The 56,492-nt window shown below is 60.3% G+C and carries 55 protein-coding genes and 1 riboswitch (1 of these 56 running past the window's edge); of the genes, 29 read left to right on the plus strand and 26 right to left on the minus strand.

The window, feature by feature from the left end; translation table 11 throughout:
- Positions 1-247 precede the first annotated feature (247 nt).
- From msrQ to ACSHXH_RS15775, 3 genes are all read right to left on the minus strand, one after another.
- Positions 248-853 (minus strand): protein-methionine-sulfoxide reductase heme-binding subunit MsrQ, encoded by a 606-nt coding sequence (msrQ, locus tag ACSHXH_RS15765; protein ID WP_435672748.1) that lies wholly within the window; start codon positions 851-853, stop codon positions 248-250.
- 12 nt (positions 854-865) lie between these two features.
- Positions 866-1,771 (minus strand): protein-methionine-sulfoxide reductase catalytic subunit MsrP, encoded by a 906-nt coding sequence (msrP, locus tag ACSHXH_RS15770; RefSeq protein ID WP_435672749.1) that lies wholly within the window; start codon positions 1,769-1,771, stop codon positions 866-868.
- A gap of 135 nt (positions 1,772-1,906) precedes the next feature.
- On the minus strand, positions 1,907-3,391 hold the full coding sequence (locus tag ACSHXH_RS15775) for an FMN-binding glutamate synthase family protein (protein ID WP_435672750.1): 1,485 nt from the start codon (positions 3,389-3,391) through the stop codon (positions 1,907-1,909).
- A gap of 100 nt (positions 3,392-3,491) precedes the next feature.
- On the opposite strand from ACSHXH_RS15775, the gene ACSHXH_RS15780 reads away from it, so the two are divergent.
- The 4 genes from ACSHXH_RS15780 (at position 3,492) to ACSHXH_RS15795 (ending at position 6,426) form a co-directional block, all read left to right on the plus strand.
- Complete coding sequence (locus tag ACSHXH_RS15780; RefSeq protein ID WP_435672751.1) at positions 3,492-3,935, plus strand: DUF302 domain-containing protein; 444 nt, start codon at positions 3,492-3,494, stop codon at positions 3,933-3,935.
- A 186-nt stretch (positions 3,936-4,121) separates the two neighbouring features.
- Positions 4,122-4,610: a fasciclin domain-containing protein gene (locus ACSHXH_RS15785; RefSeq protein WP_435672752.1), complete on the plus strand. Its 489-nt coding sequence runs from the start codon at positions 4,122-4,124 to the stop codon at positions 4,608-4,610.
- 123 nt (positions 4,611-4,733) lie between these two features.
- The gene (locus ACSHXH_RS15790) at positions 4,734-5,636 is read left to right on the plus strand and encodes an AEC family transporter (protein ID WP_435672753.1); all 903 of its coding nucleotides are present in this window, start codon (positions 4,734-4,736) and stop codon (positions 5,634-5,636) included.
- Positions 5,637-5,691: 55 nt separating this feature from the next.
- The gene (locus ACSHXH_RS15795; protein WP_435672754.1) at positions 5,692-6,426 is read left to right on the plus strand and encodes a BglII/BstYI family type II restriction endonuclease; all 735 of its coding nucleotides are present in this window, start codon (positions 5,692-5,694) and stop codon (positions 6,424-6,426) included.
- Here ACSHXH_RS15795 and ACSHXH_RS15800 read toward each other — a convergent pair whose 3' ends face one another.
- Positions 6,427-7,086, minus strand: coding sequence for an MT-A70 family methyltransferase (locus ACSHXH_RS15800; RefSeq protein WP_435672755.1), 660 nt, complete (start codon positions 7,084-7,086; stop codon positions 6,427-6,429).
- A gap of 123 nt (positions 7,087-7,209) precedes the next feature.
- Positions 7,210-9,825 carry an ATP-dependent chaperone ClpB gene (clpB, locus tag ACSHXH_RS15805; RefSeq protein WP_435672756.1) on the minus strand — a complete coding sequence of 872 codons (2,616 nt, stop codon included), beginning with the start codon at positions 9,823-9,825 and terminating at the stop codon, positions 7,210-7,212.
- 255 nt (positions 9,826-10,080) lie between these two features.
- Here clpB and pyrF point away from each other — a divergent pair, with 255 nt between their 5' ends.
- Complete coding sequence (gene pyrF, locus ACSHXH_RS15810) at positions 10,081-10,776, plus strand: orotidine-5'-phosphate decarboxylase (RefSeq protein WP_435672757.1); 696 nt, start codon at positions 10,081-10,083, stop codon at positions 10,774-10,776.
- A 103-nt stretch (positions 10,777-10,879) separates the two neighbouring features.
- Here pyrF and ACSHXH_RS15815 read toward each other — a convergent pair whose 3' ends face one another.
- Positions 10,880-11,278 carry an NUDIX hydrolase gene (locus tag ACSHXH_RS15815; RefSeq protein WP_435672758.1) on the minus strand — a complete coding sequence of 133 codons (399 nt, stop codon included), beginning with the start codon at positions 11,276-11,278 and terminating at the stop codon, positions 10,880-10,882.
- A gap of 66 nt (positions 11,279-11,344) precedes the next feature.
- On the opposite strand from ACSHXH_RS15815, the gene ACSHXH_RS15820 reads away from it, so the two are divergent.
- Positions 11,345-12,598 carry a DNA polymerase IV gene (locus tag ACSHXH_RS15820; RefSeq protein ID WP_435672759.1) on the plus strand — a complete coding sequence of 418 codons (1,254 nt, stop codon included), beginning with the start codon at positions 11,345-11,347 and terminating at the stop codon, positions 12,596-12,598.
- On the opposite strand, the gene ACSHXH_RS15825 is transcribed toward ACSHXH_RS15820, so the two are convergent.
- Genes ACSHXH_RS15825 through ACSHXH_RS15850 form a run of 6 tightly spaced genes read right to left on the minus strand, consistent with a single transcriptional unit; the run spans position 12,595 to position 17,560 of the window.
- The gene (locus tag ACSHXH_RS15825; protein ID WP_435672760.1) at positions 12,595-12,918 is read right to left on the minus strand and encodes a DUF3775 domain-containing protein; all 324 of its coding nucleotides are present in this window, start codon (positions 12,916-12,918) and stop codon (positions 12,595-12,597) included. The two genes, ACSHXH_RS15820 and ACSHXH_RS15825, sit on opposite strands and share 4 nt — an antisense overlap.
- A 60-nt stretch (positions 12,919-12,978) precedes the next feature.
- The gene (locus tag ACSHXH_RS15830; RefSeq protein WP_435672761.1) at positions 12,979-13,710 is read right to left on the minus strand and encodes an SDR family NAD(P)-dependent oxidoreductase; all 732 of its coding nucleotides are present in this window, start codon (positions 13,708-13,710) and stop codon (positions 12,979-12,981) included.
- Entirely contained in the window at positions 13,707-14,273 is a 567-nt protein-coding gene (locus tag ACSHXH_RS15835) for a DUF3833 family protein (RefSeq protein WP_435672762.1), read from the minus strand. The genes ACSHXH_RS15830 and ACSHXH_RS15835 overlap by 4 nt, the downstream gene beginning before the upstream one ends.
- Before the next feature lie 4 nt (positions 14,274-14,277).
- A complete protein-coding gene (locus ACSHXH_RS15840; RefSeq protein ID WP_435672763.1) occupies positions 14,278-15,510 on the minus strand; it encodes an MFS transporter in 1,233 nt (410 codons plus the stop codon).
- Entirely contained in the window at positions 15,510-16,265 is a 756-nt protein-coding gene (locus ACSHXH_RS15845) for a DUF1365 domain-containing protein (protein ID WP_435672764.1), read from the minus strand. The genes ACSHXH_RS15840 and ACSHXH_RS15845 overlap by 1 nt, the downstream gene beginning before the upstream one ends.
- Positions 16,262-17,560, minus strand: coding sequence for an NAD(P)/FAD-dependent oxidoreductase (locus ACSHXH_RS15850; RefSeq protein ID WP_435672765.1), 1,299 nt, complete (start codon positions 17,558-17,560; stop codon positions 16,262-16,264). Before ACSHXH_RS15850 ends, ACSHXH_RS15845 begins: the two co-directional genes overlap by 4 nt.
- 114 nt (positions 17,561-17,674) lie before the next feature.
- On the opposite strand from ACSHXH_RS15850, the gene ACSHXH_RS15855 reads away from it, so the two are divergent.
- Genes ACSHXH_RS15855 through ACSHXH_RS15865 form a run of 3 tightly spaced genes read left to right on the plus strand, consistent with a single transcriptional unit; the run spans position 17,675 to position 19,253 of the window.
- On the plus strand, positions 17,675-18,331 hold the full coding sequence (locus tag ACSHXH_RS15855) for a sigma-70 family RNA polymerase sigma factor (RefSeq protein WP_435672766.1): 657 nt from the start codon (positions 17,675-17,677) through the stop codon (positions 18,329-18,331).
- 7 nt (positions 18,332-18,338) lie between these two features.
- Entirely contained in the window at positions 18,339-18,995 is a 657-nt protein-coding gene (locus ACSHXH_RS15860) for a ChrR family anti-sigma-E factor (protein ID WP_435672767.1), read from the plus strand.
- Between the two features lie 51 nt (positions 18,996-19,046).
- Positions 19,047-19,253, plus strand: a complete 207-nt coding sequence (locus tag ACSHXH_RS15865) for a hypothetical protein (protein ID WP_435672768.1) — start codon at positions 19,047-19,049, stop codon at positions 19,251-19,253.
- Positions 19,254-19,346: 93 nt separating this feature from the next.
- On the opposite strand, the gene lpdA is transcribed toward ACSHXH_RS15865, so the two are convergent.
- The 5 genes from lpdA to ACSHXH_RS15890 all read right to left on the minus strand — a co-directional run bounded on the left by lpdA (position 19,347) and on the right by ACSHXH_RS15890 (position 27,277).
- Entirely contained in the window at positions 19,347-21,089 is a 1,743-nt protein-coding gene (gene lpdA, locus ACSHXH_RS15870; RefSeq protein WP_435672769.1) for a dihydrolipoyl dehydrogenase, read from the minus strand.
- 13 nt (positions 21,090-21,102) lie between these two features.
- Positions 21,103-22,371 (minus strand): dihydrolipoyllysine-residue acetyltransferase, encoded by a 1,269-nt coding sequence (gene aceF, locus ACSHXH_RS15875; protein WP_435672770.1) that lies wholly within the window; start codon positions 22,369-22,371, stop codon positions 21,103-21,105.
- Positions 22,372-22,390: 19 nt separating this feature from the next.
- Complete coding sequence (aceE, locus tag ACSHXH_RS15880) at positions 22,391-25,051, minus strand: pyruvate dehydrogenase (acetyl-transferring), homodimeric type (protein ID WP_435672771.1); 2,661 nt, start codon at positions 25,049-25,051, stop codon at positions 22,391-22,393.
- Positions 25,052-25,433: 382 nt separating this feature from the next.
- Positions 25,434-26,222, minus strand: a complete 789-nt coding sequence (locus ACSHXH_RS15885; protein WP_435672772.1) for an exodeoxyribonuclease III — start codon at positions 26,220-26,222, stop codon at positions 25,434-25,436.
- 149 nt (positions 26,223-26,371) lie between these two features.
- Entirely contained in the window at positions 26,372-27,277 is a 906-nt protein-coding gene (locus ACSHXH_RS15890; protein ID WP_435672773.1) for a LysR family transcriptional regulator, read from the minus strand.
- A 216-nt stretch (positions 27,278-27,493) separates the two neighbouring features.
- On the opposite strand from ACSHXH_RS15890, the gene ACSHXH_RS15895 reads away from it, so the two are divergent.
- Complete coding sequence (locus ACSHXH_RS15895; protein ID WP_435672774.1) at positions 27,494-27,937, plus strand: DUF4399 domain-containing protein; 444 nt, start codon at positions 27,494-27,496, stop codon at positions 27,935-27,937.
- A 53-nt stretch (positions 27,938-27,990) separates the two neighbouring features.
- Here ACSHXH_RS15895 and ACSHXH_RS15900 read toward each other — a convergent pair whose 3' ends face one another.
- The 3 genes from ACSHXH_RS15900 to ACSHXH_RS15910 all read right to left on the minus strand — a co-directional run bounded on the left by ACSHXH_RS15900 (position 27,991) and on the right by ACSHXH_RS15910 (position 32,591).
- Positions 27,991-30,018: an FAD-dependent oxidoreductase gene (locus tag ACSHXH_RS15900; protein WP_435672775.1), complete on the minus strand. Its 2,028-nt coding sequence runs from the start codon at positions 30,016-30,018 to the stop codon at positions 27,991-27,993.
- A 66-nt stretch (positions 30,019-30,084) separates the two neighbouring features.
- Positions 30,085-31,266, minus strand: a complete 1,182-nt coding sequence (locus tag ACSHXH_RS15905) for a TIGR03862 family flavoprotein (protein ID WP_435672776.1) — start codon at positions 31,264-31,266, stop codon at positions 30,085-30,087.
- Complete coding sequence (locus tag ACSHXH_RS15910; protein ID WP_435672777.1) at positions 31,263-32,591, minus strand: mechanosensitive ion channel family protein; 1,329 nt, start codon at positions 32,589-32,591, stop codon at positions 31,263-31,265. Before ACSHXH_RS15910 ends, ACSHXH_RS15905 begins: the two co-directional genes overlap by 4 nt.
- A 97-nt stretch (positions 32,592-32,688) precedes the next feature.
- On the opposite strand from ACSHXH_RS15910, the gene ACSHXH_RS15915 reads away from it, so the two are divergent.
- From ACSHXH_RS15915 to ACSHXH_RS15945, 7 genes are all read left to right on the plus strand, one after another.
- The gene (locus tag ACSHXH_RS15915; RefSeq protein WP_435672805.1) at positions 32,689-33,003 is read left to right on the plus strand and encodes an HNH endonuclease; all 315 of its coding nucleotides are present in this window, start codon (positions 32,689-32,691) and stop codon (positions 33,001-33,003) included.
- 87 nt (positions 33,004-33,090) lie between these two features.
- A riboswitch (TPP riboswitch) is annotated at positions 33,091-33,179 on the plus strand.
- A gap of 44 nt (positions 33,180-33,223) precedes the next feature.
- Positions 33,224-34,006, plus strand: coding sequence for a hydroxyethylthiazole kinase (gene thiM / locus ACSHXH_RS15920; RefSeq protein WP_435672778.1), 783 nt, complete (start codon positions 33,224-33,226; stop codon positions 34,004-34,006).
- Complete coding sequence (gene thiE / locus ACSHXH_RS15925; RefSeq protein ID WP_435672779.1) at positions 33,997-34,647, plus strand: thiamine phosphate synthase; 651 nt, start codon at positions 33,997-33,999, stop codon at positions 34,645-34,647. Before thiM ends, thiE begins: the two co-directional genes overlap by 10 nt.
- Positions 34,644-35,453, plus strand: coding sequence for a bifunctional hydroxymethylpyrimidine kinase/phosphomethylpyrimidine kinase (gene thiD, locus ACSHXH_RS15930; RefSeq protein ID WP_435672780.1), 810 nt, complete (start codon positions 34,644-34,646; stop codon positions 35,451-35,453). Before thiE ends, thiD begins: the two co-directional genes overlap by 4 nt.
- The gene (locus ACSHXH_RS15935) at positions 35,450-36,214 is read left to right on the plus strand and encodes a 3-oxoacyl-ACP reductase (protein ID WP_435672781.1); all 765 of its coding nucleotides are present in this window, start codon (positions 35,450-35,452) and stop codon (positions 36,212-36,214) included. Before thiD ends, ACSHXH_RS15935 begins: the two co-directional genes overlap by 4 nt.
- Before the next feature lie 497 nt (positions 36,215-36,711).
- Positions 36,712-36,981, plus strand: a complete 270-nt coding sequence (locus ACSHXH_RS15940) for a hypothetical protein (protein ID WP_435672782.1) — start codon at positions 36,712-36,714, stop codon at positions 36,979-36,981.
- A 329-nt stretch (positions 36,982-37,310) separates the two neighbouring features.
- On the plus strand, positions 37,311-38,030 hold the full coding sequence (locus ACSHXH_RS15945; RefSeq protein ID WP_435672783.1) for a Crp/Fnr family transcriptional regulator: 720 nt from the start codon (positions 37,311-37,313) through the stop codon (positions 38,028-38,030).
- Positions 38,031-38,176: 146 nt separating this feature from the next.
- Here ACSHXH_RS15945 and ACSHXH_RS15950 read toward each other — a convergent pair whose 3' ends face one another.
- Genes ACSHXH_RS15950 through ubiA form a run of 3 tightly spaced genes read right to left on the minus strand, consistent with a single transcriptional unit; the run spans position 38,177 to position 41,431 of the window.
- Positions 38,177-38,503 (minus strand): hypothetical protein, encoded by a 327-nt coding sequence (locus ACSHXH_RS15950; protein ID WP_435672784.1) that lies wholly within the window; start codon positions 38,501-38,503, stop codon positions 38,177-38,179.
- Positions 38,490-40,406 carry an OmpA family protein gene (locus ACSHXH_RS15955; protein ID WP_435672785.1) on the minus strand — a complete coding sequence of 639 codons (1,917 nt, stop codon included), beginning with the start codon at positions 40,404-40,406 and terminating at the stop codon, positions 38,490-38,492. Before ACSHXH_RS15955 ends, ACSHXH_RS15950 begins: the two co-directional genes overlap by 14 nt.
- A gap of 59 nt (positions 40,407-40,465) precedes the next feature.
- Complete coding sequence (gene ubiA, locus ACSHXH_RS15960) at positions 40,466-41,431, minus strand: 4-hydroxybenzoate octaprenyltransferase (RefSeq protein ID WP_435672786.1); 966 nt, start codon at positions 41,429-41,431, stop codon at positions 40,466-40,468.
- A 12-nt stretch (positions 41,432-41,443) separates the two neighbouring features.
- Between ubiA and ACSHXH_RS15965 the strand changes: the two genes are divergently transcribed.
- The 3 genes from ACSHXH_RS15965 to ACSHXH_RS15975 all read left to right on the plus strand — a co-directional run bounded on the left by ACSHXH_RS15965 (position 41,444) and on the right by ACSHXH_RS15975 (position 44,192).
- On the plus strand, positions 41,444-42,163 hold the full coding sequence (locus ACSHXH_RS15965) for a 16S rRNA (uracil(1498)-N(3))-methyltransferase (protein WP_435672787.1): 720 nt from the start codon (positions 41,444-41,446) through the stop codon (positions 42,161-42,163).
- Positions 42,164-42,227: 64 nt separating this feature from the next.
- Positions 42,228-42,758 carry a hypothetical protein gene (locus ACSHXH_RS15970; protein ID WP_435672788.1) on the plus strand — a complete coding sequence of 177 codons (531 nt, stop codon included), beginning with the start codon at positions 42,228-42,230 and terminating at the stop codon, positions 42,756-42,758.
- A gap of 63 nt (positions 42,759-42,821) precedes the next feature.
- On the plus strand, positions 42,822-44,192 hold the full coding sequence (locus ACSHXH_RS15975) for a glutamate--cysteine ligase (RefSeq protein ID WP_435672789.1): 1,371 nt from the start codon (positions 42,822-42,824) through the stop codon (positions 44,190-44,192).
- A 59-nt stretch (positions 44,193-44,251) separates the two neighbouring features.
- Here ACSHXH_RS15975 and ACSHXH_RS15980 read toward each other — a convergent pair whose 3' ends face one another.
- The 3 genes from ACSHXH_RS15980 to ACSHXH_RS15990 all read right to left on the minus strand — a co-directional run bounded on the left by ACSHXH_RS15980 (position 44,252) and on the right by ACSHXH_RS15990 (position 46,898).
- Positions 44,252-45,829: a gamma-glutamyltransferase family protein gene (locus tag ACSHXH_RS15980; protein ID WP_435672790.1), complete on the minus strand. Its 1,578-nt coding sequence runs from the start codon at positions 45,827-45,829 to the stop codon at positions 44,252-44,254.
- Between the two features lie 315 nt (positions 45,830-46,144).
- Positions 46,145-46,579, minus strand: coding sequence for an ATP-binding protein (locus ACSHXH_RS15985; RefSeq protein WP_435672791.1), 435 nt, complete (start codon positions 46,577-46,579; stop codon positions 46,145-46,147).
- Positions 46,560-46,898, minus strand: a complete 339-nt coding sequence (locus ACSHXH_RS15990) for an STAS domain-containing protein (RefSeq protein WP_435672792.1) — start codon at positions 46,896-46,898, stop codon at positions 46,560-46,562. The genes ACSHXH_RS15985 and ACSHXH_RS15990 overlap by 20 nt, the downstream gene beginning before the upstream one ends.
- A 93-nt stretch (positions 46,899-46,991) precedes the next feature.
- On the opposite strand from ACSHXH_RS15990, the gene ACSHXH_RS15995 reads away from it, so the two are divergent.
- The 9 genes from ACSHXH_RS15995 to ACSHXH_RS16035 form a co-directional block, all read left to right on the plus strand.
- Entirely contained in the window at positions 46,992-48,155 is a 1,164-nt protein-coding gene (locus ACSHXH_RS15995; protein ID WP_435672793.1) for an acetyl-CoA C-acyltransferase, read from the plus strand.
- Between the two features lie 94 nt (positions 48,156-48,249).
- Positions 48,250-48,708: a GAF domain-containing protein gene (locus ACSHXH_RS16000; RefSeq protein ID WP_435672794.1), complete on the plus strand. Its 459-nt coding sequence runs from the start codon at positions 48,250-48,252 to the stop codon at positions 48,706-48,708.
- A gap of 103 nt (positions 48,709-48,811) precedes the next feature.
- Positions 48,812-49,384, plus strand: coding sequence for a helix-turn-helix domain-containing protein (locus ACSHXH_RS16005; RefSeq protein WP_435672795.1), 573 nt, complete (start codon positions 48,812-48,814; stop codon positions 49,382-49,384).
- The gene (locus tag ACSHXH_RS16010) at positions 49,384-50,010 is read left to right on the plus strand and encodes a LysE family translocator (RefSeq protein ID WP_435672796.1); all 627 of its coding nucleotides are present in this window, start codon (positions 49,384-49,386) and stop codon (positions 50,008-50,010) included. Before ACSHXH_RS16005 ends, ACSHXH_RS16010 begins: the two co-directional genes overlap by 1 nt.
- The gene (locus tag ACSHXH_RS16015; protein WP_435672797.1) at positions 50,007-50,378 is read left to right on the plus strand and encodes a GFA family protein; all 372 of its coding nucleotides are present in this window, start codon (positions 50,007-50,009) and stop codon (positions 50,376-50,378) included. Before ACSHXH_RS16010 ends, ACSHXH_RS16015 begins: the two co-directional genes overlap by 4 nt.
- Before the next feature lie 3 nt (positions 50,379-50,381).
- Complete coding sequence (locus ACSHXH_RS16020; RefSeq protein ID WP_435672798.1) at positions 50,382-51,005, plus strand: LysE family translocator; 624 nt, start codon at positions 50,382-50,384, stop codon at positions 51,003-51,005.
- A gap of 10 nt (positions 51,006-51,015) precedes the next feature.
- Complete coding sequence (locus ACSHXH_RS16025; protein ID WP_435672799.1) at positions 51,016-53,460, plus strand: GcvT family protein; 2,445 nt, start codon at positions 51,016-51,018, stop codon at positions 53,458-53,460.
- A complete protein-coding gene (locus ACSHXH_RS16030) occupies positions 53,457-54,329 on the plus strand; it encodes a homocysteine S-methyltransferase family protein (RefSeq protein WP_435672800.1) in 873 nt (290 codons plus the stop codon). Before ACSHXH_RS16025 ends, ACSHXH_RS16030 begins: the two co-directional genes overlap by 4 nt.
- Before the next feature lie 216 nt (positions 54,330-54,545).
- A protein-coding gene (locus ACSHXH_RS16035) for a GcvT family protein (RefSeq protein WP_435672801.1) crosses the window boundary here: on the plus strand, positions 54,546-56,492 show its 5' portion. The gene runs 498 nt beyond the window's last position; 1,947 of the gene's 2,445 nt are visible here — the first part of the coding sequence; it begins with the start codon at positions 54,546-54,548; its stop codon lies beyond the right edge, outside the window.

Here is a 56,492-nt window from a genome sequence, read left to right on the forward strand (position 1 = left end):
CGTCCCGTCGTCCGCCTCAGCAGCGCCGGTGAAGGGGTATTTAGAGTCACCGCAGGATGTCCGCAAGAAGAAAAATGACGAAAACCAAATAATTCGCAGCTTTTCTTTTTCACGCTTATTTTCAGAGCGTTGGGGACATTTTCTTTCGCTGAGGTGCGCTCAGGTGATGCATTGTGAGGGTGCTACCAGATGTTGAGGGCTACCTTCAGCACACCGCTATAAGTAGCCCACACATAACGAATGCAGCCTAACCTCGGGCCAGGTTTGCCCGGCTCGCAACGTCGGACCAGTTCACGCGTGTTGCCAGAAGGGCCATGATCACCAGCGCATAGAGGATCGGCTCCCATTGGAACCCCTTTACCAACAACAGGAAATGCAACGCGCCAAACACTGCAATCGGATAAACCAGCTTGTGCAATGCGCGCCATGTGGCCGCCCCGAGCCTGCGCACGCTCCAGTTGTTGGAGGTCAACGCAAGCGGCAGCATCAGGACAAACCCGACCATCCCAACAGTGATGTACCACCGCTTTACGATATCCGCCCAGACGTTCTGAAACTGCACGTCCAGCACCAACCATGTCAGCAGATGGGCCAGCAGGTAAAAGAAGGTGATCACCCCAATGGCCCTGCGGAACTTGAGAAGGTTCACACCAGCCCATCGGCGCAATGGCGTGATCGCCAACCCGGCAATCAAGAGCCACAGCGTCCAGAGGCCAAGTTCGTGTTCGATCCGCTTGGCCGGATCAACGCCCAAGCCCCCTGTCAGACCCAGATAGAAAATCCAGACCACCGGCACAGGGGCCAACACATAAAGCACCCAAGCCGGCACGCGGCGCAGCACAGAGTTCACCATATCACCCACCGGTCAGAAGAACTCCCGAAGGTCCATACCCTCGTACAGGCTGGCCACCTCTTCTTCATAGCCGTTGAACATCAATGTCGGCTGCCGCTTTGCGAACAGGCCACCGCCGATCAACCGCTCGGTGGCTTGCGACCAGCGTGGGTGATCCACCTCTGGATTGACGTTGCTGTAGAACCCGTATTCGCGCGCGTTTGACACGTTCCAGCTTGCAGGGGGCTCTTGTTCGGTCAGGGTGATCCGCACCACCGACTTGATCGACTTGAAACCGTATTTCCATGGCACCACCAGACGCATCGGGGCACCGTTCTGCTTCGGAATATCCTGACCGTAGATCCCGGTCGCCATCATGGTCAGCGGGTGCATCGCCTCGTCAAGGCGCAGCCCTTCGACATAGGGCCAGTCCAGAACGGGGCTGGCCACGCCGGGCATTTCATCTGGCCGCAGAACAGTTTCGAACGCGACATAGTTCGCAGAGGATTGCACGCCGACCCAATTCAACAGGTCAGCCAGTTCGAACCCGTTCCACGGCACCACCATCGACCACGCCTCAACACAGCGGAAGCGGTAGATGCGTTCTTCTATGGTCATCTGCGACAGGATGTCGGCAAAGCTGTAATCCCCAGGCTTGTCGACAAGCCCGTCGATCCGCACCGTCCAGGGATCAATGGTCAGCGCCTGCGCATAGCGCGGCGGGTCTTCCTTGCCGGTGCCGAACTCATAGTAGTTGCAGTAATTGGTGATCTCTTCGAACGTGTTGGGCACCAACGCGTCCTGCGCCCGGGCGGTCAGAGGCATGGCACCAGCGATCGCACCCGCCGCAGCGCCCGCCATCCATTGACGCCGGTTCAGGAACGCCGCATGCGGGGTGACGTCTTTGGATGTAAGAGTGTTTTTCCAACGGTATGCCATGTTGCCCTCTATGCTGTGTTGATACTGCATATAGAGGCACAGGGCTTTGGGTCCAAACCAACTCGTCTCACATTGGCGTGGTGCGTTTGAAATGTTTGGGCGCACCCTCCGTGTTGAACCACCAGCCCACGCCCATCACCTGAGCGGGTGTTGTGGCCATAAATCCGACATCAGGATCGACCGCCCGTCCGGCTGTACGACCCGCACATGGCTGCGGCGCATGAGGCGCGGTTCGGCAACGCCCACCGAATGGGCGATGGTCTCGACCTCTTTGATAATCTCCTTGGCATAAGCTGCCACGCGCACTTCCTTGTCGGTAACCACAAGTCCGGCCTGAAAACGTGGATTATGCGTGGTGATCCCGGTGGGACAGGTGTTGCGGTTACACTTCAATGCCTGAATGCAGCCCAGCGCGAACATGAATCCCCGCGCGTTGGTCACGAAATCCGCGCCCGTTGCCAGCGCCCAGGCGACATCGCCGGGATTTACCAGCTTTCCACTCGCCACCAAGAGGATACGGTCACGCAGCCCGTAGGCATTGCGCAAGTTCGCCACCATCGGCAGCGCCTCGCGGATGCTCATGCCAACCAGATCAATCAACGGCATGGGTGCCGCACCGGTGCCTCCTTCGCCCCCATCGAGAGTGATGAAATCCGGAGCATCCGCATCGCCCCGCGCAGCCACTGCATCAAACAGGCCAACAACACCCTCTTCTGACCCGACACACATCTTGATGCCCGTCGGTTTGCCCGTCACCTCGCGCACCCGCGCGATCAGGGTAAGCAGATCATCCCAATCATCCACCTCTTCATGACGGTTCGGAGAGATACTGTCCTGCCCAACGGGAATACCGCGAATGCGGGCGATCTCGGGGGTGATCTTTGCACCGGGCAGAATACCGCCCTTGCCCGGCTTGGCACCTTGGCTCAGCTTGATCTCGAACATGCGCACGGTGTCATGCGCCGCCACCTCGCGCAGCTTGGCCTCGTCCAGCGCACCCGTCGCATCCCGAACCCCGTATTTTGCGGTGCCGATCTGAAAGACAATGTCGCACCCACCCTCAAGGTGATACGGCGACAAACCACCCTCCCCGGTGTTCATCCATATTCCAGCCCGTTTCGCACCTTTGCTCAGGGCGCGCACCGCTGGCTTGGAAATCGCACCATAGCTCATGCCCGACAGATTGAAGAACGACGTCGCGGTGTACGGAACGCGCGCGCCCGGCCCGATGACTTTGGGCTCAGAGCTGGCAAACTGGTTGTCCAATGGCGGGAACGGCGCATTGACGAAAATCGGAGTTCCGACAATCGCAGTGTTCCGGGTTGATCCGAATGCTACCGTATTGCCATGCCCTTCGGCAGACCGCTTGACCCATTCGCGTTGCGCGCGGTTGAACGGCAGCTCCTCGCGGTCCATCGCAAAGAAATACTGCCGAAAGAACTCTCCCAACGTTGAGAACGCGCCACGGAACCGTCCCAGCACCGGATAATTGCGCCGGATCGCGTCGCTTGTTTGCAGCCGGTCGGCAATGCCAAGCCCCACCGCAACCAGCAACACAAGGCCGATCACCGCAACAAGAAGAACAGCCAAAAACTGCAACGCATACATGGCGACACCCATACTTCCCTCACATTCGATTCATTGCATTTGACGCCAAGGTCAGACTAGACTGCCCCAACGCCATATCCACACGGCAAGGCTTGCCACAAAAGGAGACCCCATGAAACGCTTGCTCGCTTCTCTGGCACTGACATTAGCGGCATCAACAGCGCTTGCTGCCGACATGATCACCTATGACACCGACCAGTCCTTTGATGATGTCACCTTTGGTCTGGAAAGCGCCATTGTCGATGCGGGCTTGGTGATCGACCATGTCAGCCACACCGGCGATATGCTGGAACGGACCAAGGGGGATGTGGGGTCCGACGTCACGCTGTACCTCCATGCCGATATCTTCAGCTTTTGTTCGGCGCAGATCTCCCGCGAGGTGATGGAGGCTGATCCGATGAACATCGTGTTCTGCCCCTACGATATTTTCGTCATGGTCCGCCCCGACACACCCGACATCACCACAATCGGGTTCCGCACATTTCCAGACGGCCCGATGAAGCAGGTCGAAGCGACCTTGGACAGCCTCGCAAGGGCGGCAATCGGCATCGAATGATGACGGAATGCTGACGCCGGATCACAAGAAATTCACTTGAAACGTCAAAGACTTGTTGCTTAGGCGGCAAGCCCTTTTTGTCAAGGCGCGTAGGCGGAAACCCCCGCAGATCCAAAGCTGTCTTTCGCGCGTTTAAAGTTCAGATGTGCGAGACACATCGCAATGTATGACAAAAGGACGAACCAAATGTTTCGTAAGACAGTAATCGCCCTCACCGCCACAGCCTCGATGCTTGCAAGCACCGCCGCATTCGCGGCTGGTCATTCCAAGGACATCGTCGACACCGCAATCGACGCAGGCTCATTCGGAACGCTCGTCGCTGCTGTTCAGGCCGCTGGTTTGGTTGACACGCTGAAAGGCGAAGGCCCGTTCACCGTATTCGCCCCGACAGATGAAGCCTTCGCAGCGCTGCCGGAAGGCACCGTCGAAAGCCTGCTTCTGCCCGAGAACAAGGATCAGCTTGTTGCGATCCTGACCTATCACGTCATCGCCGGCAAAGTGATGTCGACAGACCTCACCGATGATATGGAAGCGGCGACCGTTCAGGGCTCCAACGTGATGATCGACCTCGACAATGGCGTCATGGTGCAAGACGCAAACGTCGTCACCGCCGACATCGAAACATCGAACGGCGTGATCCACGTCATCGACAAGGTGATCATGCCCGGCATGTAATCTACCGAGATTTCGACACAACAAAGGGGCTCCTTCGGGGCCCCTTTTACCGTTCTAAAGATAGACAAACATACGACCAAAACGCCCCGTGCGTTCACCTTGGGCTTGCACTATCACCGTGCCATGTTCCAAGTCCTCACACATGACATCTTGCCGGTTTTCTCCATGCTGGCGCTCGGCTTTCTGCTCGGGCGCTTTGGCAAGGTGTCCCGCGACGAAGCGGCGGCCATCAACCGCGTAGCATTTCTGGTGCTGCAACCGGCGCTGATCTTTTCGCTGGTCAACAACCTCAACTGGTCGTCTTTCCGCTTTGACGCCATAGCACTTTACGCAACCTGTCAGATCGCACTGTTCACAGTCGCCTTCTTCATTGCACGCAAGGTCTTTCAGCGCGAAACACTCGAAGCGTGGCTGCTGGCGATGGCCACCATCTTCGTGAACACGCTGCTCTATATCTGGCCAATCTCCTACCTGATCTACGGAGAGGCGGCGGCCCTGCCCGTCACAGCCGTGGTGGCATGGGATTCGGCCTTTACCTTTGCCTTCTTCATCATCACCACCGATCTGCTGGCCAACCGAAATGTCGCGCCCCTGCGGTCGGTGCGCCGTGTGGCGACCAACCCGGTTCTGATCGCCATCGTCGTGGGAAGCCTCGGCAACCTGCTGGCCATTCCCACCCCCGAACCCATTCTGACCGCCATGCACTTTGCCGGCGTGGGTGCAGCCCCCCTGACGCTCTTTGCGCTCGGGGTGATCCTGTCGGGACAAACGCTGGTGCCCAACGGGGCGGTGTATGTGATGTCGGGGCTCAAGCTGCTGGCGTTCCCCATTCTGATCTGGTCGGCCTTGCACATCGGGGACCGACCCGCCGACTGGAACGCGCTTCTGGTGCTCAGTGCCGCGGGCCCATCCGGGGCGATGGCCTTTGCACTGGCGATGTTGCACGGCGTACGCACCGACACCATCGCGCCTGTGATCATCTGGACATCCACGCTGTCCCTCGTTTCACTGGCCTGGCTGGCCTAGCGGATGTCTGGCGCAGCTCCCTTGCTGCACCCCGTCGCTTTGATAGGGTCGCACCATGTTTGAACGCCTTTCAGATCAGGGATTTGACCTTGTCGTCCGCAACCATGCGGGCGCGATCCTATCGGTCGATTTCCCGACCGTGGCCGATGAATTGATTGATGCGCTGCTCGATCTGACCATCCCCGCCGAAGAACTGATCGGGTCCGGCGGCGGCGAAGCGCAGTCCACGCAACGGCTCCGCAAGCGCCTGACCGAGGCCAGTTGGCCAAAACACACCTTCGATTTTCGCATGATCGTCGATGGTCGGGAAACCGTGTCGCACAGTCACGAGATCGACCATGTGCGCAGCACCGATCTGGGCAAGGTCGCGCTTGAGATCGAATGGAACAACAAGGATCCGTTCTTCGACCGTGATCTGGAGAACTTCCAACGTCTGCACGCGCAATCCGCGATTTCCGTCGGCGTTCTGATCACGCGCGGCGCAAGCCTTCAGGCCGACATGCGCGGCATCATCCAGCGCTGCATCGAAAAACATGACTTTCTGGACGAGACCGAGATGGTCGAGGCGTTTGGGATGAAAGACCGAACCAAGCGCCAGCGCGACGCGGTTCAAAAGCTGATCGACCAGAAAATCCCCTTTGCCGAGGCGTTTTCAAAGCACTTTGTCAGCGACAAATTCGGTGCGGCCACGACCCATTGGCAAAAGCTCAAGGATCGGATCGACCGCGGTGTCGGCAATCCGTGCCCGCTCTTGCTGATCGGATTGCCTGCGTCGATCGTGGCCGAGTGATCACTCGGCTGCGGCAACGCCCGAGTTATGTTTGTAGGTCTTCCAGGTTGGTTTGTAATCGTCGCTCGCCTGATTGCCCCAGACGGTCCAGCCGTCCCGAACACCGCGCCCGAAAAGCTCAAGATACGGACCCCAGGAACAGCTTTCGATGATCTTGTACTGCTCATCCGGCTTGCGGCTATGCTCGCGCTTGCGCGTCTTGAGCACGTCACCATCCGGTTCGTCCGCCTCAATGTAGTTCACCTGCGACCGTCCCGGCCCCAATGTGCGCACATCCTTGCCGCGCACCCCGAACAGCAGAATTTCGGTCACATTGCGGAAATAAAACCCCACACCGCGCCCATCCGGCCCGCCATCTTTGCGCACTTTTTCCCAGATAATGTTGGACTTGTATTCAAAGCCCCACGCCTTCAACACCTGAAGCCCGTCGGGCAAAAGCGCGTTTGGCACCCACAGGTAGCAATGCGCGCGGTCCTCAAGGCTTTCTGCCACCGGCAGCGCGCAAATCTCGTCAAGCTCCATCGTGGGATAGCGCGCCAGACGTTTATGTTCGGGCGCTATCTTTCCAGTCCGGTTCTGAAACCGCCACGGCGGGTCTGCCATGACAGTGGCAAAACGGTCGTCGCCCAGAAATTTGCGCAGATCGTCCGCGGCACTCATGACTCACCTCTGATTGTGGGTTCGTATCTGTCTAGATCAATATTTTGTATGGGGCAAACAAAGAACGTCGTATGCCCCCAAATGCGTAGGGTGGGCAATTCTGCCCACCCCTCCAAGGTATCGTCAATGCACCACGGCATCATCTGGGCGGGGCCGGTTCGACGCCGCAACGCGGTCGCCGATAATCAGCCCTTCGGACCCGGCCGTCACCGGCACCAGATCACCATCCGCAACATCCCCCGCCAGCAACATTTCGGCCAGCGGATCCTGCAACGCACGCTGGATCACACGCTTCAACGGACGCGCCCCGAAAACCGGGTCATAGCCTTCATCGGCCAGCCACTTGCGGGCGCCATCATCCAGTTGCAGGTCGATCTTGCGCGCCGCAAGACGCTTGAGAAGCCGTGCCATCTGGATATCCACGATCCCGTGCATGTCCTCACGCTTGAGCCGGTCGAAGATCACGGTCTCATCCAGACGGTTGAGGAACTCGGGGCGGAAATGCGCCCGCACCGCGTCCATCACATCGCGCTTGGCCTGACTGGGGTCAGCGCCGTCCGGCAATTGCGACAGGGCTTGTGACCCAAGGTTCGAGGTCAACACGATCAAGGTCTGCTTGAAATCCACGGTCCGGCCCTGACCATCGGTCAGAACGCCATCGTCCAAAACCTGCAACAGCACGTTGAACACATCCGGGTGCGCCTTTTCGACCTCGTCGAACAGCACGACCTGATAGGGACGCCGCCGCACGGCCTCGGTCAGGACGCCACCTTCATCATAGCCAACATACCCCGGAGGCGCCCCGATCAGACGCGACACGGCATGTTTTTCCATGAACTCGGACATGTCGACCCGCACCATCGCGTTGTCATCGTCGAACAGGAACTCGGCCACAGCCTTGGTCAGCTCGGTTTTACCCACGCCGGTTGGCCCAAGAAACAGAAACGACCCCAATGGCCGGTTCTCATCGTTCAGACCCGCCCGCGCACGGCGCACCGCATTGGCAATCGCCTTGACCGCCTGATCCTGACCAATGACCCGCTTGTGAAGCCCCTCTTCCATCCGCAACAGCTTGTCGCGCTCACCTTCAAGCATCCTTGACGTCGGAATCCCGGTCCAGCGTTCGACAACACCCGCGATCTGTTCGGGGCGCACGGCCTCCTCGACCATGACATCGTCATCCGCAGACTCGGCCTCGGACAACTGCTTTTCCAGTCCGGGGATCACGCCGTAAGACAGCTCACCCGCCTTGGCGAGGTTGCCTTCGCGCTTGGCGATCTCAAGCTCGGCACGCGCACGGTCCAACTGTTCCTTCACATCCCGCGCAGAGGCCAGCTTGTCCCGCTCCGCCTGCCACTTGGCCGTCATCTCGGCCGAACGTTGCTGAAGATCGGCCAAATCCTTTTCAAGTTTGGCAAGCCGGTCTTTCGACGCCTGATCGTCCTCAAGCCGCAGGGCTTCGGCCTCGATCTGCTTTTGCAGGATATCGCGGTCCAGATTGTCCAGCTCCTCGGGCTTGCTGTCCACTTCCATCCGCAGACGCGCGGCTGCCTCATCCATCAGGTCGATGGCTTTGTCCGGCAGGAAACGGTCGGTGATATAGCGATGCGACAGCGTCGCCGCCGCCACCAAGGCACTGTCCGAAATCCGCACACCGTGGTGCAGTTCGTACTTTTCCTTGATGCCGCGCAAAATGCTGATCGTGTCCTCGACCGTGGGTTCCTGCACCATGACCGGCTGGAACCGCCGCGCAAGGGCCGCGTCTTTTTCAACGTGTTTGCGATACTCATCAAGCGTCGTGGCACCCACACAGTGCAATTCGCCCCGTGCCAAAGCGGGTTTCAACAGGTTGGACGCATCCATCGCACCATCGGCCTTGCCCGCACCGACAAGCGTGTGCATCTCGTCGATGAACAGAATGATTTCGCCCGCCGCTGTTGTGACTTCGGACAGGATACCTTTGAGACGCTCTTCGAATTCGCCCCGGTACTTTGCCCCAGCGATCAACGCACCCATATCGAGCGACAAAAGCCGCTTGTTGCGCAAGGATTCCGGCACGTCGCCATTCACGATCCGCAAGGCAAGCCCTTCGGCAATCGCGGTTTTCCCCACGCCCGGTTCCCCGATCAGAACGGGGTTGTTCTTGGTCCGACGGCTCAACACCTGCATCGCGCGGCGAATTTCGTCGTCGCGTCCGATGATAGGGTCAATCTTGCCCTCACGCGCACGTTCGGTCAGATCAAGCGTGTATTTCTTGAGCGCCTCATACTGGTCCTCGGCACTGGCGCTGTCGGCGGTGCGGCCCTTGCGGATATCATTGATCGCCGTGTTCAACGCCTGCGCGTTCACAGCCCCCGCCTCAAGCGCTTCTTTGGCGGGGCTTTTGACCATCGCCAACGCCATCAAAATCCGCTCAACCGGAACAAAGCTGTCCCCCGCTTTGGTGGCAATCTTTTCGGCTTCGTCCAGAACCTTGCCAGTCGCACTGTCAAGGAACACCTGACCAGCATCGCCCGACACTTTCGGGATCTTGGCGATCTTGCCATCCAACGCCTGCACCACCCGCTGCGGGGCACCGCCCGAACGCTGGATCAGGTTAGAGGCCAAGCCCTGTTCGTCGTCCATCAACGCTTTGAGGATGTGCTCGGGTGCAAGCCGCTGATGGCTTTCCCGCATTGCAATCGTTTGCGCCGCTTGGATGAAACCGCGCGACCGCTCCGTGAACTTTTCTAAGTTCATGGCATTCTCCTTCATGTTAAGCGCCCCGGTGGATGAAACGCCCGCGTGCGGCACGTTCCTGGTCAGGGCCTTCGGAAAATAAATGGGGGCACAATCGCCACCATTCAAGAGGTTCCAACCCCGCCCAAGGCGACGTTTGCCGATATCGCCTGGATGCCTCGGCGCGTGCCGGACGACGCCAAAGGCGACCGGGTTGTTCCTTGACCCTTGGCCGCATGTGGCTAAGACGGAGCAAATCTTGCAAAGGACCTTGCCATGTCAGATGACCGATTGATCGTTGCACTGGATGTGCCAAATGCCCTGAGCGGCCTTGCGCTTGCCGAAACGCTTGGCGATGCGGTCTCATTTTACAAAATCGGCCTTGGCATGCTGACCGGCGGCGGATTGGCCCTGGCAAACGAGCTCAAGCAAGAGCAGGGCAAGCGCGTCTTTCTCGATATGAAGCTTTTTGACATCGGCGCAACGGTCGAAGCCGCCGTGCGCGGGTTGGCGCAGTATGATCTGGATTTCCTGACCGTGCACGGCGACCCCCATGTCGTGCGCGCCGCCAAAGAAGGCGCAGCGGGCTCGGATCTCAAGATCCTCGCGGTGACGATCCTGACGTCGCTTGAACGCTCCGATCTTGACGAAAGCCTGATCCGCGACGGCGCGATCCCCGATCTGGTGGCCGAGCGTGCAGGCCGTGCGTTTGACGCGGGCGCGGACGGAGTGATTTCATCCCCCAACGAAGCGGCCCTGATCCGTGCATTGCCCGAAGCGGCAGGCCGGTTGATCGTGACGCCGGGTGTGCGCCCCGCCGGGGCCGATCTGGGGGATCAAAAACGCGTGGCGACGCCAGCCAATGCGATAAGGAACGGCGCGGATCACATTGTTGTCGGTCGCCCGGTCTGGCAAGCCGATGATCCGCGTGCCGCAGCACAGGCCATTGTCGCCGAAATGCAGGCAGTTTGAACGCGTTAACAAGGGCTTAACGCAAATTTTTCCGCCTGCAATTTCAATGGCTCGCAGGAAAACTTGCCCATGGGCAAGTTTCATTACCCGGTTCGGCATGGCCTCAAACACGGCCTTCAGACAGGTACGCCTGCACCATCTGCGCGAAATGCGGAATCGCCTCGGGGTGGCGCACATAGGCCAGCGGGTCCATCAAGGCCCAGCCCTGTCCCTCTGATCCAAACACAATCCGCGCGTCCGCTCCTGCTGGCAGATGCGCGGCAAAGAACACCCCACGCTTGAACCGGTTGCACCAGACCAGATCGTCGGGACCAAGCATCAGGCCAACCTCTTCAAACGTCTCGCGCAGCACACAGGCCTCGGGGGTTTCTTGCCCCTCGCGGCCCCCGCCCGGCAGATCAAGCCGACCGGGCCACGGAATGTCGGGCCTGTCATCCCGGCGCAGCACAACAATGCTGTGACCGATAAACAGGATAAGCTTTGCCCCGCCAAACGCGATCATGACCACCCTTTTTTGCGCCTCAACTTGGGTGTATCCTGCCACAGTAAAGCTGGATACCCCAACCCCATGCCTGCCCTGTGCCGCGATTGCCTGTCCGAATTTGACGCCGGTGCGCGCTGCCCCGCCTGCCGTTCTCCGCGTGTGCTGGCCCATCCCGAACTCTATGACCTGAGCATCGCACACATGGATTGCGATGCGTTCTACGCCTCGGTCGAAAAGCGCGACAACCCCGATCTGGCCGACAAGCCGGTCATCATCGGCGGCGGGCGGCGTGGTGTGGTGTCGACCGCCTGCTATGTCGCGCGGATCAAGGGCGTTCGGTCTGCCATGCCGATGTTTCAGGCGCTCAAGCTGTGCCCGGACGCGGTGATCGTGAAACCGCGCATGGAGGCCTATGCCGAGGCCTCCCGCGCGATCCGACAACTGATGGAGGAACTGACCCCGTCCATTGAACCCTTGTCACTGGACGAAGCGTTCATCGACCTGACCGGCACCACACGTCTGCACGGGCACCCCCCGGCCGTCATGATGGCGCGCCTGGTCAAACGCATGCGCCAAGAGCTGCGACTCACAGGGTCCGTCGGCCTCAGTCACAACAAGTTTCTCGCCAAGATCGCGTCCGATCTCGACAAACCACGCGGGTTTTCGGTGATCGGCAAGGCCGAAACCCAAAGCTTCCTGCGCCCGAAATCCGTTCGCATGATCTGGGGTGTTGGCACCGCCACACAAGATTCGCTGGACCGCGCGGGCATCCGCACCTTTGACGATCTGCTGCGCTGGGAACTTGATGATCTGACCCACCGCTTTGGCACAATGGGCCATCGCCTTTGGCACCTTGCCCGTGGACAGGACAGCAGGCGCGTCTCGGCCCACAGCCCGATGAAATCCATCTCGAACGAGACCACGTTTCATGAAGACACCAGCGATCCAGACCTGCTGGACGGCCATCTTTGGCGGATGAGCGAAAAGGTCTCGGACCGCGCCAAGGCCAAGAACCTTGCCGGGCGCGTGGTCACTCTCAAACTGAAACGATCAAACTTCACGCTGGTGACAAAACGCCTGTCGCTGTCCGATCCAACCCAGATCGCGGACCGCATCTATCGCACCACCCGCGCGCTGTTCGATCAGGTCGGCGATCAAGGCCCCTACCGGTTGATCGGCACCGGCATCAGCGACCTTAGCCCGGCAGACGGTGCGGATGTCTCTGGCGATCTGCTTGATCCGCAGGGGGTGAAACGCGCGCAGGCCGAACGAGCGACGGATGCCATTCGGGACAAGTTCGGCCCGGACGCGATCCTCAAAGGGCGGGCGCTGCGCTAGCGCCCCATCACATCGCTTTCAGCATCGGTCGCCGAAATGCCCAGCGCGTCCAAACCCGCCTCAAGGTGATCCGCCAGATGCGGTGTCCCGATCAGGTAATCGGCGGTGGGCGTCGTGGCTTCGTTCATTGCGGTCTCGAATGCCTCGTCCCATTCTTCAACCTCGAAGGCACCGCGCCCGATCCACATGACGGTGACCAGCGCGGCCTGTTCTTCTTCGGTCATTCGGTCGACAAGGCCGCGCATTTCGCCCTCGGCCCGGCCCAGTTCGCGCGCCATCACAATGACAGCGGCGACCTTGTTGGCACTGATATGTTGCATCCCAAATCTCCCATAATCGTGGGCTGACCATGGGCCACAAAAACCGCGGCTGCTTTGATCCTACGCAAACAGCCGATAATAGAGCCAGTCCGGCAAGAACTGACTGCCCCGGAACACCCATGAAAACAGCGTCGGGAAACTGCGCTTGAACGCATCTGTGTTCATATGCTCGAAAAATTCGCGCGCGGCGTCGTCCGGCTCCATGATAAACGGCATGTTGAAATCATTCTTGTCGGTCAGACGGGTCTTCACAAATCCCGGATTGACCAGCTGAACGCGCACATTTGTCCTGTGCAGGTCCGCGTATAGCGATTCTGCCAAGGTCATGACCCCGGCCTTGGACGCGGTGTATGCCGCCGCTCCGGGCAGGCCCCGGAACCCCGAAAGCGATCCGGTCAGAACGATATGCCCCGCGTCGCGCTCTACGAATTTTGGCACCACTGCCCCCATCAACCGCATCGCGCCGGTGAAATTGATATCCGCCATCGCAGTCGCCTGATCCGCATCCCAGTTTTTGGCTCCGAACGGCCAATAGACACCGGCAATCTGCACAACCCCGTCAATCTCGCCCACAGCCTCGGCGGCGGCCTTGACCGACTCGGCGTCCGACACATCCACCGTCACCACATCCGCCCGTCCCGGCAAAGCGGCGGCAAGGTCTTTCAGCTTGTCTTCGCTCCGGGCCGACAACACGAGGTGGACACCCGCCGCGCTCATCTTGTGCGCCAAGGCGGCGCCAAGACCTTCGCTTGCGCCTACCAACCAATACCGTTTGCCAACCCAATCGCTCACGCCGCTTCCTTCCTGCGCATCGTGGCCACAAGTTCAGCCACCTTGATTCCGTATTTGCGAAACTGACTGCGGTTCACGATGGTTCCATTCGGGGCAAGATACATCCAGTCCGTGGTGTCCAGAACATGCCCGCCCTGTGCCTCGGGCAGCTTGTACTTGTACTTGAGCTGCACTGTTGGCCCGCTTTGCACGCCTTCGCCTTCGCCCACGACATCCGATGCCGTGGCCCGGATTCGCCCGTCATTGCCAAGCGTGAGATTCCATTCGCGCAGCACCTCATCGCCGCTGTCATAGACAAACCGTTCGGTCATAACGCCCTTATTGCCGGTCCATTTGGCCATGAAATCCCCCACAAACCGCGAGGTGACGCGGCCCGTCGGACCGTAGATCACACCCTCACAGACAATCGGTCCGTTCAGATGGGTGCGCAGGTCAAAAACCTCGCCTTTGGCATTGGCATAATCAGCCGGGGTTTGACCGTAAAACCCGAAATACCTGCTTTTGAGGTATCCAAGGAAGAGCATCAGGCTTGCTCCGAGAAATACGAGAAAGACTGTCTCCATGACGTCATTCCTTTCCTAGCGGTGTTGCGATCAGAAGTCCGATCGCCACCAGTTTCAACGCACAGGGAACCCCTGCGTAGAGCAAAGTCAGTGTAGTCAAAGACGTATCGCTGTTGTCCGCACCGGACACGAAACCGCTGGCTTCGAGGATCGGCAACAGCGCGATGGCCGCAAAGGCCAGCGTGAATTTCGACACGAAGCCCCAAAGCGCAAACCCTTCGGATGCATTGGGGGCAACCGTTTCCATGCGGCGGGCGAACACCGCTGGCAGCAGTGTCAGATCCGCCCCGACCGCAGCCCCGGATGCCAGACAGATCAGCGCGAACCAGACCGTGTCGCCGCTGCCCAACATCAGGGCAAAGCTGAACGCGAGGATTGCCAGAACCATCGCCGCCAAAAGCGCCGGTTTGGCCCCCACCCGTTCGGCCAACGCGCCCCAGAGCGGAGCCGCCGCCGCAGCCGCCACGAAGAACAGCAGCAAAAGCGGCCCTTCCCAGCCCGGCGCGTTCAGACGGCTTTCCACAAAGAACAGGAATAGCGTCGAACTCACTGCAACCGGGGCTGCATTGACCAGCGCAATAAGCAGCAAGCGGCGCGAAATCTGGTCCCTGAGGACGACGCCAAACCCTGCCGACGGCTCGGTCGTTGCACCGCGCCATTCATTGTGCATGGCAACGCCCGCAATCAGGCAGGCCACCGCAAAGACCCCGGCATAGGTCTCAAAGTCCGGCCATGCGAGCGCAAGAAAGATCGACGGCAGAACCGAGGCCACGCACACCCCCAGCAACGCGCCGGTCTCGCGCCACCGGGCCAGCCGAAGATAGCCCGTATCCCCCCCCAGCGTTTTCGCTTTCTGCACCCCGCGCGCATAAAAGTTGATGGTCAGAAAGCTGAACGCGGAAAACACCAGCGTCAGCATCACCGCGAACCACACCACCGGGTTGGTCGGGGGCGTCACCGCGAACAACCCGATCATGGCCGCCCCCATGATGACCAATGTCAGCGCGACCGCGAGGCCTTGAAACCGGCGGACCGCAACGGCCAGCTTGCCCAAAAGCGGGTCTTGCACCACATCGATCAGACGCAGGATGAACAGAACCGTACCAAGGGCGGCAAGGCTCACACCATATTCATCGACATAGAATTTCGGCGCATGAATATAGATCGGCAAACCTGCCGCCGCGAGGACCGCCGCGAAGACCGCGTATCCCCCAAGATTTTGCCGATCAGACGCCATTACTGGCTGACTTCTTCCAAGGGTGGCTCGGGGCGGGTGCGATAGCGCGATCCCTTCCACCACAGCTTGAGAGCCTGCCAATGAATAAGGGCCAACACCCGGCGCGACCCGAATGGACGGCGCAGCACGGACCACAGGATTGACCCGTTGCTGATCGTCTTGCGCGGACCGGTCAGCGTGGCAATCAACCCGCCTTCCCCTTGGGTATAGTCGATCCAGATGCCGATTTTGTCAGGCCGAATGTCGAACCGGAATTCATAGCCGCCTTCGACCGGCTGAAACGGCGACACGTAGAAAATCTTGGTGGCCTGCAACCTGTCCGATGGGCCGATGGGCGTATTGCCCGGTTTGCGGCACAGATAGGAATGACGGTCGCCAAAAGTGTTCGACACTTCGGCAATCACCGCGACCAGATGGTCCGCCGCGTCATGCGCCAGCCAGAAGGACACCGGGTTGAACACATGCCCCAACATCCTCGGCTGCGCGAGCAACATCAGCCGCCCCTCGGCCTGCACCTGATGCGCCGCAAGAACCTCGCGCGCCCAAACGGCCCCGCGCCCACAACCCGGCGTGCCGCCATGATCGCGGTCTTGCAGGCTCGTGAGGTTGCCTGCGTTGCGTGAGAAAAGCCACGGGGTCTTGGGCGCGGATTCGGCATCAAGCATCACGTAGTCGATGGAATACTTGAACGCATTCGCGGTGCTGCCCTTCCGCCCGTGGTAGGTGTGGCCATTGATATGATCGACAGCGCTCATTCCGCGGCCACCGGAGCCGCGTTGCGCGCGCGGATCGCATCCACGACCTCAACGGCACTGCCAAGCCCGTCTTCGTGGAAACCGTTCTTCATCCAGGCCCCGCAGAACCATGTCCGGTTCGTACCGTTCATGTCGCGCACGATCTCTTGGGCAGCGAGCGCCTCAAGATCATAGACAGGATGGCGCAAAGTGCATTCGTCGTAGATCAGCTCGTCGCGGATCGGTCGCGTGGTGTTGAGCGTGACGAAATGCGGATCGCTTTCCGGGATCGGTTGAAGGCTGTTCATCCAGTAGGTCAGATCAATGGCGTTCATCTCTTTCGCCGCCGTCTCGGTATAGTTCCAGGACGACCAGCAGATGCGCCGCTTGGGCATCACGCTTGGATCGGCATGCAGCACGATCTTGTTCGGTTGATAGGTGATCGCCCCTAAGGCGCGCGTCTCGGCCGGGGTTGCATCTGACAAAAGGCGCAGTGTGTCGTCGGAATGGGTGGCAAACACCACCTCGTCAAAGCGCTCCCACTCCGCGCCCTGTGCCTTGACCTCAGCGCCCATGCCATCGCGTCTTACGGATTCAATCGGCGCGCCAAGGCGCAACGTCACATTGCGCGCCTTCATCGACGCCTCAAGGCGGCCCACATATTCGATCGAACCGCCCTGAACGGTGTACCATTGATGCTGGCCGGAGACGGACAACAGCGCGTGGTTCTCCATGAATTGCACCAGCGCATGGGCAGGGAAATCCATCACCCTGTCGGTCGGCGTTGACCAGATCGCCCCGGTCAGCGGCAGCAGGTAGCAATCGCGGAACCAATCGCCTGTTCCCAATTGCTCAAGAAACGCACCAAGGCTGAGGCTACGGTCGCGCGTTGCCTCTGTCGCGCGTTTGTTGAACTTGGCAATATCCGCCAGCATCCGCAGGAATTTCGGGTTCACGAGGTTTTTTTTCTGTGCGAACACTGACCCGATAGAGGCCAGAGCATATTCGATGCGCCCGCCATCAAGGCTCGCACCAAAGCTCATGTTGCTTTTGGTGACCGGCACGTCGAGCGATCCGAACAACCGCGCCAGATGCGGGTAGTTGGCATAGTTGAACACGATGAACCCGGTATCCACAGGCTGATCGCCGTTTTTTCCGGCCATGATCGTCCGGGCGTGCCCACCAAGGCGCGGCTCGGCCTCGAACAGTGTCACAAGGTGATCTTCGGCCAGCATGTGCGCGGCCCCCATCCCGGAAATCCCTGCGCCGATGATGGCAATTTTCTTGGGAGCGCTGGCGCGGGCTTCAAAGGGCATGGTCGTCTCGCTTTTATTCTGTCTAGTTTTGTTTACGTTTTACGCCGGGGGACGGATGAAAAGAAAAAGAAAAAGATCTTTGATCCAATCCTGTGCTCATGCCGTAACCCACTTATGTTGACGAGCACAGTCTATGCGTCGGGATGCGACCCCTCGCCCGTTGCCACCGGGTTCAAAATGGGTGACCTCTGCTCGGAAACCGTGATCGGACTAAAGACTTTGAACGACGGAACACCAACCAGCGTGGCCCCTTGGGTCAACGACCTTGTCGCGGTCCGCGACCGCCGCGACGAAACGGCATTTGTCCGTGTGTTTGAACACTTTGCTCCACGGGTCAAAGCGTTTCTGATGCGGACGGGCATGGATGCCGCGCTGGCAGAAGAATGTGCGCAAGAAGCGCTCGTGACTGTGTGGAACAAAGCGCATCTTTATGATGCATCGCGGGCGAGTCCATCTACATGGATCTTCACCATCGCCCGGAACAAGAAAATTGACGTGCTGCGCAAGCAGCGCCGTCCAGAACCCGAAGACCTGACATGGGGCCCTGAATCAGAGCCCGATCAGGAAGATGTCCTCGGGTTGCAACAGGAGAGCGAACAACTGGGTCGCGCTTTGCGCGATCTGCCCGCGAAACAAAGGGAGCTGATCGAAAAGGCCTATTTCGGAGATTTGTCGCATAGCGAAATCGCCGAACAGACCGGATTGCCACTGGGCACGATCAAATCCCGCATAAGACTGGCGCTGGACCGATTGCGCCATTCGATGAAGTGACACTGATATGACCGTACAACATCACCTGACAAACGACCTCTTGATGGCCTATTCGGCTGGCGACCTGCCCGAAGCCGTCAACCTGATCGTTGCCACGCATATTTCGCTCTGCGATGAATGTCGGGCCACCTTGGGCAGCTTTGATGCTGTCGGCGGGGCCGTTCTGGACGGATGCGACACCGCCGCGATGTCGGGCAACAGCCTGGCTTCGGTGCTTGACATGATCCACGCACAAGACAGCAAGATCACGGCGCGGGGCCCGGCCCAGACTGATGCCGCTGATCCGGTCCTGCCTGCGCCGCTGCGTGATTATGTCGAAGGCGGTTTGGACAATGTGCGCTGGCGGCCTGTGGGCATGGGTGTGAAACAGGCTATCCTGCCCACCACCAAAGACGCCACAGCCCGTCTGCTCTATATCCCTGCGGGCACAGCGATCCCCGATCACGGCCACAAGGGTATGGAACTGACGCTGGTGCTCAAAGGCGCGTTTCAGGACGAAGACGGGTATTTCGGGCGCGGCGATATCGAAATCGCCAGTGAAGACCTGAACCACACGCCGGTGGCTGATATCTCGGAAGATTGCATCTGCCTTGCCGTCACCGACGCGCCTTTGCGCTTCAGGGGGCTGATGCCGCGCATCGCGCAGCCTTTCCTTGGCATATAATCGGGTTTAGTACAAAGTCCTCGCACACCGCGAGGGCTGGTTCGGACGATCATGACACCCAAACCCATCTTGAAACTGGCAGGCGGTTTTACCGTGCTCTCCGGGTTGAGCGCCGCGGCGGAAGCCGTGTTCTATGGCTCACGGCTGGACGAGAGCGGCGTTGTGCAGGAAAGCCTGTTCCTGCCCCTCGCCTTCATCTTCGCGGCGATGGCAGTGACTGCTGTGGTTTTCGCTATCCTGCGCGTTTTTCTGAAATAAACTCTGCTTAACGCTTCTTTGGGCCCCAAATACCTCGGGGGAGTCGCCGAAGGCGACGGGGGCAGAGCCCCCATCGCCCAACTTGCATCCTGATCAGGACGCCTTTTTCTTCTTCGGCGGCATGAGGTCGGTGATTGTGCCCTCGAACATCTCGGCGGCAAAATTCACCGTTTCCGACAGCGTCGGGTGGGGGTGGATCGTGTGGCCCAGATCGACCGCATCCGCGCCCATCTCAATGGCAAGCGCCACTTCGGAAATCAGATCGCCGGCATTGGTGCCAACGATGCAGGCCCCGATCACGCGGTCATCCTTGGGATCGAACAAAAGCTTGGTTATCCCTTCGTTCCGTCCGTTCGACAAAGACCGGCCAGACGCCGCCCATGGGAACACGCCCTTTTCATAGGCGACGCCCTTGGCCTTCGCCTCGGTCTCGGTCACGCCGCACCATGCAACTTCGGGATCGGTATAGGCGACCGACGGGATCAGGGACGCATCGAAGAACCGCTTGTGCCCGGCACAGACCTCGGCCGCGACCTTGCCTTCATGCACCGCTTTGTGCGCCAGCATCGGCTGACCCACGACATCACCGATGGCAAAGATATGGCTGACCCCGGTACGCTGCTGGTTGTCCACGGCGATAAAGCCGCGGTCATCCACTGCAACACCGGCTTTATCGGCATCAATCAGCTTGCCATTCGGCTTGCGACCGACAGCCACAAGAACCTTGTCGAACGTGTCGTCAAAGGTCTCGCCCTTGTCATTTTCGAACGTGACCTTGAGTCCCTTTTTCTGCGCCTCAACCGCCGTCACCTTGGTCTTGAGGTGGATATTCTCGTACCGGCCTTCGATCCGTTTGTGCAGCGGCTTGACGATGTCCTTATCGGCCCCCGGCATGAGCTGGTCCATGAATTCCACAACTGTGATCTTGGACCCAAGCGCGTCATAAACGCAGGCCATTTCCAGACCGATGATGCCCCCACCAAGAACGAGCATCCGCTTCGGGATGTCCTTCAGCTCAAGCGCCCCGGTGCTGTCGATCACCCGTTCATCATCATGCGGGATGAAGGGCAGGTTCACAGGTTCGGACCCGGCGGCAATGATACACTGATCAAAGCTGACTGTTGTTTTGCCAGAATCGCCGATCACCTCGATCATGTTTGGGCCGGTGAACGTTCCGTATCCCTGCACAACCTGAACCTTGCGCGCCTTGGCCAGACCGCCCAGACCGCCGGTCAATTGTGTGATCACGCTGTCCTTGAAACTGCGCAGCTCGTCCAGATCAATCTTGGGCTTGCCAAAACTCACGCCATGGCTGGCCATATCTTCGGCCTCGGTGATCACCTTGGCGACGTGCAACAGCGCCTTGGACGGGATGCAGCCCACGTTGAGGCAGACACCGCCCAGATCGGGATATTTCTCGATCAGGACAACCTTTTTGCCCAGATCCGCCGCCCGGAATGCTGCCGTGTAGCCGCCTGGACCAGAGCCGAGAACAACCACCTCGGCATGCACATCGCCGGGGCCAGTGGCCCCGCCGGTTGCGGCAACTGCGGCGGGGGCCGCTTTGGCCTCCTCCTTGGGTGCCTCAGCAGGGGCATCCCCCGTATCGGCGCCTTCGATGACCATGATCACGCTGCCCTCAGAGACTTTGTCCCCTTCGGCAACCTTGATCTCGGTGATCTTGCCAGCCGCGGGCGACGGCACTTCAAGCGTCGCCTTGTCGGACTCAAGCTCGATCAGCGGGTCTTCTGCGGCCACTGTGTCACCGACACTGACCAGCACAGACACCACGGGCACGTCTTTGAAATCCCCGATATCGGGTACTTTGATATCCATCAGATTGCCCCCCTTACCACATCAACTTGCGCATATCGCCAAGCAGGGTCTTGAGCGTCACGGTGAACCGCGCGGCCAAGGCACCATCGACGGCGCGGTGATCGTAAGACAACGACAAAGGTTGCATCAGGCGCGGCACGAATTCTGTCCCGTTCCAGACCGGCGCCATCTTGGATCGGGTCAGACCCAAAATCGCCACTTCGGGCGCGTTTACAATGGGGGTAAAGCTGGTGCCCCCGATGCCGCCCAGCGACGAAATCGTAAAGGTCGCGCCCTGCATGTCCTTGGACTTCAATTCGCCATCGCGGGCCGCTTTGGACAGGGTCATCAATTCCTTGGAAATCTCGACCAGCCCTTTGCGATCCGCATCTTTGATCACCGGGACCATCAGGCCGTTGGGCGTGTCCGCCGCAAAGCCGATATTGTAGAAATCCTTCTTGATCAGCTTGTCGCCATCGGGATGGATCGACGAATTGAATTCCCAATGTTGCTTGAGCGCGGACACCGACGCCTTGACCACAAACGAAAGCAGCGTCACGCGGTAGCCGTCTTCTTTGGCCGCCGTGTCCATTTCCTTGCGATACGCATCAAGGTCCGTGATGTCTGCCTCGTCATTATGCGTGACATGCGGAATGTTCAGCCATGACCGGTGCAGCGCAGGGCCCGAGAGCTTTTTGATCCGGGACATCTCGACGTCTTCGGTCGGCCCGAACTTTGAGAAATCCACCACCGGGATCGGCGGGATACCCATGCCACCTTGTGCACCACCGCCGCTGGCCGCTGCCGGAACCGTCTGCGCCTTGAGCGCCAGTTCAATATCTTCGCGCAGGATACGGCCCTTGCGGCCCGATCCGTTCACCTGGGCCAAGTCCACCTCGACCCGCCGGGCATAGGCGCGCACGGATGGGGAGGCGTGCACCTTGCCAAACCCGGCATCGGTTTTTGCCGTGACCGAAGCCGGGGCGGGGGCCGCTGCGGGTGCCACCGCCGGAGCTGCCTCTTTTGGGGCCTCAGCTTTGGGGGCATCTTTCGGTGCATCGGCGCTGGCCGCGCCTTCAAGGATCAGGATCACTGATCCTTCAGAGACCTTGTCGCCTTCGGACACCATGATCTCTTTCACGACACCCGACGCCGAAGACGGCACTTCCAGCGTCGCCTTGTCGGATTCCAGTTCAACAATCGGGTCTTCTTCGGCAATCGTGTCGCCCACGCTCACCAATACGGTGACAACAGGCACGTTGTCGAAATCGCCGATGTCAGGCACTTTTACTTCGGTAGTCATAATTGTGTTCTCCTCCCGCTCACACCAAACGCGGGTTCGGCTTTTCGCCGTCGATGTCGTATTTCTTCAAAGCCAGTTCGAGGTCTTTCCCGGTCACCGCACCTTCGCGGAACAGATCAACCATCGCAGCGGCGGCGATATGGTTCGCGTCCACCTCAAAGAAGCGACGCAGGTTCACGCGGCTGTCGGATCGGCCATAGCCGTCCGTGCCCAGTACCGTGAACCGACCCGGCACAAAGGCACGGATTTGTTCTGCGAAGTTCTTCATGTAATCGGTGGCCGCTATGATCGGGCCTTTCGCACCTTCAAGCTGCTGCGTGACATACGGCACTTTCGGGTCAGACAGCGGGTTCAGACGGTTGTGACGTTCGCAGTCCTGCCCGTCGCGGGCCAGTTCATTCAGCGATGTCGCCGACCAGATATCCGACGTGACGCCGAAATCTTCCTTCAGCATCTCCGCCGCCTTGAGCGCCTGAACAAGGATCGTGCCCGACCCCAAAAGGTTCACATGCTTCTTGCCAGGTTTCGCCGTCTTGTGCAGACGGTAAAGCCCTTTGATGATCCCCTCTTCAGATCCCATCGGCATCTCTGGATGCTGATAATTCTCGTTCATCAGCGTCAGGTAGAAATACACATCCTCTTGATCCACGAACATCCGCTGCAAGCCGTGCTGCACGATCACCGCAACCTCATAGCTGAAGGTCGGATCGTAGCTGATGCAGTTCGGGATGGTGCTGGCGAGGATGTGGCTGTGCCCGTCCTCGTGCTGCAACCCTTCGCCGTTCAGCGTGGTCCGTCCGGCCGTTCCGCCCAGCATGAACCCCCGCGCGCGACTGTCACCAGCCGCCCAGCACAGATCGCCGATCCGCTGGAAGCCAAACATGGAATAATAGATGAAAAACGGGATCATCGGCACGCCGTGGTTGGAATATGACGTTGCCGCCGCAATCCAATCCGCCATCGCGCCTGCTTCGTTGATGCCTTCCTGAAGAACCTGACCATCCAGGCTTTCTTTGTAGAACATCATCTGTTCCTGATCTTCGGGAACATAGGTCTGACCCAGAGGGTTATAGATGCCCACCGACCGGAACAGACCCTCCATCCCAAAGGTGCGGCTTTCGTCCGGCACAATCGGAACCACATATTTTCCGATTTTCTTGTCCCGCAGAAGCGTTGTCAGAATACGGACAAAAGCCATCGTCGTTGAAATCTCGCGGTCGCCAGTGGATTCAAGTTGACCCTTGAACTTGTCCAGCGCCGGGATTTCGAGCTTGGGTGCATCGCGCCAATCCCGCTTTGGGAACGAACCACCCAGTTCTTTGCGCCGATCCGCCAAATACGCCTTTTGTGCGTTATTCAGGCTGACAAACGGGATGTCCTTTTCCAGCTCTGCGTCGGTGACCGGAATCTGGAACCGATCGCGCATCGCCTTGAGCTGATCAAGTTGCATCTTTTTTTGCTGGTGCGTGGTGTTCTGGCCTTCGCCAGCGGTCCCCATGCCATAGCCCTTGACCGTCTTGACCAGCAAACAGGTCGGCGTGCCCTTGGCTTGGGACGCGCGCAGAAAGGCATTGTAGACCTTCTTGGGATCATGCCCGCCCCGGCGCAGCGCCCAAATCTGATCATCGGTCCAATCTTCGACCAGCGCCGCGGTTTCCGGGTACCTGCCAAAGAAATGCTTGCGGATATACGCGCCGTCTTTGGATTTGAACGTCTGGTAATTGCCGTCGACGGTCTCATCCATCAACTGACGCAGTTTGCCCGATGTGTCGCGTTCCAACAGGTCATCCCAGCCACGCCCCCAAAGCAGCTTGATCACGTCCCAGCCAGCCCCGCGGAAATCGCCCTCAAGCTCTTGCACGATCTTGCCGTTGCCGCGCACCGGGCCATCAAGGCGTTGCAGGTTGCAGTTCACGACAAAGATCAGGTTATCAAGACCCTCACGGTGCGCCAGATCAATGGCACCCCGGCTTTCGGGTTCGTCCATTTCGCCATCGCCAAGGAAGCACCAGACCTTGCGGTCGGCGGCATCGATCAGGCCACGGTTGTGCATGTATTTCATGAACCGCGCCTGATAGATCGCCATGAGTGGCCCCAAACCCATCGAAACGGTCGGGAACTGCCAATAATCCGGCATCAGCCACGGGTGCGGATACGAACTTAGCCCCCCACCATCAACCTCGGACCGGAACGCCTCAAGCTGTTCGGTGCTGATGCGGCCTTCCATGAAGGATCGTGCGTAGATGCCGGGGATCACATGGCCTTGGAAGAACACAAGATCGCCGCCGTGAATGGCCGATTTTGCCCGCCAGAAGTGGTTCAGCCCGATGTCATAAAGCGCGGCAGACGAGGCGAAAGACGCGATGTGCCCGCCATATTCGCTGCTTTCCTTGTTGCGCTTGACCACGGTCGCCATGGCGTTCCAACGGTTGATGGTGCGGATGCGCCACTCCATTTCCGTGTCGCCGGGAATCTCGACCTCGTCATCCAGCGCAATCGTGTTCTGGTACGGGGTGTTCGCCGAAAACGGCAGCTTTGCACCGGCGGCGCGAGCCTGCTGGACCGCCTTGTCGAGCAGGAAATGCGCACGATCGGCGCCATCCCGAAGGATCACGTCTTCAATCGCGTCTTGCCATTCCTGAGATTCGACCGGGTCGATATCATTGGGGGTGTCTTTCATGTGCCCTCTTCCCTTGGCCAGACCATTCGGTCTTTAGTTTAAATCTCAACCAATTCCGGTGATGCATCGGATCGGTACAGTCAACGCGTGCCTATCATGGCAGGTTCCCTTGCGGCAGTGTCCCTGAGGCATAACATCCATGCGTTGGACGCATAGCAAAATGGTTCAAAGCTAAACATTTTTCCTGAAAGCCACATGGACGCCCGACAATTGTCGTTGCCCTTCCAGCCAGCATGTCCTCCAAACATGCCGCCGCTTCGCCGTTTTGCGCCAACCCTCTCCCAAGACAGACAACCGTCTCGAATCGGCGCGATGCGTCTATCCTGCCCTTTTGTCAGGTAAATTCATAGGATTTGGCGAAAAGTGGCAGGCCCCTGGGGGCCTAGAGATCAAAGGTCGCAAACACCGGCGCATGATCGCTGGGCTTTTCCCAACCGCGCGCATCGCGGAACACCCGGCTGGAATGGGCTGCGTTCGAAATGTCCGGCGTGGCCCAAACATGGTCCAACCGCCGCCCCTTGTCCGCTGCGTCCCAATCCTTGGCCCGGTAGCTCCACCAGGAATACAACAAACCGTCCGGGATATCCTGCCGGGTCACATCCACCCAACCACCCGCATCCTGCGTTTCCTGAAAATGCGCGACTTCGATGGGCGTGTGGCTCACCACTTTGAGCAATTGCTTGTGTGACCAGACATCATCCTCGCGCGGGGCAATGTTCAAATCCCCGACCAGGATGGCCTTTTCAGGCCGGTCGCCATGAAACCAATCCCGCATCTCGGTGAGGTAATCGAGCTTTTGACCAAATTTTTCATTCACCGCACGGTCCGGCACATCGCCGCCCGCTGGCACATAGAAGTTGTGGATCGTCACCCCGTTCTCAAGCCGCCCTGCCACATGACGCGCATGGCCGAGATTGGCGAAATCCTTGTCGCCCATATCTTCGATCGGCAGTTTTGACAGGATGGCAACGCCGTTATAGCCCTTCTGCCCGCGCGCAACCATGTGGCCGTAGCCCAGCGCCTGAAACTGCGCGAGCGGGATCTTGTCCACCGGACTTTTGCACTCCTGCAAGCACAGCACATCCGGCGCCTCCTCGGACATCAGCCGTGCAACCAGCCCTTCGCGCAGACGGACGGAATTGATGTTCCAGGTGGCAAGGGTAAACGGCATGGGCGCATCTCCGACGGCGGGTGAACAGGTCGCCAGACACTGCCCCCGACCGCCGCACACCGCAACCCGCAAACCAGCACAAAAAAACGCCCCGGGCTATGGCACCCGAGGCGTGAAGGTGGTCTGCGAACAGACGAGGGAGGAAGCGATTACCAGTCTTTCGGGCCTTTATCGGCGAATTGATGCACAAGAAAGTCGATGAACGCCCGAACCTTGGGTTGGGTAAACCGGCCCGGAGGATACACCGCGTAGATACCCTGGGTGTCCACAGGCAGATCGGGGATCGCGTCCTCGACCAGCCCTTGTTCCATCGCGTCGGCGTACAGGAAGGACGGCAGATAGGCGATGCCCAGACCCGCCACACAGGCGTTCAAAAGCGATTGCCCGTCATTGACCGACAGCCAGCCCGCCGTGCGAATCTGACGTTTTTCGCCTGATGGCGCAGTCACTTTCCAGACATTGCCGCTCGATTGGTTCGAGTAGTGCAAAAGCTTGTGTTCGTTCAGATCGTCAATCCGCCGCGGACGCCCGTATTTTTCGAAATAGCCGGGGGCTGCGATCATCCGTTTGGTTGTCTCGGTCAGCTTGCGGGCGCGCAGCGTGCTGTCTTCCAGCTCTCCGATCCGCACCGCCATGTCGAACCCTTCGGAGATCAGTTCAACGTAGCGGTTGTTCAGCACCATGTTCACCGTGATATCCGGAAAATCCGACAGGAAGTCACCCAGAACCGGGGACAGGTGGTTCACCCCGAAATCGGTCGCCACACTGATCCGCAACAGACCTGACGGGGCCGATTGCATGGAGGTCACCAGCGCATCCGCTTCACCGGCGTCGTTCAGCACCCTGCGGGCGCGGTCGTAATAGGCAAGGCCAATCTCGGTCGGGCTGACCCGACGTGTTGTCCGGTTCAAAAGCCGTGCCCCCAAACGCGCCTCAAGGCTTGAGACATGCTTGGACACAGCAGACTTAGAGATGCCCATCTTCTTGGCCGCGTCGGTAAAGCCACCCTGATCCACAACCGTGGCAAAGGCCTCCATTTCGGTAAGACGGTCCATACGTGTTCCTCGTGTTTCGTTGCCATGAGGTATGCAGACCAATTCAGGCGCGACTTGGGCGCTCTGCCGACAATATCTGGGTTTTGTTGGGCAATGTCGTCCTAGCGGAAACAGCACTGGAGGGGCCAAAATCGCAAGACTGTGATTGGGAAAGCAGGTCGCCGCCCCTATCCTTACGTTGGGGAAGGTAGTTTGCCCCAATTTGGGAGGAGACTCATGAAACACAGTATTCTGGGCATGGCCCTTGCTGTTGCATCTGCATCAATCGCCTTTGCAGGCGACACACCATCCACACCCGGCGCACAGGTCTACATCGTCAATCTCGAAGACGGAGCAGCCGTGCAATCGCCGGTCACCGTCGTGTTTGGCCTCAGCGGCATGGGAGTCGCGCCTGCCGGGGTCGAGATCGACGGCACAGGGCATCACCATATGTTCCTGAATCGTGCGCCATTCGGTGAAGGCGCGGATGATGCAGAGCTGATTGCCAACGGCATTCCCGCCGATGATGCCCATATCCATTACGGTGCCGGTCAGACGCAGGCGACCTATGATCTGGAACCCGGCACCTACACGATGCAGCTTGTGCTGGGGGATCACTTTCACGTCCCGCATGATCCGCCGGTGGTCAGCGAGGTGATCACCATCACCGTGACGGAATAAGGTGACGTTCCGCGTGAGGTGTCTTGGAGCAAGACCACCTTGCGCGGCATGGACTATAGCGCTGCTGCCAATCGTGTGCCCTGATCAATGGCGCGCTTGGCGTCCAGTTCCGCTGCCACTTCCGCTCCGCCGATCACGTGGCATGTCACGCCGCGTGCCTCCAATGCATCCGCAAGCGACCGTTCCGGCACCTGACCCGCACAAAGCACAACGGTGTCGCAGGCAATCACCTCGGGCCGTTCGCGCGCCTCGCCATAAGAGATGTGCAAACCGCCCGCGTCGATGCGCTCGTAATTCACACCCGCTTTCATCTGCACGTCCTTCATCATCAGGCTCATGCGGTGAATCCAGCCAGTCGTTTTGCCCAACCGCTTGCCCGGTTTCTCGGCCTTGCGCTGAAGCAATGTCACCTGCCGCGCAGGCGGGCTGGGCTGGGCACCTTCGGGGGCCAAACCAGAGCGCTGTTCGGCGGGGTCGGTGACCCCCCATTCACGCATCCAGTCGGGAAGGTTCTCTGTGGGGCTATCGCCTTCGTGCACCAGGTATTCCGACACATCGAACCCGATCCCCCCGGCCCCGACAACGGCAACCCGTTTGCCAACAGTCACCTTGCCGCGCAGCACATCAATATAGCTGACCACGTTCGGCCCGTCCTGACCGGGGATCTGCGGATCACGCGGCAGAACGCCCGTGGCAATGATCACATCGTCATAGCCGGACAGGTCATCCGCTGTCACCGCTTGGCCCAAGGTCACGGTGACACCGGTTTCGGCGAGCATTGTGCGATACCAATCCACCAAACCCCAAAACTCTTCCTTGCCGGGCACCTGTTTGGCTATGTTGAGCTGGCCGCCTATTTCAGTGGCCTTGTCGAACAGCGTCACCCGGTGCCCGCGCTCTGCCGCCGTGATCGCCGCCGACAGGCCCGCAGGGCCCGCGCCCACCACCGCAACGTGTTTGGGAACGGCGGTTGGGTCCGTTTTCAACTCGGTCTCGAAACACGCCTTCGGGTTCACCAGACAGGAGCTGATCTTCATCTGGAACGTGTGATCCAGACAGGCCTGATTGCACGCGATACACGGTGCGATCTGCGCGCCCTTTCCCGCCGCCGCTTTCGCAACGAAATCGGGGTCAGCCAGGAACGGCCGCGCCATCGACACCATGTCGGCACAGCCATCGGCCAGCACGTTTTCGGCCACTTCCGGCGTGTTGATCCGGTTCGACGTGATGACCGGGATGCCCACCTTGCCCATCAGCTTTTTCGTCACCCAGGCAAAGGCCGCGCGTGGAACGCTGGTGGCAATCGTCGGGATTCGCGCTTCGTGCCAGCCGATCCCGGTGTTGATGATCGTGGCACCCGCCTGTTCAATCGCCTGCGCCAATTGGACCACCTCGTCATGGGTCGATCCATTCGGCACCAGATCAATCATCGACAATCGGTAGATCAAAATGAACTCCGGCCCCACCGCCGCGCGCACACGGCGCACCACGTCAACGGGCAGGCGCATCCGGTTCTCATAACTGCCGCCCCAGCGGTCCGTGCGTTTGTTGGTGTGGGTCACAAGGAACTGGTTGAGGAAATACCCCTCCGATCCCATCACCTCGACCCCGTCATATCCGGCCTCTTGCGCGCGTTTCGCAGCTGTGACCATGTCGGCGATCTGTTTTTCGATCCCGACCTCGTCCAATGCGATCGGCACAAACGGTGAGATCGGGGATTTCACCGCAGAGGGCGCGACACATTCCTTGCCATAAGCATAGCGCCCGGCATGCAGGATCTGCATGGCAATCTTGCCGCCCGCGTCATGCACCCGATCCGTGACCATCCGGTGATTGGCAATGTCGGTGTCCGTGAACAAGCCAGACGCGCCGGGAAACACCCCGCCTTCGCGGTTGGGGGCCATGCCGCCCGTCACCATCAACGCCACGCCGCCCCGTGCGCGCGTGGCATAGAACTCGGCCACGCGGTTCCAATCGCCGGTTTCTTCGAGGTTCGTGTGCATCGACCCCATCAGCACGCGGTTTTTCAACGTGGTGAACCCAAGGTCCAGCGGCGCAAGCATATGGGGGTATGTGATCATGGCAGAACTCCTCAGTTGGCGTCACCTGACACGGGCAAAGTTGACGTGTCACGCCCCAACGTCACGTCACGGGCGGTCATACTCCGCCGCGTGCCGCCCTGCCCAAAGCCCGGTGGCGAAACAAGCGGTCAGCAGATAGCCACCCGTGGGCGCATCCCAGTCGAGCATCTCGCCTGCGCAGAACGTGCCGGGCCGGTCGCGCAGCATCAGCGTGTCGTCCAACGCGTCAAAGGGCACGCCACCCGCAGTGCTGATCGCCTCGTCCATCGGGCGCAGACCGGCGTGACGGATCGGGACCGCCTTGATCACCTGCGCCAAGGCATTTGGGGCATCGGGCAAAGACGGCACAAATTCGCGCAGCATGGCCTGTGCAGCAGGCGACAGCTTTAGCACCCGGCGCAGATGGTTCGACAGGCTCGCTTTACCCTTGGGCTTTGCCAGCCGCGCAGCCACATCTGAAACGCTGAGGTCCGGCAACAGGTCCAAGCGCAGCGCGGCCCCGTCGCGCAAGGCAGGGGCCAACGGATACACGCCACCGCCCTCAAGCCCCCGGTTCGAAATCACAACCTCGCCGCGCGACACCTGATCCCCGGCATGCAAGGCGATGCTTTTGAGCGGCGCGCCAAAGTGTTTGATCATGTGGTCCGACCATCCGACATCAAGGCCAACATTTGACGGCTGGAATGGCGCAAGCGGAATCCCGTGCGCTGCGAAACGCGCCGCCCATTGCCCGTCTGACCCCAGCCGCGCCCAGCTTGCACCGCCAAGCGCGAACACGGTCACACGGGGCACCAACACGCGGGTGCCGTCGGGCGTGTCGAACTGATGCGTGTTCTGGTCCCAATCGACCCAGCGCCAACGGGTGTGCCGGTCAAGCCCAAGCGCGTCCAACCGCGCCAGCCACGCCCGCAGCAGCGGAGACGCTTTCATTGCATGTGGAAACAGCCGTCCGGTGGACCCGGTGAAAGTGCTTTGCCCCATGTCTTCGGCCCATGAGCGGACCTCTTCCGGGCCAAAAGCATGCAGGCAGTTGCGCAAAGTCGGGTGCAGACCCACGCCGTAGGATGCCAGGAACGGCGCAGACTCCTGCATCTTGGTCAGGTTCAACCCCGACTTACCCGCCATCAGGAACTTGCGCCCGATGGACGGTTTCGCCTCGACCAGCGTCACCGCGCGACCGGCTTGCAACAGCGCCTCTGCCGCCATCAGGCCCGCAGGCCCACCGCCGATGACCAGCGCGTCGGTCACGCCTCTGGGGGCGCGTTGCGCATCTCGATAACGCGGCGGGGATAGGGGATTTCGATGTTGTGCTCTTTCAGCGCGTTCCAGATCAGGAACAGCACATCCGAGGCATATTTGTTCTTGCCGTCATCAATGCCATTGACCCAGAATTCCACGCCAAAATCGATGCCACTGTCCCCAAAGCCACGCAGTTCGACATCGGGCGGTTCGGGTTTGCTAAGAACGCCGGGATGGGTCGCAACGGCCTTTGAAATGATGTCCGGGACAAGGTTGATGTCGGTGTCATAGCTGACAGAAAAAGCCACCTCGATCCGGTTGGCGCTGCCTTGATCGGAATAGTTGATGACGCGCGTGGTGATGAAATCCTCGTTCGGGACCACGATCCAGCGGCCATCAAAGGTCTCAAGGATCATCGCGCGGGCGGTTGTCTTGACGATGGTGCCCGATTCGCCGTTGTCGAGCTCTACATAGTCGCCAACCGTCGCTTGCCCTTCGAGCAGCAGGATCACCCCCGAGATGTAGTTCGACGCGATCTTTTGCAGGCCAAAACCAAGACCCACACCAATCGCACCACCCAGAACCGCGAGCGAGGTCAGCGGCACGCCCATGATGTTCATCAAGAGCAGGAATGCGACGCCAAAGATCATCAGCTCTGCCGCCTTGGCTGCAAGCTGCCGGGTGGCGGGGCGCATCTCTTCTTGTTTGTTGATGTAGGCGGCGGATTGGTCATTCGACCAGCGACCCAGCCAGAACAGAATCGCCCCGGAAATCACGCCGCGCAACAGGGACATTACCGAGAACGAAATATTGCCCAGGCTGATCATTGTCGCGCTGAGCCGTTCGGTCAGCACATCCAGCAGTCCAAACGCGTAAAGCGCCATCGCCGGAAGCAGCACATAGCGCCCCAGCAATTTGAGGAACGGATCCGACAGGATATCTCGAACGAAAATGCGGGCCGCAAGCACAAGGAACAGACGCTTGCCAAAGGCGATCACAGTGCCCGTTCCAAAGACCGACCGGATCACCTGTTCCCCGATCCCGGCAAGCGCATAGGCAAAGACGGGCACCAAAAGCGGCACAAAAAGAAGCAAATTGCGCCGCAGCTTGGACAGGGCGCTAAGATTGCTTTCGGGGGGTGTCAGAAGGCGGACAAGCGGCGGACGGATTTTCCGCGCAAGGATGACGGCAGCCAGATAGGCGACCACCAGAATGGCAAATTGCGACCATGCGGCGGGGGACAATAGCCAGCCAAGTGCGATCTCGTAGCCTTGCAGCGCAAAGCCCACCGCCTTTTGCACGATGGGCGGTTGCGCTGACAAATCCCATTCCATGGCCCGACCCTTGAATTACACAAAAAATGTAGCAGCTAAATGCCTTGCCCGACGCGCCAGCACAAGCCTCTCGCACCGGAGACCCAAAGCTGTGACCCTGCCCGATCCCCTCTGTCCGCTGTGCCAGCGTCCGATCCCTGCGGGGGTGCGGCAAAGCCAGCATCACCTGATCCCAAAGCTGAAGGGCGGCAAGGGTGGGCCGACGATCCTAGTGCATCACATCTGCCATCAGGAAATCCACGCGACATTGACCGAGGCAGAGCTGGCCCGCGCGTTCAACACGCCCGAAGCACTGCGCGCCCATCCGCATCTCGCCACGTTCTTTGCGTGGGTGGCCAAACGCCCACCCGAGTTTCATGACCGTGGCCGAGGCAGCCTGCGCAAACAGCGATCCCGCAAGCGCAGGGGGTAGCGCCAAAATAGCACGGTTGAGGCCGGCTATGCGTTTGAGCACAGTGCACGTGTGGCCTTGACATCACAGGTTGCCTGCGGGAACCCTACGGTACGCCGGGGGCGCCGCAAGGCTGAGATGCACCCTTTGAACCTGAACCAGATAATGCTGGCGGAGGGAGGTTGGACCTGACCGTTGGTCTGGTGCGTCTCTCCGTCTTCCAGATGATCGGAGAAACCAGATGACGCCACAGACTGCGCTCCAGACGATGCGGGAAAAAACGCCGCTCGTACACTGCATCACCAATTACGTTGCCATGAACATTGCGGCGAATGTCACTTTGGCGGCGGGCGCCTCTCCGGCGATGCTTCATGCCCCGGAAGAGGTTGCCAATTTCACACCGCTTGCCGGTGCGTTGACGATCAACATCGGCACGCTGTCCGCCCCGTGGGTCGACAGCATGCTGATCGCCGCACAAACGGCGCAGGCGCACTCTGTGCCGTGGGTGCTGGACCCGGTGGCACATTTCGCAACCCCCTATCGCGCCAAGGTCGCACAGGATCTGCTGGCCCAAAAACCTGACATTGTCCGGGGCAATGCATCGGAAATCATTGCTTTGGCTGGTGGGACCGGAGCAGGCAAAGGTGCCGACAGTGGCGACAGCGTAACCGACGCGCAGGCCAGCGCCACAGTTCTGGCACGCGCGCAAGGATGCGTCGTGGCCGTTACCGGCCCGGTCGACTTTGTGACCGACGGGACACGGCAGGTCACCATCACAGGCGGCGCAGATATCATGCCGAAAGTGACAGCTTTGGGCTGTTCGCTCACCGCTTTGATGGGGGCTTACGCAGCGGTTGCCCCGGCGTTTGACGCAACACTGGCCGCTCTTGTGCACTTTGCCGAGGCAGGCGACCGCGCGGCCCGTGTCTCTGACGGACCCGGTAGTTTTTCCGTTCACTTTCTTGATCAGCTTCACGCGCTTCAGCCAAATGATCTTGATCAGGGTCGCGTGACATGGCTGTGACCCCGCGCAATCTGCGCCTGTATCTGGTCACAGACCCGGTGCTGTGTGCGGGAGATGATCTGGCCAAGTTCGTTCTGGCGGCGGTGCGTGGCGGTGTCAGTTTTGTCCAGCTTCGGGACAAGGACGCATCTACGCAAGATCGCGTCGCGGCAGCACGCGCGCTCAAACACGTTCTGGCGGGCAGCGGCGTACCTTTGGTGATCAATGACGATCTTGAGGCCGCGATTGCCGCTGATGTGGACGGGATTCACCTTGGGCAGGACGACATCAGCAGTGCCGAAGCCCGCGCGCGGCTTGGCCCGGACAAGATCATCGGGCTGTCTTGTGAAACCGTGGATCAGGTGCGGGCCGCCACCGCGGATGCCGTGGACTATCTGGGTCTGGGCACAGTGTTCACGACCGCAACGAAACCCGATCATGCGCCCAGCATCGGGATGGCCGGATTGGCAGGTTTGGCCGCTGCGTCGACCTTGCCGAGCGTGGCGATTGGCGGGCTGAAACGCGATCATGCCTGTGCGGTTGTGGCCGCCGGGTGTGACGGAATGGCGGTGGTGTCCGCCATTTGTGGCCAACCAGACCCCGAACAGGCCGCCCGCGCCTTGCGCAGCGCGCTGGACACCGCTTTTGGAGACAGACCATGATCAGGAATGTTCTGACGATTGCCGGGTCAGACCCGTCCGGCGGGGCAGGTGTGCAAGCGGACCTCAAGACCTTTGCCGCAAACGGCACCTATGGCATGGCCGCGCTGACTGCGTTGACGGCACAAAACACCCAAGGCGTCAGCAGTGTTGAACTGGTCTCACCGGCGTTTGTCACAGCCCAGATTGCAGCGGTCTTTGCTGATGTGCGCGTTGATGCGGTCAAGATCGGAATGATCGCAACGGCGCAGATCGCGGCAGCGGTCGCCACCGCTTTGGCAGACCATCGCACCGTCCCCATCGTTCTTGACCCGGTGATGGTGGCCAAAGGCGGCGCATCGCTGTTGGCGGACGAGGCCATTGCCGCGCTGCGCACTGAGCTTTTGCCATTGGCCACCATCCTCACGCCCAACTTGCCCGAGGCGGCGCGGCTTTTGGACGTGCCAGAGGCCACGGACCGGACAATGATGGCAGAGCAGGCGATCGCCTTGACCAAGCTTGGGCCAAGGGCGGCGTTTGTGAAGGGCGGTCATCTTGACCAGCCGGACAGCCCGGACGTGCTCTGTGTTGATGGCAGGGTGCACTGGTTCGAAGGGGTGCGGACCCCCGGCAAGAACACCCATGGGACAGGCTGCACGGTGTCGTCGGCACTTGCTGCCCAGCTAGCACAAGGCGCGTCGTTCAACGCAGCGGTCGAAGCGGCAAAACGCTATGTCGCCGGGGCCATCGCTGCCGCAGATGCGCTTTCGGTCGGACACGGACATGGGCCTGTTCACCACTTTCACACCCTCTGGAGAGACCAATCATGACCAAACCCATCCATGACCAAACCGTCCTGGTCACCGGCGCGGGCCGGGGCCTTGGAGCCGCCATCGCTACCGCCTTTGCCCGAGAAGGCGCTAAGGTGATCGTCAATTACCGCCAGAGCAAGACAGCCGCAGACGCGCTTGCCACCCGCCTTGGCGACACCGCGATTGCGCTGCAAGCCGATGTGCAAGATGCCGACGCGGTCAAGGCCATGGTCGCCGAAGCGACGGACCGGTTTGGACCCATCACAACCGTTGTCCACAATGCCCTTGCCGACTACAGCTTTAACGGGGATGCGCGGCATACCTTGCACAGCATGCCACCGGCCGACATGGTGCGACAGCACTCGACAGCCGTTCTGGGGGCGCTCAACGTGCTTCAGGCGACGACACCGGGGATGGAGGCCAATGGGTTTGGGCGGGTCATCACAATCGGTACGAACCTCGTTCAGAACCCGGTTGTGCCCTATCATGACTACACGTCTGCCAAGGCCGCCTTGTTGGCGTTGACACGCACTGCCGCCGCCGAGTTGGGGCCCAAGGGCATCACCGTCAACATGGTTTCGGGCGGGCTTTTGCGCGGCACGGATGCCAGCGCGGCAACGCCGGACGAAGTGTTCGATTTTATCGCAAACACGACACCGTTGCGGTCTGTCACCACCCCGGAAGACGCTGCCGATGCGGTCCTTTTCTTTGCCTGCCCATGGGCCCGCGCGATCACGGGGCAAAACCTTATCGTTGACGGTGGCTTGGTGTTCGGCTGACCAACGCCCGCTAACGCAGGCTGACAAAGGGTTGGCTGGTCCGCAGCGCAAGCGCGCAGCGGACCAGCATCGATGTGGCGTTTTTTCTAACAGTCGTGCCCCTGCCAGCACCAATCCCGTTGCATCCTCCCGCAGCACCCTGTGCACAGCGAGTCCGGGAACCCGACAGATAGGACCGGAATGGACCTATTGTTTCGCGCGCGAAACATTGGGACAGAGGTGCTGACCCTTTAAGGTTTTGTTAAGCTTTTGTCAGGCCGAGATGCGGGACGGAACGCGCCCTTTCCAAACCGAAATGGACGGCAAACCCGGCCATAAGCACCGTACCCTTACAAACCCCGGAATACCGCTTTGATGGCGGCAATGCGGGCATTGAGGCATTTTTTCGCCACACCCTGTGAAGCTGTTCACATCAACCACAGCGCAATTTCGGCAAGGTGGTCACAGGGCTGGACGACAGGTCCAACAACAAACATTTAACATCAAGGAAATGCATCATGAAATATTTCACATCTGCTTTGACCGGCGTCGCCATGCTGTGCGCCGTGAGCGCATCTGCCAGCCCGACCGCAGACATGCCGAACCAGTATTTTGATGGCATGGCAGCCAAGCTGATCATGGCTGGTTTCAGAGATATTCAGATGGTGGATCAAGAAACAAACACGCTGACCGCTTATGACCAACATGGCAGCGAAGTCATGATCGTGGTCCATCCAACAAGCCGTCAGATTTTGCGTCAAAGTTTCGTTCACAAAAGCGACGAATAGGAATTTATCGCAAGTCATTGACCAAAAATACATTTTGGCGGTGCGGGTCAAACCGTACCGCCCTCCCGTTCAAGATATCTAAAACGTTCCCTCGTGGCGGTCCTGGCATACCAATTTCATGTCAGGGCCGCCGCCATCATGTCTGTGCCTTACCGCTTCCGTCAGCGGCCTGCGCCAAGAGCGCGGACGCCGGCATCTTATGGCGTCTGCACTGAGCTGGTTCAGTCACTTCCAGTGTTCGCTTCCCTCAATCCGTTTTCTGACTAAAGTGGATGGTATGCCTTGCATGTCGTAGGGCGTGCAGGATGCTATGACAGCCGGGGGAACACATGAGCGGGCTTCGTGATGAGAAAGAGGCCGTTCTGAGAGAGTGTTATCTTTTTGCAGACTTGGCCCCAGACAGTCTTGCGCCGCTTGCTCACGCCAGTTCGATCCGCGTCATCCAGCCGGGCACTGAGATCTTTGCAGCGGGCGACAGGGTAGACGGGCTGCGGGTCGTTATCTCGGGGCAGGTGCGTCTTTGGATCGCGGATCGGGAGGGCCGTGAACTCACGCTGCACTTTGCCGAACCCGGAGACTCTTTCGGAGAGATTGCACTTCTCGATAAATTGCCCCGTTCCGCGACTGCAACGGCCTTTGAGACATCGCGCTGCTTGTTGCTTCCGGTGGCCGCGGTCGAGACCGCCCTCGCCGCCGACCCGGCCGTTGCGCGACATCTGATCCTGTCGCTGTGCACCATCCTGCGGCGCAACATCGACACCATTGGCGGTTTCGCCTTTTCTGGACTCGATGCACGGCTGGCACGTCGGCTCTACGATCTGGCCCAGAATCATGCCGAAATCGACGGACAGACCGCACGCTTTACGCGTCATTTTTCTCAGACAGATCTTGCACAGCTTCTGGGTGTGACCCGCGAAGCCATCAACAAGAAGCTCCGTGCGCTTGAGCATGACGGGCTGGTTTTGCGGGATGGTGGCTCTTTGAGCCTGCCCGATCTGCATGGCCTCGCCGCCCGCGCAGAGATAGGCAGCACGATAGGGCTGGGGTGACGGAGACCAAAGGTTGACCGCAGACACCGCGCAAGAGGTCTTTGACTGATCGGTGCGTGACGCTTGCGTTCCTCTGTTGCAAACGAAGCCCTATCGGCTGTTATCAGGGCGTTTGATCACGACAGCCCATCCGCCGGAACGCATGTCTAGCTTGCGCTTATGCGTTCTACGTAGACGCGCATTTCTTCGGCTTCGTGGCGGGCGTCGCGGAGGCCTTCCATCGCAGCAGACAGTTCAGCTTCGGTCTGGGCCAGTTGGTTGGTCAGTTCCGCTTCGCGCTGTTGCAGGTAGGTGATCGCCTGATCGCGGGTTTCCTCGGCCTCGTGGAGTTCCTGGCTCATGCGTTCAAGCTGATCCATGTCGGCCTGGCTGACGCGGGTGAAGCGGTGCACCAGCCAATTGGCAAACCAGCCCAGGCAGAACGCCACGAACAGGATGATCGCGGTTGTGATGACAAACTCAGTTCTGTTCATCGGTGGTCCCCTCTGCGCCGTCGCCGTCTGTGGTGTCGTCCGTTGGCGCGGGTTCTGCAATGCTTTCGAGTGTTGTTTGCGTTTCGACCACGGGGTCCGGACGCCGCAATTTGAATTCGATGCGGCGGTTGGCTTCGCGGCCTTCTTCGGTATCGTTGTCAGCGATGGGCTGTTCTTCGCCATAGCCGCGCACTTCGTAGCTTGCCGTCAGCACTCGGCGCTGGCGCAGCGATTCGACCACGGCTTGCGCACGATCCTCGCTCAGTTGCAGGTTCATCTCTTCGCGGCCCTGGCTGTCCGTGTGCCCGGCAATCACCAAGGGGATGTCACCGCATAGCTGCAACAGTTCGCCGATTTCATCCATCAGATCCTGCGTTGCCACGTCGAGCGTGGCCGATCCCGGTTCGAACGTGATCTTGCGGTCGCCGATGATCTCGACGATCTGGGCTTCGCATTGTTCGGGGGTCGGAATGCCAAGCAGCGGATTGAGTTTTTCCTGATAGGTGACATTGATCTCGAACACTTCGGTTTCACCCAGCTTGTCCGCCAAGAGGCCCGAAATTTCCGAGCTGGCGTTCTGGTTTCCTGTGTTGCCAGTGATCCGCAGGCCGTCGAGTGTCACCAAAACAGCGCCATTCGACAAGCGCGACAGGGCTTCGAGACCAGCCAGAACGCGGCTTGACCAGTTCGCGGGCAGGGTTTCATCGACCCGCGCGGTGGTGCGCACGGTGGACGAGCCGAACGCGGCACGGGCAAAACTGTCGGCGGTCTGGCGGGAAATCTCGCTGTTGATGCGGCCGCGCAGCTGCACATCGCCTTCGGGGCTGCGCGTTGCAGTAAATTCCTGTAGCCCTTCTGGTGTGTCGGACGCGGGTTTTGGCAGCGTCGCCTTGACCACAAACACATCCGGAAGCCCGGTTTCCAATTCGCCAACCACACGGTCAAACAACGCCTGATCCGTGCCTTCCAACGCAAAAAGCGCAACATCGGCATCGGCGAAGGTGATGCTGCCGCCACCCAGCGTATCAAGCGCCGCGATTCCGGTTGCAGCCGCAGCGCCCCATTCGTTGGTCGGGGTTCCAAGGCCAAGTCGGCAATCGGCCTTGTCGGACAGGCCTGCCGTGGCCGCTGCTGTCAGGATCGTGGCGCGGTCTTCTTCGGTGGGGGCTGCGCAGGCATCAAAGCGCGCGCCGTCTTCGTCTTTGATAAAGCGCAGGGTGAACGGGGATATCACCGGGCGCGGTGCCGTGATCTCAAGCGCGAGGCGCACGCTGTCCCCGGCGCGACGGGCCAGATCAGCCTCGACCCGGCGGCGGGTGTCCTCGTTGGCCACGGCGCCCCGGACGGTCACGCGCCCGGCTTCGACCGAAATCTTGGACCGGTCCAAAAGCCGCAGGACCGACACCGCGTATTCCAGCGATTCGTCCAGCCCGTCAGGTACGGGGTAATTCGCAACCTCCAGAAGGTCGGACAAAGGCGCATTCGGCACGGCACGGGTAATGTCTGCCACAAGCTGTTCGCGGTCGATATCCGATGGCAAAAGCCCGATCATCGACACGCCGCTGTCGTTGCGCAGCAGTTCGATCGAGAACCGGGGCGGAGCGATTCCATCGGCGTCGGTGATATCGATCTGGTCGATCACGCGGGCGGCGTCGACAACCCGCCCTGCCGCACTGAGCGCTTGAAACCGGGCCGCTTCGGTGGGGGCGGTGCCGATCAGGAACACCTGCAAGCCGTTCGTATCCACATCCGCCCAGGTCAGCGCATCGCGGTCCAGTTCGGTGCGCACAGCCTGTTCAGAAACCTCTTCCACTGCCCCTGCCGCAACCCATGCCGCCCCAAGGCTGAGCAGTGCGGCGCTGGCAAAAGCACATAACAGAATAAAGATCGAGGACAGGCGCATCTATGTTCCACGTCAGTTTATGGTCGCAAAGCGATACGCCGCAGCGCCCGCGAGTGCAATCATACGAAAACCGCTACGGCGAAAAACAGCACAGGGATCAATCCGGCGTCCCGGTTGGACCGGAACAGGACAAGCAGGCGATCGGTGTCGTCCAGCTTGAGACGGCGCATCTGCCACATCATGTGCCAGCCCATCGCCCATGGCCCGCCAAGCGCAATCACGAGCGCGAAAATCTCGCCTCGGGGGGCGGCGAGGATGATAGCGCATCCCATCAGCGCGACGGTCAGGACAAGGAACCATGCCAGATAGCGGGGGGTGTCGTCACCAAACAGGCGCGCGGTGGATTTGACGCCGATCAACGCGTCATCTTCGATGTCCTGGTGGGCATAGATCGTGTCGTAAAACAGCGTCCACGCCATGCCGGCAAGGTACAGGCACACCGCTGGCCATTGCAATTGGCCGGTATGGGCCGTCCACGCCAGCAACGCGCCCCAGTTGAAAGCGATACCCAGAAACACCTGCGGCCACCATGTGAACCGTTTGGCAAAGGGGTAGATCGCCACCGGGACAAGCGCGATCACCCCAAGAAGGATGGCCTGCACCGGAAAAGTGATCAGGATGCCAAACGCCAGAAACGACTGTAGCACCGCCCACATCAGCGCCTGTTTCGTGCTGACCTGACCCGAGGGAATCGGGCGCGAGGCGGTGCGGGCGACGGACCCGTCGATGTCGCGGTCGGTGATGTCATTCCAGGTACAGCCCGCGCCGCGCATCAGGAATGCACCCATGCCACACCCAAGGAGGATCCACGCATCGAAAAGCCGCGCTTCTTCGGTGAACAGCATCGCCAAAAGCGTACCCCAGACGCATGGCAGATAAAGCAGCCATGTCCCGATGGGCCGGTCTGCGCGGCTTAGGCGCAGGTAGGGGCGCGTCCAAGCGGGGGCACGGGTGTCGACCCAATTGCCCGAAACAGCATCAGCGACCTGACCGCTCTGGTCTGGTGAAATCTGCGGGCCGGGCATATGTGTTGCTCCATGAATGCGAAAGTCAGGCTTTTTGTAGATCAGCCGCTTGGGGCGGCACAACCTGTCGCTCTGACGCGGGAACAGGCGCATTACCTTTTTGGGGTGATGCGGCTGACGGTGGGTGCGCGTGTGGCGCTGTTCAACGGGCATGACGGCGAATGGCAGGCCGACGTGGCCGAGGCCGGAAAACGCGGTGGCGTTCTGGTCTGTCGGGAGCCGTCGCAGCCGCAGTCCACGCCACCCGACCTGTGGTTGCTGTTTGCACCGATCAAGAAAGCGCGCACCGATTTCATCGTTGAAAAGGCGGTCGAGATGGGTGTGCGGCGGATTCTGCCGGTTCAGACGGCCCACACCAATTCGGAACGGATCAGACAGGATCGGCTTCAGGCGCATGCCGTTGAGGCCGCAGAGCAATGCGGCGGTGTGTTTGTGCCCGAGGTGACCGAGTTGGCAAAGCTGGACCGTGTGCTGACCAAGTGGGACACCCAGCGCCGGATCGCGTTTTGTGACGAGGCGCTTGTGGGGGAAACTGGCCGTCTGCCCCATGCGCCGGGTGCATGGGCGATTCTGATCGGTCCCGAAGGTGGGTTTTCCGACAAAGAACGCCGCCGATTGCGGGGAATGGCATGTGCCTCGGCGATCAGTCTGGGGCCGCGTATCCTGCGCGCCGATACGGCGGCGGTGGCCGCGCTGACCTTGTGGCAGAGCACGTTGGGGGATTGGGCATGACAGCGTTTCGGCCGACAGAAACGCGCGCATCCGTCAACGGATGCGGCGCGTGCGGTGACCATTCATGAGCTTTATCCGACCCGAAGTGCGCGCGATCTTTCTGCGGTGGCGGGAGGCGCTTATCGGTGCGGCGGTCTTGCTGCTTGGCCTTTACTGGAGCTTTGGGGTCACGCCGGGCCTTTTGACATGGGTTGGGTATCTTGCGCTGGTGCTTGGTGCCGTGCTTGCTTTTGCCGGGATGCAAAAAGGGCGGGCGCGGATGGGCGGCGGAGGCCCCGGCGTGGTTCAGGTGGTGGAACGACGCATCGGGTATTTCGGACCTCTCAACGGGGGGATGGTCGATCTTGATGCAGTGACCTCGCTCAGCCTTGATCCCGCAGAACATCCGCGCCACTGGGTCATCACCCACGAAGGTGGGCCCGCGTTGCACATTCCGGTCAATGCCGAAGGGGCGGATGCGCTGTTTGATGCCTTTGCGAGCCTGCCCGGCCTCAGCCCCGGACGGATGGCCGCGACCTTGAAACAAGAGGGTCGCAAACCAATTGTGCTGTGGCGCAGGGCTGACCTCTCGAAACGCATTGCGCAGTTGCATTGACAGCCCCCGAAAATCAGCCCAAGGCTGACCCCGATTGACGAGCAGACACACCGGAGATGCGCCATGTCCATTCCACAGTCCGGCGGCGGGCCCATCGAACACGAAGACCAGCTGGCACAGTATCTTGCGGAGGGCTGCAAGCCCAAGGACGCTTGGCGCATCGGCACCGAGCACGAAAAATTCGGCTATTGCAAAGACAGTTTGCGGCCCCTGCCCTATGAGGGTGAACGCTCTATTCTGGCTGTTCTGGAAGGGCTGCGGGACCGTCATGGCTGGTCGCCGGTTATGGAAGGCCCCTACCTGATCGGGCTGGAAAAAGACGGCGCGAATATCTCGCTGGAACCCGGTGGGCAGCTGGAGCTGTCGGGCGCACCGCTTGAGACGATCCACCAGACCTGTGACGAGGTGAACGATCACCTGCGCGACGTCAAAGCGATCTCGGACGAGATCGGCGTTGGGTTTATTGGCTTGGGTGCGGCCCCGATTTGGCAGCATGAGGACATGCCGCTGATGCCCAAGGGGCGTTACAAGCTGATGGACAGCTACATGGAAAGCGTCGGCACCGCTGGCACCACCATGATGCGGCGGACATGTACGGTTCAGGTCAATCTCGACTTTTCATCCGAAGCGGACATGGTGCAGAAGATGCGCGTGGCGCTGGCGTTGCAGCCGGTTGCGAATGCGCTTTTCGCCACATCGCCGTTTTTTGAAGGCACGCTGAACGGTCACAAAAGCTGGCGTGGGCGGGTCTGGCGGCATCTGGACGATGCGCGCACCGGCATGTTGCCGTTTGTCTTCGAAGAGGGATTCGGCTTTGAGGCCTGGGTGCAATACGCGCTCGATGTGCCGATGTATTTCGTCTACCGCGACGGGGTGTACCACAACGCGTTGGGCCAATCGTTCCGCGACTTTCTCAAGGGGGAATTGCCCGCAATGCCGGGCGAGACACCGACCCTTTCGGATTGGGCCGATCACCTGACCACGATCTTTCCCGAAGCGCGGGTCAAGAAGTTCATCGAGATGCGCGGCGCCGATGGTGGCCCGTGGCGGCGGCTTTGTGCGTTGCCTGCGTTCTGGGTTGGCCTGACCTACGACCAAAGCGCGCTGGATGCAGCGTGGGACCTGGTCAAGGATTGGGATGCAGAGACCCGTGAGGAGTTGCGCGTCGCCGCATCGGTGGACGGGCTTCAGGCCGAGGTGAACGGGATCAAGATGCATGATCTGGCCCGCGAGGCGCTGGCGATTTCCGAGGCCGGGCTGGTTGCCCGTGCGCGCCCCGGCGCCGGTGGGCTCGTCCCGAACGAGACGCATTTTCTGAATGCGCTCAAGGAAAGCGTCGAGACCGGGCAGACCCTCGCGGATGAGCTGATAGAGCGTTACAAAGGCGACTGGAATGGCGACCTGACGCGGATTTACGGCGACTACAGTTACTGATCAGGCCGACCCTCTATCCAAGAGGTTCCCCCGGCTTTTCGAAAAGCCGGGGGCGTTGATCAATAGCCGATGGCGCAGCCATCCTTACGGGGATCGGACGCGCCTTCCAGAACGCCATGTTCATGGATCAGGATCGTCTGAGCGCCACCGATGGCAACCTCGGGCGTTTCCACCTCGTGGCCCATGTCCGTCAGTTCGGCCCGCACCGCATCGGAATACCCGCGTTCCATCATCAGCTTGCCGTTTTCGGCAAAACACCGCGGTGCATCCAGCGCCGCCTGCGGATCAAGACCGAAATCGGTCATGTTGGTGACAGCCCGCGCATGGCCGCAGGATTGATACTGCCCGCCCATCACGCCAAACGGCATCGACACGCGCCCGGCATCGCGGAGCATCCCCGGAATGATCGTGTGCATCGGACGCTTGCCGCCGCCATATTCGTTGGCATGCCCTTCTTGCAGGGTAAAGCCCGCGCCACGGTTCTGCATCAGGATGCCAAACTTTTCGGACGCCAAGCCGGACCCGAAGCTGTGGAAGACCGAATAGATCAGCGACACCGCCATGCGGTCCTTGTCGACCACGGTGATATAGATCGTGTCCTTGTGCACCGCTTCGCTAAGGGCGGCGGGGCCGGTCATGGCCTTTTTCGGATTGATCAAAGCCGCCAGTTTCCGGGCTGTCTCCATCGACAGCATGTGATCCAGCTTGGTCATGTGATCGGGGTCGGCGACGAACCTGTTGCGGGCGTCATAGGCCAGTTTCGTGGCCTCGGCTTCGATATGCGCCCGTTCTGCGCCGAACGGGTCAAGCGAGGCCAGATCAAACTGTGACAGAATATTGAGCAGCAGAATGGCCGTGGCCCCCTGCCCGTTTGGCGCATGTTCCAGCAATTCGCGCCCTTGATAGGTGCCACTGATCGGTGCGCCGATGGTGGTTTTGACGTTGGCGAAATCGGCTTCGGTGTGCACACCGCCCAGCGCGTTCAGCGTGGCAAGCATGTCTTCGGCCACTTCGCCTGTATAAAACCCATCACGCCCCTGTGCCGCGATGCGCTTGAGCGCTTCGGCGTTGCCGGGCAAGCGGAACAGGTCACCGCGCTTTGGCGTCGCGCCCTGCACAAGGTAGTGATTGCGTGCATGTCCCTGAAGCAGATGCGCATTCTGGGCCCAATCCCATGCAACGCGGTCAGCGACAGGCAAGCCGTTTTCCATGTAGTCGATGGCCGGTGCAAGGCTGTCAGCAAGGCCCAACCGGCCCCATTGATCGGACATGGTGCAGAACGCATCGATGGCGCCCGGGATCGTCACGCCTTCGGGGCCATAAAGCGGAACCGTGGTCTCGCCCCGGTTGCGCAGATCATCGGCATGGGCTGCGGCAGGCGCGCGCCCCGATCCGTTGATCGCTATGACATCATCGCCACCAGCGGGTGAAATCAAGGCAAAGCAATCCCCGCCGATTCCCGTCATCGCCGGTTCGGCCTGACCCAGAATGACAGCGCCCGCAATCGCGGCATCCACCGCATTGCCCCCCCGCTTCAGGATATCCACGGCGGCCTGTGCTGCCAGCGGGTGCGATGTGGCGCACATACCATTGCTCGCCATCACCGCAGAGCGGCCCGGCATCTGAAAATCGCGCATCGGATTGTTCTCCCCTTTTCGCGGCCAAAATAGGCAGACGGGGGGCAAGGTCAATCGAATGATGTTTGGGGGGAAACAGTACCTCGACGTCGCACACTGGGTGGGGGCTGTTAATGGCGCGACGTCGAGGTGAAGCTTGAGCAGCTACCCGTATGTTTTGCCGTTCAATCCCGTCCAAAATTCGCACACATTGCGGCCATTGTTTGTCATTGTGTTTGAAATCGCTCCCAGAAGGCTCTGAAATAGATGAATTAATTCCCATTTAACGACAATTTGCGCGAACTTGGCGAAACCGTGACGGTGTGCTTCGTTCAGCTAGCCGCGAAACCGAAGAGTCAGGCGGTTTGACCGCGCGATTCTCGCATAGCGAATCTCGGACGTGAGGGCATGGATCAGGAACCAGCCATAGCCTCCTTCCGACAACGTATCGGGGTCGGGCCCCTGTGCGCGCGGCACCGCATTGTCCGGCAAGGCATGCCCCCAATCTGTAAGGCACAGGTGCACATGTCGATCCCGTAGCGTGATCGTCAGGGCGATGGCACCAAATGGCCCACCTTTATAGGCATGTTCCACAATGTTGTTCAGCGCTTCGGCCAGAACGATCTGCACATCATCTTTAAGGTGTGGGAGGCTTGAATGCGCCACTGCGTGCCCAACCCGTGACAGTATCAGCGGGGTGACATCGTTCAACGCAGGCAGGCACAGGTCCAGTACCCGGCGCGCAGGCAGGTCAGCCAGTTCCGCTGCCAATGCCCTGTTCCGCGCTGTCGTGGATTGCAAAGATCGTGTCCATCCGGGTCAGTCGAAACACTTTTTCGACAATCGGTTGCAGCGCTGCCAGTTCAAGTGTTTGGCCCGGGCGCAGTTGCTTCATCGATGCAACCACCGCGCCCAACCCGCTCGAATCAATGAAATCGACCTGTTGCAAATCAAGGATGAATCGTCCGTCCTTGCGCGCCGTCAGGGACCGCATGTCTTCTTTGAATTGCAGCGCATTGGGCGCGTCTATGCGGGCGGCATTCACGCGAATCACGGTGGCGGTGGGGTACAGGTCTACAGTCAGTTCCATAAGGCCTCGGCAGATTGATATGCCACGCACCCTAGACGCCAATCCTTACCATCCGGTATGCAAGAGCCAAGATCAGACAGTGTGGAGATCACGATGCCAGAGGTTGTAATCACAGGGGCCGCGCGCACCGCGATGGGCGGCTTTCAGGGCGTGTTTTCGGACGTGACCGCCGCCGATCTCGGTGGTGCAGCGATCCGCGCGGCGCTGAAACAGGCCGGTGCGCCTGCGGTCGACGAAGTGCTGATGGGCTGCGTCCTGCCTGCGGGGCAGGGCCAGGCCCCGGCGCGGCAAGCAGGTTTCGCCGCGGGTCTGGGCGAAGAGGTGCCCGCCACGACGCTCAACAAGATGTGCGGGTCAGGCATGAAGGCGGCAATGATGGCGTTTGATGCCATTGCCCTTGGCCGGGCGACCACGATCGTGGCAGGCGGCATGGAATCGATGTCCAACGCGCCCTACCTGCTGCCCAAGATGCGCGGCGGGGCGCGGCTTGGCCATGGGCAGGTGATCGACCATATGTTCCTCGACGGGCTTGAAGACGCGTATGACAAAGGTCGTCTGATGGGCACCTTTGCCGAAGACTGCGCCGAGGCGTTCCAATTCACCCGCGACGCACAAGACGCATATGCGCTGCGGTCGCTGTCGAACGCCTTGGACGCTCAGAAAACCGGTGCATTCACCCATGAGATCACGCCCGTCACAATCTCGACCCGCACCGGCGACGTGACCGTGGCGCAGGACGAACAACCCGGCACTGCGCGGCCCGACAAGATCCCGACGCTCAAACCTGCGTTTCGCAAGGACGGCACGGTGACAGCTGCAAACAGTTCTTCCATCTCGGACGGGGCAGCGGCGCTGATCCTGACCAGTGCCGCCGCCGCAGGCAATCGGGCGCGCGCACGGATCGTCGGCCATGCCAGCCATGCGCAGGCCCCCGGTCTGTTCACCACCGCACCTGTGCCCGCCGCGCAAAAGCTGCTGGCTCAGATCGGGTGGGGCAAGGACGATGTGGATCTCTGGGAGGTGAACGAAGCCTTCGCAGTTGTGCCGATGGCTTTCATGCACGAAATGGGGCTGTCCCGCGATATCGTGAACGTCAACGGCGGGGCCTGCGCCTTGGGCCATCCGATTGGGGCCTCTGGGGCGCGGATCATGGTGACGCTGCTCAACGCGCTGGAAACGCGTGGGCTGAAACGTGGCGTGGCGGCGATTTGCATCGGTGGCGGCGAGGGCACGGCGATTGCCATTGAACGCCTCTGATCTTCTCTGGTTCAAAAATATCCCGGGGGTGAGCCCCGGAGTTTCTCCGGGGCGAGGGGGCAGCGCCCCCTTTCCAACTATCAAAGGCAGCGTCATGACCATTGACTACACAACTCTCGCCAAGACCATCGCCGCGTTGACCGAAGGCGAGACCGATACGGTGAGCCTCATGGCCACCCTTGCCTGCGAGGTTCACCACGCCGATGACCGCTTTGACTGGACCGGGTTTTACCGCGTGGCGGGGCCGGACCTGCTCAAGATCGGGCCGTATCAGGGGGGGCATGGGTGTCTGACCATCCCATTCTCGCGCGGGGTGTGCGGGGCTGCGGCGCAGACGGGCAAAGTGCAGCTTGTGCCCGACGTAGATGCCTTTCCCGGCCATATCGCCTGTGCATCTTCGACCCGGTCGGAATTGGTTTTGCCGGTCTGGAACGGTAAGGGCCGTTTGTTGGGCGTGTTCGATATCGACAGCAATCAGGCGGATGCGTTCACGCGAAGGGATGCCGATGCCCTGACGGATATTCTAAACACCACCTTTTCCGCCGTGCCATAGAGCGCGCTGTTCTGTGCCCTCTGCTCCGACCCAGTGAAAATTTCTTTTGAATTTTCACGATTTCATGCCATGAAATTCCTGTAGAAAATTTCATGGGCGAGTCGTGCAGCACGATCCGGTTCTTCACAGCAAGACGCTTGGCGCCGACATACGCGCACTGCGTAAGGCGCGTGGGATGACGTTGCAGGATATTGCAGACCGCATGGGGCGGTCCGTGGGCTGGGTCAGCCAGATCGAACGCGACCTGTCAGAGCCCTCAATTTCCGACTTGCGCCAGATTGCCAAACTTTTGGACGTACCGATGTCCCTGTTGTTTGGCACACCGAATGTGCAAGCTGACGAAGCAGGCTATGTGGTGCGCGCCGGGGCGCGGCGTCCGATTGGCAGCGGCGAAAGCGGTCTGGTCGAGGAATTGCTATCGCCCGATCTGTCAGACGATTTCGAAGTCGTGCATTCCACCTTCCAGCCGCACAGCCGCCGGGGCGAGGTGACCACACGCCCGACGCAAGAGGTCGGGTATATCCTGTCGGGCAAGCTTGATCTGACAATCAGCGACCGCCGCTTTACCCTATGTCCGGGCGACAGTTTCCGCATCAAGGCGGAACCGTTCGAGTGGATCAATCCCTATGACGCCCCTGCCGTGGCGATCTGGGTCATCGCGCCGCCGGTGTATTGATGACGTATCAGGCATGGACCCTTTTCGCGCTGTTTTGGGTGGTGTTTGTCACCTCCCCTGGACCCAACGCGGTGAATTGTATCCAGAACGGCATGACGCACGGGTTTGCGAAATCGCTTTGGGGTGTGTTGGCAATCCTGACCCAAGCCTTCTTGTTCCTGTGGCTGTCAGCGCTTGGGGTAACAGCGCTGATTGCGGCATCTCCGACGGCGTTTCTGATCGCCAAAATCATCGGCGCGGGGTTCCTGATCTGGCTGGGGGTGCGCGGCTGGATGACCGCGCGCAAACCCCTTGCGGCGCAAGTGCCGACCGCCGGGTCGATTTACGGGCGGGCCTTTGCCATCGCCACGATCAATCCCAAAAGCGTGGCGGGCTATCTGGCCGCGTTCTCGCAATTCGTGATGCCGGATGTGCCCATAGGCCAACAGATGTGGGTGATCGTGCCCACCGCCCTGAGCATCACAGCGGCAAGTTATGTCACCTATACCGCGCTTGGTGCGGGGTTGGGGCGTGCGGCTTTGGGCATGGTGGCGAACACGGTCGTGCGACGGGTTCTTGCGGTGTCGTTCATCCTTTACGGCCTTCTGCTTGGCAGCACGGTTGTGCCACCCGGAGGCCGGGCATGAAGGGAAGCTGTCTGTGCGGTGCCGTCACCTACCGCGTCAATGGCACGCCAGGCGCACCGGCGGCCTGCCATTGCACGCAGTGCCGAAAGCAGTCGGGACATGTCTGGGCGTCGTCTTATGTTGCCGATGGCGGGCTTGAGATCGCAGGCGAGGTCCGTTGGTTCCAATCCTCTGAAAAAGCCCGGCGCGGGTTTTGTCCGACCTGTGGATCAGCGCTGTTCTGGGATCACGAGGAGGATCCGTTCATCTGCTTTTCCACCGGGTCCATCGACGGTGCAACCGGGCTGATGTTGCGTGGCCATATCCACACAAGATCCAAGGGCGACTACTACGAGATCAACCCCAACGACCCGCAGCGAGAGGATTGAGCCGTGATTGACCTTACCCTGAGCATCCCGCTTTGGACCTATATCACCTTCATGGGGGCGGCACTGGTGCTTTACCTTACGCCCGGAGCAGACATGATGTTCACACTGGCCAGCGGCATGCGCGGCGGTGCGCGGTCGGGTATGGCGGCAGCGGCGGGCATTGGGCTTGGTGTGATGGGGCATGTAGTGATCGCGGCGGCAGGTCTTGCGGTTTTGCTGCTGACCTATCCCATCGCCTATGACGCGCTGCGTTATGCCGGGGCGGCTTACTTGCTTTGGCTGGCCTACACCACGTGGACCGACACATCCGATCACGCACACCGCGAAGGGCGCAGCGATACATGGCGCGCGTTTCGTCGGGGGTTTCTGACCAACATCCTGAACCCCAAGGTGGGCCTGTTCGTTCTGGCCTTTCTGCCGCAATTCGCCGACCCCGCCATTGGCCCGGTCTGGCAGCAAATCCTGATCCTCGGCACGCTGCTCGCTGTGGGGGAACTGGCGGTCTACTGCGTTCTGGGGGGCTTTGCCGGGCTGGCCGCCGCCCGCATCAAGCGCGCGTCGGGCTGGATCAACAAGATATCTGCAATTGTCTTTGGCGGGCTTGCGCTGCGCCTGGCCTGGAACTGAGGAGACCATCATGAGCGATTTCCCCACCACCACCCGCGTCGTCATCATTGGCGGCGGCGTCGTCGGGGCCTCCTGCACCTATCACATCGCCAAAGCGGGGTGGGATTGCGTCCTGCTTGAAAAGAACGAGCTGACCGCCGGGTCGACATGGCATGCCGCCGGGAACTGCCCATCCTTCAGCACAAGCTGGGCGGTGATGAACATGCAGCGCTATTCGCTGGAACTTTACCGGACCTTGGCGGACGAGGTTGATTACCCGATGAACTACCATGTCACCGGGTCGATCCGTCTGGGCCACACCAAGGAACGGATGCAGGAATTCGAGCGCGCCCGCGCAATGGGCCGGTATCAGGGTCTTGATCTGGAAATGATGGCGGTTGAGGACATCAAGGACCGCTATCCGTTCATCGAAACCCACGACCTAGCCGGAGCGCTGTTCGATCCTGACGATGGCGATATCGACCCCGCCCAGCTGACGCAGGCCTTGGCCAAAGGCGCGCGCCAGATGGGTGCGCGGATCGAACGGTTCTGCCCGGCCACAGGCGTGACGCGCAACGGTAACGAATGGATCGTGCACACCGACAAGGGCGACATCGCGTGTGAAAAGGTGGTCAACGCCGCAGGCTATTACGCCCAACGCGTTGGCGAATGGTTCAAGCCTTACGGGGGGCGCACTGTCCCGATGGCTGTGATGAGCCACCAGTATTTCCTGACTGAACCCGTGCCCGAGCTTGAGGTGTGGTCCAAGGAAAACGGCAAGCTGCCGCTGTTGCGGGATGTGGACAGCAGCTATTACCTGCGGCAGGAAAAATACGGTTTGAACCTTGGTCCGTATGAACGGAACTGCAAGGCGCATTGGGTCACGCCGGATGATCCGATGCCCGACGATTTCAGCTTTCAGCTGTATCCCGACGATCTGGAACGGCTCGAATGGTATATCGAGGACGCGATGGCGCGTGTGCCGATCCTGGGTGCCTCAGGTGTCGGTCGGGTCATCAACGGCCCGATCCCCTATGCGCCCGATGGTCTGCCCCTGATTGGTCCGATGCCGGGCGTGCCCAACGCGTTCGAGGCCTGTGTGTTCACCTTTGGCATCACGCAGGGCGGCGGCGCGGGCAAGGTGCTGGCGGAATGGGTCACGGAAGGCCAGACCGAATGGGATATGTGGGCGGTCGATCCGCGCCGCTTTACCGACTACACCGATCAGGATTACTGCAATCAAAAAGCGATCGAGGTCTACGGCCACGAATACGCCATGCATTTCCCGCATCACGAATGGCCTGCCGGGCGGGACAAAAAGCTGTCGCCGGTGCATGACAAGGTCGTCGCGGCAGGCGGTGTCATGGGGGCGTATAATGGCTGGGAACGCGCCAACTGGTTCGCAAAACCCGGCGACGACACATCCGAGGAAAGCACCCACACCTGGGCGCGCTCCGGTCCGTGGCAGCAGCGCATCAAAGAAGAGTGCGAAGCAGTGCGCGATCACTGCGGTGTTCTCGACCTGCCCGGCTTTTCCCGGTTCAAGATTCACGGTCCGGGCGCAGATGAATGGCTTCGCGGGCTTGTCACCGGCGCGCTTCCCAAGATCGGCCGTATCGGGCTTGTCTATTTCGCCGACGACCGGGGACGGATTGTGACCGAGATGTCGGTGACGCGCGAAGCGGAAGACCTGTTCGTTCTTGTCACAGCTGCATCCGCACAATGGCACGACCGCGAATGGCTTGAGCGCCACATGCCCGAAGATGCTGCGTTCACGCTGGAAGACTGGACCACGCGCATGTCCACTCTCATCGTCACTGGCCCCGCTGCGCGCGACTATCTTGGCCAGGTTTGCAAAGGTGACCTGACGCTGCCATGGCTTAGCTTTCAGGACAGCGAAATAGCAGGCGCTTGGGTGGCCCTTTTGCGGGTCAGCTTTGCGGGAGAACTTGGTTGGGAACTCCATGCCGAAAACGCCGACATCCCCGCGATCTACGACGCGGTGATCGCTGCCGGAGCCAAACCCTTTGGAATGTATGCCCTCAACGCATTGCGCCTTGAGAAAGGCTACCGCGCTTGGAAGGGCGATCTATCGACGGACTACACGATGTTCGAAGGCGGGCTGGACCGATTTGTCAAACTGGACAAACCTCAGGACTTCCCCGGCAAGGCCGCGCTGATGAAGGAAAAACAGCAAGGCATAAAGAAACGCTTTGTCACGTTGACCGTCGACGCGGGTAACTGCGACGCGCCCTATATGTCCACGCTGTGGCATGACGGGCAGGTCGTTGGCGAAACCACCAGCGGGGGCTGGGGGTATCGCGTACATGCGTCAATCGCGCTTGGCATGCTGCGGGCCGATCTGGCGGTGCCCGGCACAGAACTTCAGATCGACATCTACGGCGAAATGCGCAAGGCGGTGGTCCAGAAGGATGAACCCCTCTGGGATCCGCAAAACGAAAGGCTGCTCGCATGACAATCACATTTCTGGACGGTGGCATGGGGCAAGAGCTTGTGCACCGGTCCGGCGCAAAGCCGACACCGCTTTGGGCCACCCAAGTGATGATCGACGCCCCGCATCTGGTGCGTGACATCCATGCCGATTACTTTGCGGCTGGGGCGAATATTGCCACCACCAACACCTATGCAATCCACCGCGACCGGCTTGAAGGCACCCCGTTCGAGGACCGGTTCGAAGATCTGCACCGCCTTGCTGTTGATATGGCGATTGAGGCCCGCGCGGCCCATGGGTCTGGCCAAGTGGCAGGCAGCATTGGGCCGCTTGGTGCGTCTTACCGCGCCGATGTTCAGCCGCCGCATGACATTGCGGTCGCGCGGATGGCCGAGATTGCCAATCTGCTCGCCCCGTCCTGCGACATGCTGCTGTTTGAAACGGTGATCTCTGCCGCTCAGACCCGTGCCGCGCTTGACGCGGTGCACGGCTTGGGCAAACCCCTTTGGATCGCGTTTTCCGTTGATGACGAAGACGGCAACCGCCTGCGCTCGGGCGAAGCGCTTGCAGATGCGGTCGCGCTTTGTGAGGACGCGGCAGTTCTGCTGGCCAATTGTTCAGCCCCCGAGGCGATGCCCGCTGCACTCGACGTTCTCAAGACCAGCGGCAAACAGGTTGGCGCCTATGCCAACGCCTTTACCCGGATCACGAAGGAATTCCTCGAGGACAAATCCACAGTAGAAGCGCTCAGCGCGCGTCGTGATATGGGCCCCGAAGAATATGCCGATCAAGCAGGCACTTGGGTCGCAAGCGGCGCAACTGTCCTAGGAGGCTGCTGTGAAACCGGCCCCGCACATATCGCGGAACTGTCCCGACGCTTTGGCAAAGGGTGAAACCGATGCGCGTTGGCCCTGCCCCCGATCGGCTGCCCTTTGGGATTGCGTTAAGGTTAACGCGCGCGCCCCTTCTTCTTCTTTTTCCAAATATGCCAGCGCCCGGATTGCAAAATGCAGACCGGGTGTGTTGGGCGCTCTCATGATCACACAGCTTCTCTTTGACTGCATCCACTCACCATACGCCCCATATTCGGGATACGCAGGAGACCTGACATGACCCTACCCACGCACGCACGCGCCGTCATTATCGGCGGCGGTGTTATCGGCTGTTCCGTGGCCTATCACCTTGCCAAACTTGGCTGGACCGATGTTGTGCTGCTGGAACGCAAGCAACTCACCTCTGGCACGACATGGCATGCTGCGGGTCTGATCGGGCAGCTGCGCGCGTCGTCCAATATGACCAAGCTGGCGAAATATACTGCTGATCTGTATTCCCGCATCGAAGAGGAAACTGGCGTTGCAACCGGGTTCCGCAAAACCGGTTCGATCTCGGTGGCACTGACCACCGAACGCCACGAGGAACTGCGCCGCACCGCTGCGATGGCGCGGGCATTTGGCGTGCCCGTCGAGGAAATCGACACGGCCGAGATCAAACGGAAATACGCGCATCTGAACACCGAGGACGTGGTGGGTGGTGTCTACCTGCCCAGTGACGGGCAGGGCGATCCAGCCAATATCGCGCTGGCGATGGCCAAGGGCGCACGCCTGCGGGGTGCGCAGATCTTTGAGCGCACCAAGGCCACGGGCGTGACCCGCGACGCCCGACAGATCACGTCGGTTGATTGGGCCGCCGAAGATGGCACATCCGGCACCATCACCTGCGATCACGTCGTCAATTGCGCGGGTATGTGGGGCCGTGAGGTTGGGCAGATGCTGGGTGTGAACGTGCCGCTTCAGGCCTGCGAGCATTTCTACATCGTGTCCGAACCCATCGCCGGGCTTGAGGCCCTGCCGGTGCTGCGCGTTCCGGATGAATGTGCCTATTACAAGGAAGACGCCGGCAAGATGATGCTGGGCGCGTTTGAGCCGGTGTCGAAGCCCTGGGGGATGAACGGCATTTCGGACAGTTTCGAGTTTGATCAACTTCCCGAGGATTTCGACCATTTCGAGCCGATCCTGGAAGCAGCGGTGAACCGCATGCCCATGCTGGCGGAGGCAGGGATTCACACCTTCTTCAACGGACCAGAAAGCTTTACCCCCGACAACGCCTATCACCTTGGACAGGCGCGCGAGATGGACAATGTCTGGGTCGCGGCCGGGTTCAACTCGATCGGCATTCAATCCGCAGGCGGCGCGGGCATGGCGCTCGCGCAGTGGATGGAAGACGGGCAAAAGCCGTTTGACCTGGGCGACGTTGACATCGCCCGCGCACAGCCGTTCCAGCGCAATCGGCGCTATCTCAAGGAGCGGGTCACCGAAACGCTGGGTCTGCTTTACGCCGACCATTACCCCTACCGCCAGAAAGCCACCGCGCGCGGTGTGCGGCGCACGCCGTTCCATCAGCACCTGCTGGACCGTGGCGCAGTGATGGGGGAAATTGCAGGCTGGGAGCGGGCGAACTGGTACGCGGCCCATGGGCAGATCCCCGAATACGCCTATAGCTGGAAGCGGCAAACCTTCTTTGACAATGTCGCCCGCGAACACAAGGCGATCCGCGAAAACGTCGGGATGTACGACATGTCGTCCTTTGGAAAGCTGCGGGTCGAAGGACCGGATGCCGAAGCGCTGTTGAACCATGTGGGCGGTGGCGATTTCTCGGTCGCGGTGGGCAAGATCGTCTACACGCAGTTCCTGAACACGCGCGGCGGGATCGAAGCGGATGTCACCGTCACGCGTCTGTCCGAGACCTGTTATCTTGTTGTGACCCCGGCGGCGACGCGGGCTGCAGATCAGATCTGGCTGCACCGCCATGTAGGTGACCGGCGGGTTGTCATCACCGATGTGACGGCAGGCGAAGGCGTGCTGGCAGTGATGGGACCGCAGGCGCGCGCGGTGATGCAGGCAGTGTCGCCGAATGATTTCTCGAACGACGCCAACCCGTTCGGCACCGCACAGGAGATCGAGATCGGACTTGGTACGGCGCGGGTGCACCGCGTGTCTTATGTCGGAGAGCTGGGTTGGGAGATTTACATGTCTGCGGATCAGGCAGGCCATGTGTTC

Source organism: Marivita sp., assembly GCF_051251565.1.
Taxonomy (GTDB): Bacteria; Pseudomonadota; Alphaproteobacteria; order Rhodobacterales; family Rhodobacteraceae; genus Marivita.

Bases quoted from the DNA above. Each gene is read 5' to 3' on its own strand.
- ACSHXH_RS15965 (WP_435672787.1), top strand. From the start codon at position 41,444: ATGAATGCGAAAGTCAGGCTTTTTGTAGATCAGCCGCTTGGGGCGGCA.
- ACSHXH_RS15980 (WP_435672790.1), bottom strand. From the start codon at position 45,829: ATGCGCGATTTTCAGATGCCGGGCCGCTCTGCGGTGATGGCGAGCAAT.
- lpdA (WP_435672769.1), bottom strand. From the start codon at position 21,089: ATGGATATCAAAGTACCCGATATCGGGGATTTCAAAGACGTGCCCGTG.
- ACSHXH_RS15825 (WP_435672760.1), bottom strand. From the start codon at position 12,918: ATGCAACATATCAGTGCCAACAAGGTCGCCGCTGTCATTGTGATGGCG.
- ACSHXH_RS15835 (WP_435672762.1), bottom strand. From the start codon at position 14,273: ATGGAGACAGTCTTTCTCGTATTTCTCGGAGCAAGCCTGATGCTCTTC.
- ACSHXH_RS16015 (WP_435672797.1), top strand. From the start codon at position 50,007: ATGAAGGGAAGCTGTCTGTGCGGTGCCGTCACCTACCGCGTCAATGGC.
- ACSHXH_RS15795 (WP_435672754.1), top strand. From the start codon at position 5,692: ATGTTTGAACGCCTTTCAGATCAGGGATTTGACCTTGTCGTCCGCAAC.
- ACSHXH_RS15970 (WP_435672788.1), top strand. From the start codon at position 42,228: ATGAGCTTTATCCGACCCGAAGTGCGCGCGATCTTTCTGCGGTGGCGG.
- ubiA (WP_435672786.1), bottom strand. From the start codon at position 41,431: ATGCCCGGCCCGCAGATTTCACCAGACCAGAGCGGTCAGGTCGCTGAT.
- ACSHXH_RS15950 (WP_435672784.1), bottom strand. From the start codon at position 38,503: ATGAACAGAACTGAGTTTGTCATCACAACCGCGATCATCCTGTTCGTG.
- ACSHXH_RS15855 (WP_435672766.1), top strand. From the start codon at position 17,675: ATGTTGACGAGCACAGTCTATGCGTCGGGATGCGACCCCTCGCCCGTT.
- thiM (WP_435672778.1), top strand. From the start codon at position 33,224: ATGACGCCACAGACTGCGCTCCAGACGATGCGGGAAAAAACGCCGCTC.
- clpB (WP_435672756.1), bottom strand. From the start codon at position 9,825: ATGAACTTAGAAAAGTTCACGGAGCGGTCGCGCGGTTTCATCCAAGCG.
- ACSHXH_RS15815 (WP_435672758.1), bottom strand. From the start codon at position 11,278: ATGATCGCGTTTGGCGGGGCAAAGCTTATCCTGTTTATCGGTCACAGC.
- ACSHXH_RS15780 (WP_435672751.1), top strand. From the start codon at position 3,492: ATGAAACGCTTGCTCGCTTCTCTGGCACTGACATTAGCGGCATCAACA.
- ACSHXH_RS15955 (WP_435672785.1), bottom strand. From the start codon at position 40,406: ATGCGCCTGTCCTCGATCTTTATTCTGTTATGTGCTTTTGCCAGCGCC.
- aceF (WP_435672770.1), bottom strand. From the start codon at position 22,371: ATGACTACCGAAGTAAAAGTGCCTGACATCGGCGATTTCGACAACGTG.
- ACSHXH_RS16030 (WP_435672800.1), top strand. From the start codon at position 53,457: ATGACAATCACATTTCTGGACGGTGGCATGGGGCAAGAGCTTGTGCAC.
- ACSHXH_RS16000 (WP_435672794.1), top strand. From the start codon at position 48,250: ATGACCATTGACTACACAACTCTCGCCAAGACCATCGCCGCGTTGACC.
- ACSHXH_RS15820 (WP_435672759.1), top strand. From the start codon at position 11,345: ATGCCTGCCCTGTGCCGCGATTGCCTGTCCGAATTTGACGCCGGTGCG.
- thiE (WP_435672779.1), top strand. From the start codon at position 33,997: ATGGCTGTGACCCCGCGCAATCTGCGCCTGTATCTGGTCACAGACCCG.
- pyrF (WP_435672757.1), top strand. From the start codon at position 10,081: ATGTCAGATGACCGATTGATCGTTGCACTGGATGTGCCAAATGCCCTG.
- ACSHXH_RS15890 (WP_435672773.1), bottom strand. From the start codon at position 27,277: ATGGACCGTCTTACCGAAATGGAGGCCTTTGCCACGGTTGTGGATCAG.
- ACSHXH_RS15885 (WP_435672772.1), bottom strand. From the start codon at position 26,222: ATGCCGTTTACCCTTGCCACCTGGAACATCAATTCCGTCCGTCTGCGC.
- ACSHXH_RS15995 (WP_435672793.1), top strand. From the start codon at position 46,992: ATGCCAGAGGTTGTAATCACAGGGGCCGCGCGCACCGCGATGGGCGGC.
- msrP (WP_435672749.1), bottom strand. From the start codon at position 1,771: ATGGCATACCGTTGGAAAAACACTCTTACATCCAAAGACGTCACCCCG.
- ACSHXH_RS15900 (WP_435672775.1), bottom strand. From the start codon at position 30,018: ATGATCACATACCCCCATATGCTTGCGCCGCTGGACCTTGGGTTCACC.
- aceE (WP_435672771.1), bottom strand. From the start codon at position 25,051: ATGAAAGACACCCCCAATGATATCGACCCGGTCGAATCTCAGGAATGG.
- ACSHXH_RS15840 (WP_435672763.1), bottom strand. From the start codon at position 15,510: ATGGCGTCTGATCGGCAAAATCTTGGGGGATACGCGGTCTTCGCGGCG.
- ACSHXH_RS15940 (WP_435672782.1), top strand. From the start codon at position 36,712: ATGAAATATTTCACATCTGCTTTGACCGGCGTCGCCATGCTGTGCGCC.
- ACSHXH_RS15785 (WP_435672752.1), top strand. From the start codon at position 4,122: ATGTTTCGTAAGACAGTAATCGCCCTCACCGCCACAGCCTCGATGCTT.
- ACSHXH_RS15850 (WP_435672765.1), bottom strand. From the start codon at position 17,560: ATGCCCTTTGAAGCCCGCGCCAGCGCTCCCAAGAAAATTGCCATCATC.
- msrQ (WP_435672748.1), bottom strand. From the start codon at position 853: ATGGTGAACTCTGTGCTGCGCCGCGTGCCGGCTTGGGTGCTTTATGTG.
- thiD (WP_435672780.1), top strand. From the start codon at position 34,644: ATGATCAGGAATGTTCTGACGATTGCCGGGTCAGACCCGTCCGGCGGG.
- ACSHXH_RS15990 (WP_435672792.1), bottom strand. From the start codon at position 46,898: ATGGAACTGACTGTAGACCTGTACCCCACCGCCACCGTGATTCGCGTG.
- ACSHXH_RS15775 (WP_435672750.1), bottom strand. From the start codon at position 3,391: ATGGGTGTCGCCATGTATGCGTTGCAGTTTTTGGCTGTTCTTCTTGTT.
- ACSHXH_RS15860 (WP_435672767.1), top strand. From the start codon at position 18,339: ATGACCGTACAACATCACCTGACAAACGACCTCTTGATGGCCTATTCG.
- ACSHXH_RS15910 (WP_435672777.1), bottom strand. From the start codon at position 32,591: ATGGAATGGGATTTGTCAGCGCAACCGCCCATCGTGCAAAAGGCGGTG.
- ACSHXH_RS16010 (WP_435672796.1), top strand. From the start codon at position 49,384: ATGACGTATCAGGCATGGACCCTTTTCGCGCTGTTTTGGGTGGTGTTT.
- ACSHXH_RS15790 (WP_435672753.1), top strand. From the start codon at position 4,734: ATGTTCCAAGTCCTCACACATGACATCTTGCCGGTTTTCTCCATGCTG.
- ACSHXH_RS15935 (WP_435672781.1), top strand. From the start codon at position 35,450: ATGACCAAACCCATCCATGACCAAACCGTCCTGGTCACCGGCGCGGGC.
- ACSHXH_RS15800 (WP_435672755.1), bottom strand. From the start codon at position 7,086: ATGAGTGCCGCGGACGATCTGCGCAAATTTCTGGGCGACGACCGTTTT.
- ACSHXH_RS15975 (WP_435672789.1), top strand. From the start codon at position 42,822: ATGTCCATTCCACAGTCCGGCGGCGGGCCCATCGAACACGAAGACCAG.
- ACSHXH_RS16025 (WP_435672799.1), top strand. From the start codon at position 51,016: ATGAGCGATTTCCCCACCACCACCCGCGTCGTCATCATTGGCGGCGGC.
- ACSHXH_RS15845 (WP_435672764.1), bottom strand. From the start codon at position 16,265: ATGAGCGCTGTCGATCATATCAATGGCCACACCTACCACGGGCGGAAG.
- ACSHXH_RS15895 (WP_435672774.1), top strand. From the start codon at position 27,494: ATGAAACACAGTATTCTGGGCATGGCCCTTGCTGTTGCATCTGCATCA.
- ACSHXH_RS15865 (WP_435672768.1), top strand. From the start codon at position 19,047: ATGACACCCAAACCCATCTTGAAACTGGCAGGCGGTTTTACCGTGCTC.
- ACSHXH_RS15945 (WP_435672783.1), top strand. From the start codon at position 37,311: ATGAGCGGGCTTCGTGATGAGAAAGAGGCCGTTCTGAGAGAGTGTTAT.